This window comes from Mesorhizobium sp. M1342, from assembly GCF_040317955.1.
Classification (GTDB): domain Bacteria; phylum Pseudomonadota; class Alphaproteobacteria; order Rhizobiales; family Rhizobiaceae; genus Mesorhizobium.
The window spans coordinates 1-54,154 of record NZ_JAMYLI010000026.1 but is presented as its reverse complement, the minus strand read 5'-3'; the positions used below and the strand labels follow the sequence as shown (position 1 = coordinate 54,154).

At 62.7% G+C, this 54,154-nt stretch carries 58 protein-coding genes, 2 pseudogenes and 1 riboswitch (1 of these 61 cut by a window edge); of the genes and pseudogenes, 40 read left to right on the top strand and 20 right to left on the bottom strand.

Annotated features, from left to right (window positions below; translation table 11 throughout):
* Nucleotides 1-304, bottom strand: partial view of a GNAT family N-acetyltransferase gene (locus tag NKH06_RS24495; protein WP_023808656.1) — the 5' portion only. 158 nt of this gene lie to the left of the window's left edge; the window shows 304 of its 462 coding nt (coding positions 1-304); it begins with the start codon at nt 302-304; its stop codon lies beyond the left edge, outside the window.
* Between the two features lie 218 nt (nt 305-522).
* Here NKH06_RS24495 and NKH06_RS24490 point away from each other — a divergent pair, with 218 nt between their 5' ends.
* Nucleotides 523-1,443, top strand: a complete 921-nt coding sequence (locus NKH06_RS24490; RefSeq protein WP_031212237.1) for a glycine--tRNA ligase subunit alpha — start codon at nt 523-525, stop codon at nt 1,441-1,443.
* 3 nt (nt 1,444-1,446) lie between these two features.
* Here the strand turns inward: NKH06_RS24490 and NKH06_RS24485 are convergent, their stop codons facing one another.
* Entirely contained in the window at nt 1,447-1,623 is a 177-nt protein-coding gene (locus tag NKH06_RS24485; protein ID WP_023808654.1) for a hypothetical protein, read from the bottom strand.
* A gap of 195 nt (nt 1,624-1,818) precedes the next feature.
* On the opposite strand from NKH06_RS24485, the gene NKH06_RS24480 reads away from it, so the two are divergent.
* Both NKH06_RS24480 and NKH06_RS24475 read left to right on the top strand, forming a co-directional pair.
* Nucleotides 1,819-4,308 carry a glycine--tRNA ligase subunit beta gene (locus NKH06_RS24480; RefSeq protein WP_023808653.1) on the top strand — a complete coding sequence of 830 codons (2,490 nt, stop codon included), beginning with the start codon at nt 1,819-1,821 and terminating at the stop codon, nt 4,306-4,308.
* A 109-nt stretch (nt 4,309-4,417) separates the two neighbouring features.
* Nucleotides 4,418-4,720, top strand: a complete 303-nt coding sequence (locus tag NKH06_RS24475; protein ID WP_128302476.1) for an ATPase — start codon at nt 4,418-4,420, stop codon at nt 4,718-4,720.
* A 107-nt stretch (nt 4,721-4,827) separates the two neighbouring features.
* Here NKH06_RS24475 and NKH06_RS24470 read toward each other — a convergent pair whose 3' ends face one another.
* Nucleotides 4,828-5,217: a hypothetical protein gene (locus tag NKH06_RS24470; protein ID WP_023808652.1), complete on the bottom strand. Its 390-nt coding sequence runs from the start codon at nt 5,215-5,217 to the stop codon at nt 4,828-4,830.
* Between the two features lie 131 nt (nt 5,218-5,348).
* Nucleotides 5,349-5,852: a hypothetical protein gene (locus tag NKH06_RS24465; protein ID WP_023808651.1), complete on the bottom strand. Its 504-nt coding sequence runs from the start codon at nt 5,850-5,852 to the stop codon at nt 5,349-5,351.
* A 192-nt stretch (nt 5,853-6,044) separates the two neighbouring features.
* Between NKH06_RS24465 and NKH06_RS24460 the strand changes: the two genes are divergently transcribed.
* The 3 genes from NKH06_RS24460 (at nt 6,045) to NKH06_RS24450 (ending at nt 9,212) form a co-directional block, all read left to right on the top strand.
* Nucleotides 6,045-7,019 (top strand): L-threonylcarbamoyladenylate synthase, encoded by a 975-nt coding sequence (locus NKH06_RS24460; protein ID WP_023808650.1) that lies wholly within the window; start codon nt 6,045-6,047, stop codon nt 7,017-7,019.
* A gap of 9 nt (nt 7,020-7,028) precedes the next feature.
* Nucleotides 7,029-8,459 (top strand): FAD-binding oxidoreductase, encoded by a 1,431-nt coding sequence (locus NKH06_RS24455; protein WP_023808649.1) that lies wholly within the window; start codon nt 7,029-7,031, stop codon nt 8,457-8,459.
* A 186-nt stretch (nt 8,460-8,645) separates the two neighbouring features.
* Entirely contained in the window at nt 8,646-9,212 is a 567-nt protein-coding gene (locus tag NKH06_RS24450; protein ID WP_023808648.1) for a DUF6101 family protein, read from the top strand.
* A 36-nt stretch (nt 9,213-9,248) separates the two neighbouring features.
* Here NKH06_RS24450 and ubiA read toward each other — a convergent pair whose 3' ends face one another.
* Both ubiA and NKH06_RS24440 read right to left on the bottom strand, forming a co-directional pair.
* The gene (gene ubiA, locus NKH06_RS24445) at nt 9,249-10,232 is read right to left on the bottom strand and encodes a 4-hydroxybenzoate octaprenyltransferase (protein ID WP_023808647.1); all 984 of its coding nucleotides are present in this window, start codon (nt 10,230-10,232) and stop codon (nt 9,249-9,251) included.
* A gap of 68 nt (nt 10,233-10,300) precedes the next feature.
* Nucleotides 10,301-11,212, bottom strand: a complete 912-nt coding sequence (locus NKH06_RS24440; protein ID WP_352439997.1) for a LysR family transcriptional regulator — start codon at nt 11,210-11,212, stop codon at nt 10,301-10,303.
* 89 nt (nt 11,213-11,301) lie between these two features.
* Between NKH06_RS24440 and NKH06_RS24435 the strand changes: the two genes are divergently transcribed.
* Together NKH06_RS24435 and purD are read left to right on the top strand one after the other, a co-directional pair.
* Complete coding sequence (locus tag NKH06_RS24435; RefSeq protein WP_352439996.1) at nt 11,302-12,117, top strand: phytanoyl-CoA dioxygenase family protein; 816 nt, start codon at nt 11,302-11,304, stop codon at nt 12,115-12,117.
* Between the two features lie 156 nt (nt 12,118-12,273).
* Complete coding sequence (purD, locus tag NKH06_RS24430) at nt 12,274-13,551, top strand: phosphoribosylamine--glycine ligase (RefSeq protein WP_128302482.1); 1,278 nt, start codon at nt 12,274-12,276, stop codon at nt 13,549-13,551.
* Between the two features lie 14 nt (nt 13,552-13,565).
* On the opposite strand, the gene NKH06_RS24425 is transcribed toward purD, so the two are convergent.
* The 5 genes from NKH06_RS24425 to NKH06_RS24405 all read right to left on the bottom strand — a co-directional run bounded on the left by NKH06_RS24425 (nt 13,566) and on the right by NKH06_RS24405 (nt 17,320).
* Complete coding sequence (locus NKH06_RS24425) at nt 13,566-14,675, bottom strand: glycoside hydrolase family 25 protein (protein ID WP_128302530.1); 1,110 nt, start codon at nt 14,673-14,675, stop codon at nt 13,566-13,568.
* A 171-nt stretch (nt 14,676-14,846) separates the two neighbouring features.
* Nucleotides 14,847-15,038 (bottom strand): type II toxin -antitoxin system TacA 1-like antitoxin, encoded by a 192-nt coding sequence (locus NKH06_RS24420; RefSeq protein WP_352439995.1) that lies wholly within the window; start codon nt 15,036-15,038, stop codon nt 14,847-14,849.
* A gap of 41 nt (nt 15,039-15,079) precedes the next feature.
* Nucleotides 15,080-15,298, bottom strand: coding sequence for a hypothetical protein (locus tag NKH06_RS24415; protein WP_352439994.1), 219 nt, complete (start codon nt 15,296-15,298; stop codon nt 15,080-15,082).
* Between the two features lie 401 nt (nt 15,299-15,699).
* Nucleotides 15,700-16,818, bottom strand: a complete 1,119-nt coding sequence (locus tag NKH06_RS24410) for a glycosyltransferase family 9 protein (protein WP_352894320.1) — start codon at nt 16,816-16,818, stop codon at nt 15,700-15,702.
* A gap of 334 nt (nt 16,819-17,152) precedes the next feature.
* Nucleotides 17,153-17,320: a hypothetical protein gene (locus NKH06_RS24405; RefSeq protein ID WP_023808640.1), complete on the bottom strand. Its 168-nt coding sequence runs from the start codon at nt 17,318-17,320 to the stop codon at nt 17,153-17,155.
* Between the two features lie 336 nt (nt 17,321-17,656).
* Between NKH06_RS24405 and NKH06_RS24400 the strand changes: the two genes are divergently transcribed.
* Complete coding sequence (locus tag NKH06_RS24400) at nt 17,657-19,426, top strand: acyl-CoA dehydrogenase family protein (protein ID WP_352439991.1); 1,770 nt, start codon at nt 17,657-17,659, stop codon at nt 19,424-19,426.
* A gap of 20 nt (nt 19,427-19,446) precedes the next feature.
* The gene (locus NKH06_RS24395; protein ID WP_352439990.1) at nt 19,447-20,199 is read left to right on the top strand and encodes a crotonase/enoyl-CoA hydratase family protein; all 753 of its coding nucleotides are present in this window, start codon (nt 19,447-19,449) and stop codon (nt 20,197-20,199) included.
* Between the two features lie 9 nt (nt 20,200-20,208).
* Here the strand turns inward: NKH06_RS24395 and pdxH are convergent, their stop codons facing one another.
* A complete protein-coding gene (gene pdxH / locus NKH06_RS24390; protein WP_352439989.1) occupies nt 20,209-20,826 on the bottom strand; it encodes a pyridoxamine 5'-phosphate oxidase in 618 nt (205 codons plus the stop codon).
* Between the two features lie 77 nt (nt 20,827-20,903).
* On the opposite strand from pdxH, the gene NKH06_RS24385 reads away from it, so the two are divergent.
* The 4 genes from NKH06_RS24385 (at nt 20,904) to NKH06_RS24370 (ending at nt 23,953) form a co-directional block, all read left to right on the top strand.
* A complete protein-coding gene (locus NKH06_RS24385) occupies nt 20,904-21,365 on the top strand; it encodes an RT0821/Lpp0805 family surface protein (protein ID WP_027035968.1) in 462 nt (153 codons plus the stop codon).
* Nucleotides 21,366-21,465: 100 nt separating this feature from the next.
* Nucleotides 21,466-22,395 (top strand): DnaJ C-terminal domain-containing protein, encoded by a 930-nt coding sequence (locus tag NKH06_RS24380; protein WP_023808635.1) that lies wholly within the window; start codon nt 21,466-21,468, stop codon nt 22,393-22,395.
* 105 nt (nt 22,396-22,500) lie between these two features.
* Complete coding sequence (fabI, locus tag NKH06_RS24375) at nt 22,501-23,319, top strand: enoyl-ACP reductase FabI (protein WP_023808634.1); 819 nt, start codon at nt 22,501-22,503, stop codon at nt 23,317-23,319.
* A 46-nt stretch (nt 23,320-23,365) separates the two neighbouring features.
* Nucleotides 23,366-23,953 carry a histidine phosphatase family protein gene (locus NKH06_RS24370; RefSeq protein WP_352439986.1) on the top strand — a complete coding sequence of 196 codons (588 nt, stop codon included), beginning with the start codon at nt 23,366-23,368 and terminating at the stop codon, nt 23,951-23,953.
* 66 nt (nt 23,954-24,019) lie between these two features.
* On the opposite strand, the gene NKH06_RS24365 is transcribed toward NKH06_RS24370, so the two are convergent.
* Nucleotides 24,020-24,280 (bottom strand): DUF1344 domain-containing protein, encoded by a 261-nt coding sequence (locus tag NKH06_RS24365; protein ID WP_027035965.1) that lies wholly within the window; start codon nt 24,278-24,280, stop codon nt 24,020-24,022.
* A 280-nt stretch (nt 24,281-24,560) separates the two neighbouring features.
* On the opposite strand from NKH06_RS24365, the gene aroC reads away from it, so the two are divergent.
* Entirely contained in the window at nt 24,561-25,670 is a 1,110-nt protein-coding gene (gene aroC, locus NKH06_RS24360) for a chorismate synthase (RefSeq protein WP_352439985.1), read from the top strand.
* A gap of 111 nt (nt 25,671-25,781) precedes the next feature.
* Complete coding sequence (gene ribB / locus NKH06_RS24355; RefSeq protein WP_127268178.1) at nt 25,782-26,882, top strand: 3,4-dihydroxy-2-butanone-4-phosphate synthase; 1,101 nt, start codon at nt 25,782-25,784, stop codon at nt 26,880-26,882.
* A gap of 37 nt (nt 26,883-26,919) precedes the next feature.
* Here ribB and NKH06_RS24350 read toward each other — a convergent pair whose 3' ends face one another.
* Complete coding sequence (locus NKH06_RS24350) at nt 26,920-28,143, bottom strand: MFS transporter (RefSeq protein ID WP_128302485.1); 1,224 nt, start codon at nt 28,141-28,143, stop codon at nt 26,920-26,922.
* 121 nt (nt 28,144-28,264) lie between these two features.
* Here NKH06_RS24350 and NKH06_RS24345 point away from each other — a divergent pair, with 121 nt between their 5' ends.
* On the top strand, nt 28,265-28,873 hold the full coding sequence (locus tag NKH06_RS24345) for a TetR/AcrR family transcriptional regulator (protein ID WP_027035960.1): 609 nt from the start codon (nt 28,265-28,267) through the stop codon (nt 28,871-28,873).
* Nucleotides 28,874-29,163: 290 nt separating this feature from the next.
* Entirely contained in the window at nt 29,164-30,147 is a 984-nt protein-coding gene (locus NKH06_RS24340) for a hypothetical protein (protein WP_245486021.1), read from the top strand.
* A 122-nt stretch (nt 30,148-30,269) separates the two neighbouring features.
* Here NKH06_RS24340 and bluB read toward each other — a convergent pair.
* Nucleotides 30,270-30,887, bottom strand: a pseudogene (gene bluB, locus NKH06_RS24335) (5,6-dimethylbenzimidazole synthase); the annotation flags it as partial.
* Nucleotides 30,888-30,998: 111 nt separating this feature from the next.
* Nucleotides 30,999-31,178, bottom strand: a riboswitch (cobalamin riboswitch).
* A gap of 121 nt (nt 31,179-31,299) precedes the next feature.
* Here bluB and NKH06_RS24330 point away from each other — a divergent pair.
* From NKH06_RS24330 to NKH06_RS24305, 6 genes are all read left to right on the top strand, one after another.
* Complete coding sequence (locus NKH06_RS24330; RefSeq protein WP_127290880.1) at nt 31,300-32,226, top strand: histone deacetylase family protein; 927 nt, start codon at nt 31,300-31,302, stop codon at nt 32,224-32,226.
* Between the two features lie 3 nt (nt 32,227-32,229).
* Complete coding sequence (locus NKH06_RS24325; RefSeq protein ID WP_127268720.1) at nt 32,230-32,481, top strand: exodeoxyribonuclease VII small subunit; 252 nt, start codon at nt 32,230-32,232, stop codon at nt 32,479-32,481.
* Between the two features lie 111 nt (nt 32,482-32,592).
* Nucleotides 32,593-32,859: a DUF2277 domain-containing protein gene (locus NKH06_RS24320; protein WP_027035955.1), complete on the top strand. Its 267-nt coding sequence runs from the start codon at nt 32,593-32,595 to the stop codon at nt 32,857-32,859.
* Nucleotides 32,860-32,898: 39 nt separating this feature from the next.
* Nucleotides 32,899-33,819: a pirin family protein gene (locus tag NKH06_RS24315; RefSeq protein ID WP_023808622.1), complete on the top strand. Its 921-nt coding sequence runs from the start codon at nt 32,899-32,901 to the stop codon at nt 33,817-33,819.
* A gap of 130 nt (nt 33,820-33,949) precedes the next feature.
* On the top strand, nt 33,950-35,863 hold the full coding sequence (gene dxs, locus NKH06_RS24310) for a 1-deoxy-D-xylulose-5-phosphate synthase (RefSeq protein WP_128302487.1): 1,914 nt from the start codon (nt 33,950-33,952) through the stop codon (nt 35,861-35,863).
* 148 nt (nt 35,864-36,011) lie between these two features.
* Nucleotides 36,012-36,305: a hypothetical protein gene (locus tag NKH06_RS24305; protein WP_023808620.1), complete on the top strand. Its 294-nt coding sequence runs from the start codon at nt 36,012-36,014 to the stop codon at nt 36,303-36,305.
* 89 nt (nt 36,306-36,394) lie between these two features.
* On the opposite strand, the gene NKH06_RS24300 is transcribed toward NKH06_RS24305, so the two are convergent.
* Entirely contained in the window at nt 36,395-37,546 is a 1,152-nt protein-coding gene (locus NKH06_RS24300; protein ID WP_023808619.1) for a GNAT family N-acetyltransferase, read from the bottom strand.
* On the bottom strand, nt 37,543-38,538 hold the full coding sequence (locus NKH06_RS24295; RefSeq protein WP_023808618.1) for a sterol desaturase family protein: 996 nt from the start codon (nt 38,536-38,538) through the stop codon (nt 37,543-37,545). The genes NKH06_RS24300 and NKH06_RS24295 overlap by 4 nt, the downstream gene beginning before the upstream one ends.
* 325 nt (nt 38,539-38,863) lie before the next feature.
* Here NKH06_RS24295 and NKH06_RS24290 point away from each other — a divergent pair, with 325 nt between their 5' ends.
* Both NKH06_RS24290 and NKH06_RS24285 read left to right on the top strand, forming a co-directional pair.
* A complete protein-coding gene (locus tag NKH06_RS24290; protein WP_128302488.1) occupies nt 38,864-39,628 on the top strand; it encodes a TlyA family RNA methyltransferase in 765 nt (254 codons plus the stop codon).
* Entirely contained in the window at nt 39,625-40,866 is a 1,242-nt protein-coding gene (locus tag NKH06_RS24285) for a class I SAM-dependent RNA methyltransferase (RefSeq protein ID WP_023808615.1), read from the top strand. Before NKH06_RS24290 ends, NKH06_RS24285 begins: the two co-directional genes overlap by 4 nt.
* A 196-nt stretch (nt 40,867-41,062) precedes the next feature.
* On the opposite strand, the gene tldD is transcribed toward NKH06_RS24285, so the two are convergent.
* Both tldD and NKH06_RS24275 read right to left on the bottom strand, forming a co-directional pair.
* Nucleotides 41,063-42,475, bottom strand: a complete 1,413-nt coding sequence (gene tldD, locus NKH06_RS24280) for a metalloprotease TldD (protein WP_127811002.1) — start codon at nt 42,473-42,475, stop codon at nt 41,063-41,065.
* Nucleotides 42,476-42,632: 157 nt separating this feature from the next.
* A complete protein-coding gene (locus NKH06_RS24275; RefSeq protein ID WP_023808613.1) occupies nt 42,633-43,187 on the bottom strand; it encodes an invasion associated locus B family protein in 555 nt (184 codons plus the stop codon).
* A gap of 376 nt (nt 43,188-43,563) precedes the next feature.
* On the opposite strand from NKH06_RS24275, the gene coxB reads away from it, so the two are divergent.
* From coxB to NKH06_RS24205, 14 genes and pseudogenes are all read left to right on the top strand, one after another.
* On the top strand, nt 43,564-44,463 hold the full coding sequence (gene coxB, locus NKH06_RS24270) for a cytochrome c oxidase subunit II (RefSeq protein WP_031212224.1): 900 nt from the start codon (nt 43,564-43,566) through the stop codon (nt 44,461-44,463).
* A 38-nt stretch (nt 44,464-44,501) separates the two neighbouring features.
* Nucleotides 44,502-46,154, top strand: a complete 1,653-nt coding sequence (ctaD, locus tag NKH06_RS24265; protein WP_023808611.1) for a cytochrome c oxidase subunit I — start codon at nt 44,502-44,504, stop codon at nt 46,152-46,154.
* 75 nt (nt 46,155-46,229) lie between these two features.
* Complete coding sequence (locus NKH06_RS24260; RefSeq protein ID WP_023808610.1) at nt 46,230-47,174, top strand: heme o synthase; 945 nt, start codon at nt 46,230-46,232, stop codon at nt 47,172-47,174.
* The gene (locus NKH06_RS24255) at nt 47,171-47,335 is read left to right on the top strand and encodes a cytochrome c oxidase system small membrane protein (RefSeq protein WP_024503613.1); all 165 of its coding nucleotides are present in this window, start codon (nt 47,171-47,173) and stop codon (nt 47,333-47,335) included. The genes NKH06_RS24260 and NKH06_RS24255 overlap by 4 nt, the downstream gene beginning before the upstream one ends.
* Complete coding sequence (locus NKH06_RS24250) at nt 47,335-47,967, top strand: cytochrome c oxidase assembly protein (RefSeq protein WP_023808609.1); 633 nt, start codon at nt 47,335-47,337, stop codon at nt 47,965-47,967. The genes NKH06_RS24255 and NKH06_RS24250 overlap by 1 nt, the downstream gene beginning before the upstream one ends.
* A 1-nt stretch (nt 47,968) precedes the next feature.
* On the top strand, nt 47,969-48,850 hold the full coding sequence (locus NKH06_RS24245; RefSeq protein ID WP_023808608.1) for a cytochrome c oxidase subunit 3: 882 nt from the start codon (nt 47,969-47,971) through the stop codon (nt 48,848-48,850).
* A 92-nt stretch (nt 48,851-48,942) separates the two neighbouring features.
* On the top strand, nt 48,943-49,434 hold the full coding sequence (locus NKH06_RS24240; protein WP_352609450.1) for a L,D-transpeptidase family protein: 492 nt from the start codon (nt 48,943-48,945) through the stop codon (nt 49,432-49,434).
* A 21-nt stretch (nt 49,435-49,455) separates the two neighbouring features.
* On the top strand, nt 49,456-49,842 hold the full coding sequence (locus tag NKH06_RS24235) for a DUF983 domain-containing protein (protein ID WP_352609452.1): 387 nt from the start codon (nt 49,456-49,458) through the stop codon (nt 49,840-49,842).
* The gene (locus NKH06_RS24230) at nt 49,839-50,594 is read left to right on the top strand and encodes an SURF1 family protein (RefSeq protein ID WP_023808605.1); all 756 of its coding nucleotides are present in this window, start codon (nt 49,839-49,841) and stop codon (nt 50,592-50,594) included. The genes NKH06_RS24235 and NKH06_RS24230 overlap by 4 nt, the downstream gene beginning before the upstream one ends.
* A gap of 71 nt (nt 50,595-50,665) precedes the next feature.
* Nucleotides 50,666-51,676: a 4-hydroxy-3-methylbut-2-enyl diphosphate reductase gene (ispH, locus tag NKH06_RS24225; protein ID WP_023808604.1), complete on the top strand. Its 1,011-nt coding sequence runs from the start codon at nt 50,666-50,668 to the stop codon at nt 51,674-51,676.
* Nucleotides 51,677-51,681: 5 nt separating this feature from the next.
* Complete coding sequence (locus NKH06_RS24220) at nt 51,682-52,644, top strand: homoserine kinase (protein ID WP_023808603.1); 963 nt, start codon at nt 51,682-51,684, stop codon at nt 52,642-52,644.
* A gap of 10 nt (nt 52,645-52,654) precedes the next feature.
* On the top strand, nt 52,655-53,185 hold the full coding sequence (rnhA, locus tag NKH06_RS24215; RefSeq protein WP_023808602.1) for a ribonuclease HI: 531 nt from the start codon (nt 52,655-52,657) through the stop codon (nt 53,183-53,185).
* 176 nt (nt 53,186-53,361) lie between these two features.
* Entirely contained in the window at nt 53,362-53,643 is a 282-nt protein-coding gene (locus NKH06_RS24210; protein WP_127290846.1) for a ribbon-helix-helix domain-containing protein, read from the top strand.
* Nucleotides 53,633-53,943 (top strand): annotated as a pseudogene (locus NKH06_RS24205) (type II toxin-antitoxin system RelE/ParE family toxin). The gene NKH06_RS24210 and the pseudogene NKH06_RS24205 overlap by 11 nt, the downstream one beginning before the upstream one ends.
* Nucleotides 53,944-53,951: 8 nt before the next feature.
* Here NKH06_RS24205 and NKH06_RS24200 read toward each other — a convergent pair.
* Nucleotides 53,952-54,152 (bottom strand): DUF2938 family protein, encoded by a 201-nt coding sequence (locus NKH06_RS24200; protein WP_352894302.1) that lies wholly within the window; start codon nt 54,150-54,152, stop codon nt 53,952-53,954.
* Nucleotides 54,153-54,154 lie beyond the last annotated feature (2 nt).

Here is a 54,154-nt window from a genome sequence, read left to right as displayed (position 1 = left end):
TGCCTTTGCCACGCGATGCCTGCGTGGTGAAAAGGTCCTGCAGATAGCAATTCGGTGCGATCGCCGTGGTGCTGCGATGGAAGAGATAGTGCACGAGGCCGAGAAGCTGTCCCTCGCCTTCGGCCACCAGCGCGTGGACCGGCTCATAGGCATCGAAGAAACGAGACCATGTCATCTGGGTAATCTCACCCGGCAGGGCCGTTTCGCCCGAGCGGCCATAAAATGCATTGTAGCCATCCCACAGCGGCAGCCATTGCTCGAAATCCTGTCGCGCGACAGGGCGGATGACGATCGGGCTGGGCATGGCTGAAACCTGTTGTCGTTGCTGCACAGGCGAACAGAGCGCAGGCCCGAGAGATGGGCAATGGGCCAGCCTCTGCAAAGCTTTCAACATTGTCCATAATGTCGGCGCGACCGCATCGGCGTGCTTTGCTTGACGCTTTGCTGCCGGGTCTCTAGGACGTGCCGGCAAGCTAGCCTGTGCTGTCGAGGCCACCCGTGACAATTGAAATCCCCGCCCATATGCATCCCAGCCGCTCGTTCCAGGGGCTGATCCTGGCCTTGCACAACTATTGGGCAGCCTATGGCTGCGTTATCCTGCAGCCCTACGACATGGAAGTCGGTGCAGGCACCTTTCATCCGGCAACAACGCTGCGCGCGCTCGGCCCAAAACGCTGGAACGCTGCCTATGTCCAACCCTCGCGTCGTCCCAAGGATGGCCGCTATGGCGAGAACCCGAACCGGCTGCAGCATTATTACCAGTACCAGGTGATCCTGAAGCCGAACCCGCCCAATTTGCAGGAACTCTATCTCGGCTCGCTGGCGGCGATCGGCGTCGATCCGCTGCTGCACGACATCCGCTTCGTCGAGGACGATTGGGAAAGTCCGACGCTGGGCGCCTGGGGTCTCGGCTGGGAATGCTGGTGCGACGGCATGGAAGTCTCGCAGTTCACCTACTTCCAGCAGGTCTGCGGCATCGAATGCGCGCCGGTGGCCGGCGAGCTGACCTACGGGTTGGAGCGGCTGGCCATGTATGTGCAGGGCGTCGACAATGTCTACGACCTCAATTTCAACGGCCGCGAAGGCACCGACAAGGTCACCTATGGCGATGTCTTCCTGCAGGCCGAGCAGGAATATTCGCGCCACAATTTCGAATACGCCGACACGGCGATGCTTTTGCGCCACTTCGAGGATGCCGAGGCCGAGTGCAAGGCGCTGCTCGACGCCGGCGCGCCGGCGTCCAACGACAATCTGCCGATGCACCGCATGGTTTTCCCGGCCTACGATCAGTGCATCAAGGCCAGCCATGTCTTCAACCTGCTCGACGCACGCGGCGTGATTTCGGTCACTGAGCGGCAGAGCTATATCCTGCGGGTGCGCAATCTGGCCAAGGCTTGCGGCGAAGCGTTTCTGAAGACGCAGGCGGGTGGCTTGGCGGCCTGAGCTTCAGGCCCGCTTCATCATCTCGAGGGAACCGTTGATCGGCGGTACGGCCTGACCGCCGGCACCGTCGATGGTGCGCAATGCCTGCCGCACGCCCGGCATCGAGAAGGCGCCGTGAGCCTGCGCCGTGAAGCAGGCGCCGAGTGCGAGGATCTGCAGAAGTCTGGATGCCGTTTTCATGATCGTTGAGCCAAATGTTCCCTGCCTGAGCGTGGGTCGCTTCAGCGCTGCGTTCGGTTCATGGAAATCTTTGATCCAAGGACGGGTGGCGTGGTCTCGTCCCGACAGGGCGGTCAAAATTTGTGTAAAGGGTGACAGCAGCCAGCCGAGTTGCTATGCCCCGCCCGGACCACTCTCCCGCATGAGCTGACCCCGATGCCTGACCTGCTTCTAGAACTTCGCTCCGAGGAAATCCCTGCGCGCATGCAGCGCAAGGCGGCGGGTGATCTCAGGAAGATGCTGACCGACGGTTTGGTCGAGGCGGGACTGACCTATGAGGCGGCGCGCGAGTACTGGACGCCGCGGCGGCAGACCCTCGACATCAGGGGCCTGACCGCGCGCTCGAAGGATATAAGCGAAGAGATCAAGGGGCCTTCGACATCGGCGCCTGAACAGGCGGTCCAGGGTTTCCTGCGCAAGGCCGGACTTTCCTCGATCGCCGAGGCGCATGTCCATTCCGATCCGAAGAAAGGCGATTTTTATGTCGCCCACATTTCGAAGCCGGGCAGGGCGGCGGAGGAGATCATCGCCGAACTGGTGCCGGGCATCATCCGCAATTTTCCGTGGCCGAAATCGATGCGCTGGGGGCCGGCCTCGGCCAAGCCCGGTTCACTGCGCTGGGTACGGCCGCTGCAATCGATCCTGTGCACCTTCGGCCCGGAAACAGAGGAGCCTGTCGTGGTCGATTTCGAGATCGACGGTATCCGCTCCGGCAACATCACCTATGGCCACCGTTTTCATGCGCCTGACGCCATCACGGTACGCCGCTTCGACGACTATGTTTCCAAGCTGGAAGCGGCCAAGGTCGTGCTCGATGCTGATCGGCGCAAGGAGATCATCCTTGCCGACGCCCGCAATCTCGCCTTCGCCAACGGGCTTGATCTGGTTGAGGACGAAGGGCTGCTGGAGGAAGTGTCCGGGCTGGTCGAATGGCCGGTCGTGCTGATGGGCGAGTTCGAGGAGGCATTCCTCGCCATTCCGGCCGAGGTGATCCGACTGACCATCCGCGCCAACCAGAAGTGCTTTGTGACATCGCGCCCGATCTCCTCCCTGGAGGGGGAGATGTCGGCGAAGCCGACAGAGGGGGGCGCTGTCCCGCCGTCCTCTCGGCGTGAGGCGCGCCCCTCTGGCCTGCCGGCCATTTCCCCCTCAAGGGGGGAGATCAGCCAACTTTCCAACCGCTTCATCCTAACCGCCAATATCGAGGCGAAGGACGGCGGCAAGGAGATCGCCCACGGTAACGGCAAGGTGGTGCGCGCCCGCCTGTCCGACGCGCTCTATTTCTGGACGACCGACCAGGGCGATTTGCCTGACCTGCGTGAGCTCGAGGCATCGGCGGAAAAATTCGGGCTTGATCTCAAGAAGCCGCTCGACCAGCGCATGGCCCGCCTCGACCATCTCGGCGTGACTTTCCACGCCAAGCTCGGCACGCAAGGCGAACGGGTGGAGCGGATTGCGCGGCTTGCCGAGGAACTGGCGCCGATCATCGGCGCCGATCCGGCACTGGCGCGGCGCGCTGCCGTCCTGGCGAAGGCCGATCTCACCACCGAAGTCGTTGGCGAGTTTCCGGAACTGCAAGGCGCTATGGGTCGCAAATATGCGCTGCTTCAGGGCGAGCATGCATCGGTCGCCGCTGCAGCGGAGGAACACTACAAGCCGCAGGGCCCGTCCGATCGCGTACCGAGCGATCCAGTGTCGGTCGCTGTCGCGCTCGCCGACAAGCTCGATACGCTGGTCGGCTTCTGGGCGATCGATGAAAAGCCGACCGGGTCGAAGGATCCCTACGCACTGCGCAGAGCTGCTCTTGGGGTGGTGAGGCTGGTGCTGGATAACGAGACGCCGGTAAGCCTTCTTTCGATCGTAGCTGAACATCGAAGAATCATTGAAGACCAGATCGACCGCCGGCACGCTGAAGAGCAGGCCAAGTTGGGTGGCGACTATGTGAGTGCACGGGCGCACGCCGGCGACGGAAAGTCTGGGGATCGCGACCTGCTGGCCTTCTTCCACGATCGCCTAAAGGTCTACCTCCGCGATCAAGGCGCTCGGCACGACCTGATCGATGCGGTGCTGGCGACAGGTTCGCGCCCGATCTCCCCCCTAGAGGGGGAGATGTCGGCGAAGCCGACAGAGGGGGGCGCTGTCCCGCCGTCCTCTCAGCGCCAAGTACCCCCCTCTGCCCTGCCGGGCATCTCCCCCACAAGGGGGGAGATTGGCCAATCGTCCAATGACGACCTGCTGCAGATCGTGCGCCGGGTCGAGGCGCTGGGCTCCTTCCTCGACACCGAGGATGGCAAGAACCTGCTCGCCGGCACCAAGCGTGCGGCCAACATTCTGGCCGCCGAGGAGAAGAAGAAAACGGTGGTCGCCGAAACCGTTGAGTCGGCACTCTTGCGCGAGGATGCCGAGAAATCGCTGTTTGCGGCGGTGAATCAGGCTGAGAAGCAAGCCGGCGAAGCGATTCAAAACGATGACTTTTCCGCCGCCTTGCTGGCGCTTAGCGTGTTGCGCGAACCGGTTGATTCATTCTTTGAGCATGTTCTTGTAAACGATGAGGATCAGGCGGTGCGTGCCAACCGCCTGGCGCTGCTCGCCCGCATCCGCGCGGCCACCGGCCAGGTCGCGGATTTCTCGAAGATCGCAGGTTAAGGCGAAGAAAATATTCTTTGCCGCCGGCCGTTCGAGCCGGCTTACAGTCATATGGCGATGATCTCTCCGTGGCAAAAGGGACATGTTCCCCAACCCCACGGAGGCTTCTATGAATTCCGATCACGACATCGAAGTGACAGAAGAAACCCCGGCTTCCGCCGAGGCGCTTGAATCCGCTTCCGAAACCATCCTCGATCATGCCGCCGCCGCAGCGGTCGAAGCCGCTGACCTGTCTGATGACGACGAAGACGGCGACGATGAAGATGGCGAAGAGTCCACCGAAACTGCCACGCTCTCGGATGACGACGAAGATGAAGACGACGAGGACGAAGACGAAGACGACGCCGAGGATAGCGTGAAGGCTGAAGGCGACGAGTCCGAAGAAGACGATGACAAGGAAAAAGCGGCCTGATTTTTTCAGCCGCCGGTTCCATCGATGGCAAGGCGGTGCTGAGGCGCCGCCTTTTCCTGTCAGTCGTCCCCGAAGCCGACTGTCAGCCGCCCCGGGCGACGGCCCGGTCAGTTCTCGAGAATGCTGACGCGCACGCTGTTTTCGTAGACATCGACCTGGATCAGCGGTTCGCCATTGACGATGGCGCGCTTGGTCGAGGAACTCATCGCGCCGCCGCGTTCCAGCATGCGTTGCAGGTCGGCGCGCTGGCCGTTGGTCCTGAACCAGCCATCACCCTCGTCGTCGCTGTCACGGCGGTGGAATTTGTGCCAGTTGGCGCGGTCCTGCCGCACCATCTGCGCGGCATTGTCCAGCGCATAGCCGTCACTCGCCTGATGGTCGCGATCGGAAATGCGCGCGACATAGGATCCCAGCATGTCGTCGGCGTGAGCCGCGACGACGCCAAGCAGTGACGCCAGCAGAAGGCCTGCCCCGGTTACGATTCCAGCTTTTCTCATGGTCCCCCCTTTACCCCTGATGAAATCCCGTCTGCCAGAAATGCCTAGAACGGGGTTGCCTGACAATGGTGCGCCGGGCGCCAGACCACCGTCAAGTCTCGCCATCGATGTCGGCTGCCTTTGAGCCAAGGCTATTTGGTGTAGCCGTTGGGAGGCATGCGCTGCCCTGCTGCCGGCGCCGGAGCGCTCGGCGGGGTGGGTTGGTTCTCGGCGTTCCCTGAGGGGGCTGCGGAGGCGGTGGCCGTTGCCGGCGCGGTGTCTGCCGCCGGCGCCGTGCCAGCGGCCGGCGCAGTACCTGTCGCTGGTGCAGCGGTTGGCGCGGGTGCCGGGAAGTCGGGACCGGTAACGCCGCCACGAATGACCATCGGGCCTGGCTGGAAGTCGTGCCCGGTCGCGGGCTTGTCCGGGATCGCCGCCACCTTTTCATCGGTGACGTCGGGCTGCGCTTCCCCTTTTGCCACCACCGACCGCCCATCGCTGGCATTGACTGCATCGGCGGTTCTAGGCTGGTTGAGGGCGCCGATCCTGACGATCGATGGTGTGGAGGATGGCGCGCCTGGAAAAACCAGGGATGACGCCTGGGCTTCGCCGGCCGCAACAGCAAGAATGATACCCAGCAGGATACGCGCAGACACTGATTTCGCTCCCCTTTGCCCAGAAGCTGTTCGATAGCAGGCCGGAATTGATGCCGGCTTTCGCGGAAACATAGCATTTTAGGGATTGATAAATCGCCAATGCTCCTGCTCGCCCAACAATCGTTTACCCAACAGCGACTTGCCCAACGGCCGCCATCGTACTACGCACCCCGCAGCTGTGAGGTGACGAGAGTGGCTGAAATACTTGCCTCGGGCGAGGCGCTGGAGCGGGCGCTGGCGCTGCTCATGGAAGGCGATGTCGTCGCCATCCCGACGGAAACCGTCTACGGGCTGGCCGGCGACGCCACCAACGGCATCGGTGTCGCGCGCATTTTCGAGGCCAAGGGGCGGCCGCGCTTCAACCCGCTGATCGCTCATGTCGCAGACATGGCGATGGCAGAACGCCTCGCGCTGTTCGATCCGCTGTCCAGGAAACTGGCGCTGGCATTCTGGCCAGGTCCGCTGACGCTGGTGCTGCCGCAACGGCCCGGCAACGGCATCCATCCGCTGGTCACCGCCGGGCTCGATACGATTGCCTTGCGCATGCCGAGGGGCTTTGGCGGCGACCTGATCGCCAGGCTCGGCTGCCCGCTTGCAGCGCCCAGCGCCAATTCATCCGGCAGGATCAGCGCAACGACCGCGCAAGCGGTAGCCGCCGATCTCGGTGCGCGGATAAAGCTGGTGGTCGATGGCGGCGCGACCCCGGTCGGGCTGGAATCGACCATCGTCAAGGCCGAAGGAAACGGATTGCGGCTGCTGAGGCCCGGCGGCATCGCCGCCGAGGAGATCGAGGCGGCTATCGGCATGGAGCTGTTGCGCGGCGGCATCGCCGGTATCGAGGCGCCGGGCATGCTTGCCTCGCACTATGCGCCAGGTGCTGCGATGCGGCTCCATGCCGGCACGGTCGGCGAGGGCGAGGCTTTGCTCGGCTTCGGCAGCCAGAGGGCGCAAGGCTGGCGCCGCGCCGAAGCCTTCCTCAATTTGTCCGAAACCGGTGACCTGCGCGAAGCGGCGAGCAATCTGTTCGCTTATATGCAGGAGCTTGACCGCAGCGGCGCGCGGACCATCGCCGTCGAGCCGGTTCCCTTCGACGGGCTCGGCGAAGCGATCAACGATCGGCTGTCGCGTGCCGCCGCCCCTCGTGACATCCCACAACCCGCAACATAGTTTTTCCCCATGACCGAAATCACAGAGACACTCGATCCCGCTCTCATCGATCGCTTCACGGCGATCGTCGGCGACAAATATGCGCTGCGTGAAGAGCAGGATATCGCGCCTTACCTCGTTGAACGGCGCGGGCTCTGGCACGGCGCGACATCGTTGGTGCTGCGGCCGGGCAGCGTCGACGAAGTCAGCCGGATCATGCGGCTGGCGACCGAGACAGGCACGCCGATCGTGCCGCAAAGCGGTAACACCGGCCTGGTCGGCGCCCAGGTGCCGGACAGGTCCGGGCGCGAAATCGTCCTGTCGCTGTCGCGGCTGAACCGCATCCGTGAAATCGATGTCTTGTCCAACACGGTGACGGTCGAGGCCGGTGTCATCCTGCAGACGCTGCAGGAGGCGGCCGACGCCGCCGACCGGCTGTTTCCACTGTCGCTGGCCGCGCAAGGCTCCTGCCAGATCGGCGGCAATCTTTCCTCCAATGCCGGCGGCACCGGAGTGCTTGCCTATGGCAATGCGCGCGAACTCTGTCTCGGTGTCGAGGTGGTGCTGCCGACCGGCGAGGTGTTCGACGACCTGCGCAAGCTGAAGAAGGACAACACCGGCTACGATCTGAAAAACCTGTTCGTCGGTGCCGAAGGCACGCTCGGCGTCATCACCGCCGCCGTGCTCAAGCTGTTCCCGAAGCCGAAGGGGCGCGAAGTCGCCTTCGTCGGCCTGTCGTCGCCCGAGGCAGCACTTTCGCTGTTCAGCCTGGCCATGGACCGTGCCGGGGCAGCACTCACCGCTTTCGAACTGATCGGCAAGCGGCCCTATGATTTCACGCTGGCGCATGCCCAGGGCGTGGTGCGGCCGCTGATCGAGGACTGGCCGTGGTACGTGCTGATGCAGATTTCGTCCGGTCGTTCATCGGAGGATTCGAGAGCCTTGATCGAGGACGTGCTTTCGGCCGGCCTTGAACAGGAATTCGTCGGCGACGCCGTCATTGCCGCGAGTCTCACGCAGGGCGATGCCTTCTGGAATTTCCGCGAGCTGCTGCCCGAGGCGCAGAAGCCGGAGGGCGCCTCGATCAAGCACGACATTTCGGTGCCTATTGCATCGATTCCGCGTTTCATCGCGGAGGCTGCCGGCGCCGTGGCGTCGGTGAGCGCCGGTGCCCGCGTCGTCTGCTTCGGCCATATGGGCGACGGCAATCTCCACTACAACATTTCGCGGCCCGTCGACGGCGACGATGAGGCGTTCCTCGCTCTCTATCATCCCATGAACAAGGCGGTGCACGATGTGGTGCGCAGCCTGCACGGTTCGATCTCGGCCGAGCACGGCATCGGCCAGTTGAAACGCGACGAACTGATCGCCACCGCGCCGCCGATGGCGATCGATCTGATGCGAAGGGTTAAGGCCGCTTTCGACCCGGCCGGCATCATGAATCCGGGTAAGGTTATCTGATCCTTTCGACATCTTGTGGCTGGTGGGATTCCGATAACCATCCCTGAGATCAGCAAAATTTAACCGACTTTCTTAAGCGGGGCGGTAAGGAGCCCGCGCTACTGTCTCCATACAAACGAGGCCGGAAAAACCGGCCCGGAGAGAACCGGACACCGGCTCTCAGGAGACAGACAGGAAGGCCACTCTATGAACACCGGACTGAAGCCAGTCTGGGCGGGACGCAACATGCGTCTCGACCCATTCCGCCTGCCGCAAGTGGTGAGCTACGCGACTCGCGACGACTACGGCGATGTAACCTTCACCATCGACCAGCGCGGCGCCGTGATCCGCCGCCTGCTCGAGATGAGCGGCCTGCCCGCAATCATCGTTCTGCCCGCCAATGCGTTCCGCGGCGTTGCCGCCCGCGCCATGGAAGACCCGGACGGCAATGTCACGGTGACCCTGGAACTCCTGCACAACGACCCGATGCTGTCGGTGCCGCTGCTTGTGGCCGACGATCTCGACGATGTCGCAGCCGACTGGCGCGCCTGGGCCGACGCTTACCGTCTGCCGATGCTGCTGATCGAATCGGACGGCGTTGCCCGCACCCTGGAAGAATCGCTCGGCGCCGCCATCAAGACGCTGCCGCCGCAGGATAGGCGCAAGGGGCGGATTTCGAACACGCGCCGCCCGCGTTTCCTCGCTCGCCGCAGAGCGGGCGCCCTCGGTCTCAGGCTGGTCATCGACGGCCAGGAGATTATTTCGCGCGACTGAGCATGATCCCGCTGGGAATGCTGAGACGGGAAGCCGCTAAACCAGCGGCTTCAGCGCCACCCACACAGCGCCGCCGATCAGGCCGAGGAAGATCAGCCAGCCGACCTGGTTGTTCGACCTGAACAGTCGCAGGCATTGGTCCGGATTGTCGATATCCAGAACCGCGATCTGCCGCGCCATATGGGCGCCGGCGGCAATCAGCCCGGCCAGCGCCACCACCGGCGCCTGCGCCGACGCGAAGGCGATCGCAAAACAGATCAGCGCGCCACCATAAAGCCCTGCCAGCCACGACTTGGTGTTGTCGCCGAACAAGCGTGCCGTCGAGCGCACGCCGACGATGGCGTCATCTTCCTTGTCCTGATGCGCGTAGATCGTGTCGTAGCCGATCACCCACAGGATCGAGCCGATATAGAGCATGATGGCAGGCCCATCGAGATCGCCGAACTCGACCGCCCATCCCATCAGCGCGCCCCAGGAAAAGGCAAGGCCAAGCACCAGTTGCGGCCAGTTGGTTATCCGCTTCATGAATGGATAGATGGCGATGACCGCCAGTGAGCAGATGCCGAGCAGGACGGCGAAGCTGTTGAACTGGATGAGCACGACGAGGCCGACCAGAGCCTGCAGGACGAGAAACAGCCATGCCCGCCGGCGGGTCGCCTTGCCCGACGGCAGCGGTCGCGAGCGCGTGCGCTCCACCTGGCTGTCGATGTCCTCGTCGACGAGGTCGTTGTAGGTGCAGCCGGCGCCACGCATGGCGATGGCCCCGACCAGGAAAAGCACGAGATACACTGGTGCCGGCAGCAGTGAGAGCAGCGGGTCGCCGGGACGCGGATAGGCGCTTGCCGCCAAGGCCGCCGACCACCAGCACGGCCACAGCAGCAGCTGCCAGCCGATCGGCCTGTCCCATCGGGCAAGCTGCGCATAGGGCCATATCGAGCGCGGCAGCACGCGGTAGACCCAATGGCCGTTCGGAGCATCGGCGACACGGCCCTGGGCCGCTTTCGACTGGATGTTTTCCATGTCCATGGAGTGGCAGCAGCGGCAGAAACCGTCAAGCGGCAAGCGGGAGAGTGGTGCACGTCAGCCTTTCACAAGGCAAAGATGTCGCGGGTGGCGAACCAGTCCCTGGCCATCTCGACGAAGGCCAGCGCTGCATTCGACACACGCTGATGCGTGTCATAGGTGAGCAGGATCCGCTGCATGGGCAGCGGATCGGATAGCGGCTTGCAGATCAGCGGCAGCCCGTCATAGCTGCGGTCGCCGTGCGGGCGGGTATAGCTGACCGCGACGCCGAAGCCGTTGGCGACCATGCTGCGCTGCAGTTCGAACGAGCTCGTCGTCGTATCGGCCACCGGCGAAAGGCCGCGGCTGCGAAACAGGTCGAGCATGTGCTGCCAGCTGTGCGGCTGGTCCGTCGTGATCAGCGGATAGGCGGCCAGATCGGCAAGACTGACCATTGGCCGGTCCGCCAGGGCATGGCCTGCCGGCAACAGCGCGTGCGGGCGAAGTTCGCGCAGCAGGATGCGGGCGAAATGCGTCGGCAGGCTGAGATCATAAGTCAGGCCGAGATCGATGGCCGCATCACCCAGCCGTCGTCCCAGGGTCTCGAACGTCTCGTCGCGAACGACGATTTTGACGGCCGGATAGCGTTCGGAGAAGGCGCGGATCAAAGCCGGCGCGAAGAAAGGCGCCAGATCCTCGAAGCATCCCAGCACCAACTCACCGCTGACAGCCGATTTGCTTGAACCCAGGCCGACGAGTTCGTCCGTTTCGGTGAGAACCTGCCTTGCCTTGGCCACGACGGCGCGGCCGAACGATGTCGGCGACACGCCGCTTCCGCGCTGGCGGACGAACAGCTTCTGGCCGAAATTCTTTTCGACCGCGTCGATCGCCACCGAAATCGACGGCTGAGATACGTTCAGCATCTTTGCCGCGCCGGTGACGCTACCGTGACGCGCCACGGCAACCAGATAGCGCAGCTGCGTGAGGGTCACACTCATAGGAGTACTCTATATGTCGGATGGAAAGTTATTATTTTACTGAATGAATTGATATTGCGATAATGGCTTCATTCCAAGAGGAGAACGCCATGGCTTCCCAGACTGCCACCCTCGATGCCACCATGATCGGCGCGTCCACGATTGCCGACTATCAGCGTGACGGCGCTGTCTGCATTCGCGGCGCCTTCAAGGGCTGGGTCGACACGATTGCCGCCGGCATCGAACGCAACATGCAGAACCGCAGCGCCACCGCATCCGACATCGCCAACGGCCGCGGCAGTTTCTTCGACGACTACTGCAACTGGGAGCGCATCCCCGAATTCGTCAGTCTGGTGCGGGGTTCGCCAGCCGCCGAACTGGCGGCTGCGGTGATGCAGTCGCGCACCGCGCAGTTCTTCCACGATCATGTGCTGGTCAAGGAGCCCGGCACGCAGAAGCCGACGCCCTGGCATCAGGACATCCCCTACTATTTCGTCGATGGCCGGCAGACGGTGAGCTTCTGGATACCCATCGACCCGGTGAAGGAAGCGACGCTGCGTCTGATCGCCGGCTCGCACAAATGGGACAAGATGATCCTGCCGGTGCGCTGGCTCGACGATAGCAACTTTTATGCCGGCGAGGGCGACTATCTGCCGGTGCCCGATCCCGACAAGGATCCGTCGATGAAGGTGCTCGAATGGGAAATGGAGCCGGGCGACGCCATCCTGTTCGACTTCAGGACCGCGCACGGCGCCCGTGGCAATATGACCGCGGCGCGGCGCCGGGCGCTGTCGCTGCGCTGGGTCGGTGACGATGCGCGCTATGTCGAGCGGCCGGGCCGCACCTCGCCGCCCTATCGTGGCCATGGCATGCAGCCGGGACAGAGGCTACGCGAGGACTGGTTTCCGGTGGTTTTCTCCGCCTAGTCGAATCGCCAGAAAATCGGCGGCGGTGTCCGCCGCCATTTTCGGCGGGGGATAACGTTCCCGTGCGCAATCGCGATCTAAACACCCTGATGCCTTGACCCGTCCTGCAGAGAGCAATAGCGGGTTCTTTTTTAGGGACAGCATCAAGAGGTGGCCATGAACGTTCTTCTTCTCGGCTCCGGCGGCCGCGAACATGCGCTCGCCTGGAAGATTGCCGCATCACCGCTGCTGACAAAGCTCTATGCGGCTCCCGGCAACCCGGGCATCGGCAGCGAGGCTGAGCTGGTGAAGCTGGATTTAGCCGACCACGCCGCCGTGGCCGCGTTCTGCCGGGAGAAAAAAATCGACCTCGTGGTGGTCGGTCCGGAGGGGCCGCTGGTCGCCGGCATTGCCGACGATCTGCGCGCCGAAAATATCCGCGTCTTCGGTCCCTCCAAGGCTGCCGCACAGCTGGAAGGTTCGAAGGGATTCACCAAGGACCTCTGTGCCCGCTACGACATCCCGACTGCCGCCTATGGCCGCTTCAGTGATCTGGCCTCGGCCAAGGCCTATGTCGAAAAGACCGGAGCGCCGATCGTCATCAAGGCCGACGGGCTCGCTGCCGGCAAGGGCGTCACCGTCGCCATGACGCTCAGTGAAGCACAGGCAGCACTCGATGCCTGTTTCGATGGTTCCTTCGGCGCCGCCGGCGCGGAAGTTGTGGTCGAGGAATTCATGACCGGCGAGGAGGCGAGCTTCTTCTGCCTCTGCGACGGTACCACTGCGCTGCCCTTCGGCACCGCGCAGGATCACAAGCGCGTCGGCGACGGCGACACCGGTCCGAACACCGGCGGCATGGGCGCCTATTCGCCGGCACCGGTGATGACGCCGGAACTGGTCGAGCGCACCATGCGCGAGATCATCGAGCCGACCATGCGCGGCATGGCCGAACTTGGCGCGCCGTTCTCCGGCGTGCTGTTTGCCGGGCTGATGATCACCGACAAGGGACCGAGGCTGATCGAATACAACACCCGTTTCGGCGACCCGGAATGCCAGGTGCTGATGATGCGGCTGAAGGACGATCTGCTGGTCCTGCTCAACGCGGCGACCGACGGCCAGCTTGCGCATACTTCGGTGCGCTGGCGCGACGAGGCGGCACTCACCGTGGTGATGGCGGCGAGAGGCTATCCCGGCACGCCGGAAAAAGGCTCGGTCATCCGCGGCGTCGAAGACGCGGCGAGCGACGGTGTCGAGATCTTCCACGCCGGTACCGCCATCAATGGCGGCGCGCTGGTTGCCAATGGCGGCCGCGTCCTCAACGTGACGGCATCAGGCGCCACGGTCGGCGAGGCACAGAAACGAGCCTATGCTGCCCTCGACCGCATCGATTGGCCGGACGGGTTCTGCCGCCGCGATATCGGCTGGCAGGCCGTGGCGCGCGAACAGGGAACCTGAAGTTCCGCGTTGGCTCACCGCTGGCCGCGATCGAGTTCGGTGGAAGCGGTGCTGAGCGGATCGGACAAGGCAAAGGCAGCGTCGAGTTGTGCGGGCGAACGCCGCTCGGTCCGCTTCCAGGCGACATATTGGACAATGCCGAAACTCGGTCTCCGGGGCACCGTCTTCACGACTGGCATGCGGAAGCCGTCGCGGAAACGGGACCAGCGTGTGCCCAACGCTGCAACCATGTCCTCGAAAGTCGGCGGCGCGGCCACAGACGCATAGGTGATGGTGACATTGCCGGCGAGGCCGGCCTCGCGTGAGACCGGTAGCGGTATCGAGGCGAGATAGTCCGGCGGCACGTCGATAAGCCCACCGAACGGCCATTGCGCGCGCAGCGTGGCGGCGTCTGTCGGCGCGACATTGACGTCTATGTCGTTAGGCGTGCCGGCAACCCTGTAAGGGCAGCGGAAACGGCCGCAATTGGCTTGCGCCGAAAACTGCCAAAGTGCGTAGCCTTGCCAGTTGCCCATCGGGAAATGCACGTCGATGTCGTTGGTGTAGCGCGCATACCAGAGCGGCAGCCGCGACAGGAGCCGGTATCGGTAGCTGTTGTCGGCAATGTACTGGGCGGTCTTGCCGTTGGTGTACAGCACCGGGAAACGGCCGATGCGCCGATGCACATGGCGTACGAACTCCTCGGCATCGTCGAGCGACATCCATTGCGAGGGATCATTGCCCTCGATGTCGAGAGCCATGAGATCGTCCGGCGCAGGCTCGGCGAAATCGAGGAAATTGTTGGCCTGCTCGACCGGATTGCCGGGGCGGGCGAGGTGATAGGCGCCCCATTTCAGGCCGAGTGCCTTGGCGACCACCCGGCGCGTCTGGAACAGTTCGCGCGTCACCGCATGACGTTTCCACAGCGCCTTGCAAAGCTTCACCTCAATGTCGTTGCCCAGGCAGAAATAGGACGGCGGCATGCCGTCGGAGGCCTTGTTGATGAAGCCGACGACCCGCTTGTCGGTGGCGAGCTGGGCCCAGTCGATGGAATTGTATTCGTAGGCATCGACGACCAGAGCGCGGTCGGCGTTCTTCCACGGCTCGGAAAAATCCGAGGCCGTTGCCGCCGTCGAAAGCGCCATCGTCGCCGCAAGAGCGAGGAGCGCTGTGCGGCGAAGAAGGCGCACCGTACTTTTCAAAACAGGGAATCCCCGTTGATCAAAGGCAAATCCTGAACCGCCATGGTTAAGGATTTGCTTCGGCGGGAGACACGGCTGAGGTGGCCTTTGGTGGATCGACGATCAGGGTGAGATTTACCGGGATTCAACGACAAGCCGTTTGTAAGCATTCGCGGCTTTGCGTAGCGCTTCATTCGGCTCCGGCGGGTTCACAATCGCTGCCACCAAGGCGATCTGGTTCTCGATTGAAAGGCGGATGGCGGCAGCCTCGTCAATGGAGGGCTGCGCTGCTTCGGTGTGGGCAATACCGGTCTGTTCGTTTGGCATTATGATCACCTTTGGTCGAGCGTTCAGCGCCGGCTGAATGGCTAGAATTCAAACGGGTCCGGCGCCGGCTCTTGCCGCAGCGTGCCTTCGGCGGCGCGTTTGCGGTGGTGGGCGAGCGAACATTGCGGCGAGCACAATATGCCGCGATCCGACCAGTAGGCGGCACCGTGGTCCAGTCTGCCCCCATCGTAGCAGAACCCCTCCGCTCGATAGGGCAGGCCGCATTCGATGCAGCGGTAAGCGTCGGGTCTGGCAAGCATGGGCGGTTCCGGTTGCTGGTTCTGATCTCGCGCCGGTCGATCCGGCATGGCTTGAACTTAATACGCGCCGCCCCGATTGCAAAATCCGCGTGACAAATTTGAGGCTTACAAAAAATGTGCGCGCCATGACCATCCTCCGGGAGCAGCTTGCCTCCGTATCGGGATGCGGCGTACATCTTCCTAGCGGCTCGCGAGGCGCGAAGCCAAGCACTGTCAGGACCGGCATCCTGCATCTGACGCCCGGCGACGTGACCGTTCATGGGTTCAGGTCGAGCTTGCACGAGTATCTTGGCGACGAGACGGACGTGAGCTACGAGACGGCCGAAGAAACGATCTCGCATCGCGTGGGTGATCGAACGGCATCGAGGGGCACGTCAGTTCGATGACGTCGCGGATCAATGCTAGGTAATTACGCGCATCGTAGTTTGGGTCGGTCGAGAGCCGCTTGTCTCAATGAAATCGAGTGTCGCTTCTGCGACTTCAGCAACCTGAAGCCGCTGAACACAATAGACCCCACCGGGGTTGTATTCTTTACAAACACCTGGAGCGATACATGGACAAGGCATGGGCGGCCGGAGCGTTTTGTTGGGGATACCAAACGGGCCCCATAGATCAGGAGACTGCAGACCGAACAATCCCACCGCCGGAGTTTCAACAGAGGCTGCAACGTGCATCGGGCCGCTGTCATTGCCAAGGAAAATTGCCGCTTCTGTCAACAACGCGACAAGGACTTCAAGCGAGGCCTTTCCGACGACAGTGGCCACCGGCGATGTTGCCGCTTCAATTATGCTTTGCGCAACGGGCCTTTCGTCAGGCCCACCGATGATCAGAGACCGCAGCCCGGTTTTGGCGTAGATCTCATCAATGACGGCGGCAAAATGTTGCGGCGGCCAACGACGCCCCTCGGACCTCGCGCCCGCATGCACAGCCACGTATGATTTCTTCGCCAAGGCGTTTTCGAAAAGAAGCCTGGCACACTCCTCTTGGGCAATCTTGGTGGGCTGCAGCCGAGGGGTTGGGTTTTGAATCGCTAACCCGAGGGCGCCCAATGGAGACAGGTATCTGTAGAGATAATGGGAGCCACCATGGCCGAACGGCGGCGCGAGGACGTTTGCCATCTGAATTTCCCAGAACTTAAACGGACGCTCGGGAGGATCGAAGCCAACCCGAAGTGGGGCGCCGGCCAAACGGTGCATGATCCGTGAGGTTTTTGTATCGGTAAGATCGATGCTGAGATCGAATTTTTGACGCCGCAGAGCAGAAATAAGGGCATAATAGTCGGTCAATCGCTTAAGCGGAGTCCTTCCTCTGCCCCCGGTTTCAAAGCCAACCGCCACGTCGGCAATCTGTTGCGCGACAATGAATTGCTTAAGGCCAGGCGCGCATATCATTGTTATCGAAGCGTCGGGATAGGCGAGGCGTAGATTGCGGACCAAAGCAGATGTCAGCGTGACATCACCCAGGAATTTTGTTTGGACAATGCATATCGAGCGAATTTCATTGCCAGATTTTGGGCTCATGATCGCGTTGCAGTCCATTTTGACTTTGTCACGATCTCACCTATCCGCCGAGATAACGGCGCCATGGAATAAGAGCCGTACTCCCTTTCGAATCATAGGAACCGATACAAGCCCTTGCCGCATCGGTCTTTAAGGTTTTGCGGTGCGCGAAGCAACATTGATCGAAACCAGCAATTGCTATCGTAAATAGGGCTAGTCTTATAGGTTCTGGCGCTTTCAATGCATGTCGGTGCGAGCAGATCGAAGTTTTGTTGGATTGGATCACCCACAAGTAGTCCCCCCTGATCGCGAGCCATGTTCTCGCTGTGTTCATCGCATGGCTTGGACGTTCGGCTCATTGATAAAGGCAGTGATGCAGATCATGGCGCATCGCCTCCAAGTACGGCGCGGATGCTCCGCCATGGCCACCGATCTCGCGCCACGAAACGGCGGCACGGCCCGCCAACGGCGCCGTCGGATCGAGCCACACGCCCGACGTCAGGAAGCATTCGGGCATGGGCATCGCGAACGCCGAACAATAGCGCGATGGGCGCGTGTTTGTCCTTGGAGCGATCTCGTGTCGCGACTATCGACTCGATCCCATGTGCTGACGCTGTGTGACGTAGCGCGGGGAGATCAGGCAGGCGCCGATCATTCGCCCGGCTCGAGCTGACGCGCTGTGGGGAAACGTGTAGGGGCGAGCCATTAGCGAGGGCGGCGATGTTTTGGTAGTCCCGGCATCGCGGGCCTTAGTTGCCGTTTTTGAGGAAAGGTGGGAGACCGCTGATACGGCGGGTGGTTTTGCAGCGGCACCGGCTCTAGGGTTGGGCGGGCCGATGCATCAGGAGGAGTGAGCGGCATGTATAGGGCACCGGTCGAGGATATCGCCTTCACGCTCAAGCACGTGGCCGGCATGAAGTCGGCGCTCGATGCCGGCACCTTCGGCGATCTCGGCGAGGATCTGGTCGATGCCGTTCTTGGCGAGGCCGGCCGTTTCGCCACCGAAGAGGTCGCACCGCTCTACACGATCGGCGATCGGCAGGGTGCGGTGCTGAACGGCGCCGCCGTCACCACGCCGCCCGGCTGGAAGGAACTCTATCGCCGCTGGATCGATGGCGGCTGGAACGCGCTCTCCGGGCCTGCGGAATATGGCGGCCAGGCGCTGCCGACCATGCTCGGCGTGGCCGCGCTCGAAATGTGGAACTCCGCCGCCATGGCCTTCGGCATCGGCCCGACGCTGACCATGGGCGCGGTCGAGGCGCTGGACAAACACGCCTCCGACGACCTCAAGGCCAAATATCTCGAAAAGCTCGTCTCCGGCGACTGGATGGGCACGATGAACCTGACCGAGCCGGAAGCCGGTTCGGACCTCGCCGCCTTGCGCGCCCGTGCCGAGCCGGCGGGTGACGGCAGCTACCGCATCTTCGGCCAAAAAATCTTCATCACCTATGGCGAGCACGATTTCACCGACAACATCATCCATCTGGTGCTGGCGCGGCTGCCCGATGCGCCGGCCGGCACGCGCGGCATATCGTTGTTCCTGGTGCCGAAATTCCTGGTCGGCGACGATGGCGCGCTCGGCGGCCGCAACGACGTCTTCTGTTTCGGACTTGAGCATAAACTCGGAATCCATGCCTCGCCGACCTGCACCATGATCTATGGCGACGGCTTCGAAGGGGCCGAACCCGGCGCCGTCGGCTGGCTGATCGGCGAGGAGAACAAGGGGCTAGCCTGCATGTTCACCATGATGAACAATGCGCGGCTTTGTGTCGGCATGCAGGGGGTGGCGGTCGCGGAAGCCGCAACGCAGAAGGCGATCGCCTATGCCAATGAGCGCCGGCAGGGCAAGGCCTCGAGCTACACTGGCACGGGTATGGCGCCTATCGTCCATCACCCCGATGTCCAGCGTAGCCTGCTGACCATGAAGGCGCTGACCCAGACCGCACGCGCCATCAGCTATTCCTGTGCCCACGCCATCGACATGGCCCGTGTCTCCGCCGGTGACGAGGCGGCACACTGGCGCGACCGCGCCAATCTGCTGACGCCGCTGGCAAAGGCGTTCTCGACCGATATCGGCGTCGAAGTTGCCTCACTCGGCCTCCAGGTTCATGGCGGCATGGGTTTCATCGAGGAGACGGGAGCGGCCGCCTTCTATCGTGACGCGCGCATCGCGCCGATCTACGAGGGCACCAACGGCATCCAGGCGATCGATCTGGTGATGCGCAAGCTGCCACTCGGCGGTGGCGACCATGTGCATGGTTACATCGCCGAACTGGCTGATATGGCCGCAGCGGTGCGGACCTCGAACATGAAGGGTTTCGGCCGCACCGCCGACGCTCTCGACGCGGCACTTGGCGATCTCAGCGAAGCGACCCGCTTCCTGCAAAAACTGACGGCCGATGGCCGGTCGGAAGAGGCGCTGGCAGGCGCCACGCCCTATCTCAGGCTGATCTCGCTTGCCGCCGGCGGCGCCTATCTGGCGCGCGGTGCTCTTGCCGATCACAACCGCATAGCGCTTTGCCGTTTCTTTGCCGAAAACCTGCTCGGCGAGGTCAGCGCCTTGAGGGCGCGCGTCATCGATGGCGCCGAAAGCCTCGCCGCTGCCGGCAAGACGCTCGTCTCCGCCTGACGTTTCACAAGGAAGACACCGTGACAGACCATATCCTCGTCGAGCGCCAGGGCGCCATCCAGATTATCCGCATGAACCGGCCGGACAAGAAGAACGCGCTGACGCGCGCCATGTATGCGAAAATGTCAAAAGCCCTGGCTGAAGGCGACGCCGATCCCGCGATCCGCGTCCATGTCTTCCTCGGCGTGCCCGGCGCTTTCTCCTCCGGCAACGACCTTGCCGACTTCATGGTCGTCGCCACCGGCGGCGACGGCGGCACCGAAGTCTGGGATTTCCTGATGGCCCTGGCCAAGGTCGAAAAACCCTTGGTCTCCGGCGTCGACGGCATCGCGGTCGGCATCGGAACCACGCTCAACCTGCATTGCGACTTGACCTTCGCCACGCCACGCACCGTGTTCAGGACGCCTTTCGTCGACCTTGGCCTGGTGCCTGAGGCGGGATCGAGCCTGCTGGCACCGCGCATCCTCGGGCAGCAGGGTGCCTTCGCGCTGCTCGGCCTCGGCGAAGGCTTTTCGGCTGAACGGGCGAAGGCCGCCGGCCTGATCTACGAGGTGGTCGAGGAAGCAGCGCTTGAGGCCTCCGTGCTGGCGGCGGCCGGGCAGATCGCGGCCAAGCCGCCGCAGGCGCTGAAGATCGCGCGCGACCTGATGCGTGGCTCGCGAGACGACCTCGTCGCCCGCATCGGCGAGGAAAGCGAGCATTTTCGCGAGCGGCTGAAGTCCGATGAGGCGCGCGCCGCGCTCACCGCGTTCATGACCAGAAAGAAGGCCTGAGCCTCTCCTTCAGGGATAAAGCCTCGTCTTATCCCAGGCGCCTTTCGCGTCGCGGCTGAAGACGAGCCGGTCGTGCAGGCGGAACGGCCTGTCGTGCCAGAACTCGATGGTGCTCGGCACGATTCGGAAGCCGGACCAGTGCTTTGGCCGGGGGATCTCGCCGATCGGATAGCGTGCCGTGTATTCTGCCACCGCCTTTTCCAGCGCAAAGCGGCTTTCCAGTGGTCGCGACTGTTTCGAGGCCCAGGCGCCGATGCGGCTGCCGCGTGGCCGCGTCGCGTAATAGGCGTCGGCTTCGGCGTCGCTGACGATCTCCACCGGTCCGCGAATGCGCACCTGGCGGCGCAGCGACTTCCAATGGAAACACATCGCCGCCTTCATGCTGCCAAGAATCTCCTGGCCCTTGGCGCTCTCGAAATTCGTGTAGAAGACAAACCCGCCTTCATCGAATCCCTTGAGCAACACCATACGCACATCCGGCATGCCGTCGGCATCGACGGTCGCCAGAGCCACGCCGTTGGGGTCGTTCGGCTCGCTTTTCGTTGCGTCGTCCAGCCATGCGGCAAAGAGGCGAAACGGCTCGGCAGCCTCGGTAAAGTCACCGCTTGTTAACTCAGTGTCACTCATAGTTTTTCTCAAATTGTCACGAAGCCAAGATTCTTACAAAGCCAAGATTCTTTACGAAGCAAGGGGGAGGCTGCCGATTGTCGCGTATCGCGCAAGCTTTTGACAGCAGGCAATGGAGCGTTATCGCTTCGGCCAGCGCGAAAGCCGCGATCGTGGCGGTCGCCTTGCCGCTTGCCGCGTGTGGCGCCGGCGGCTTCAGCCTGGAAAAAGCCGAAGTCGACCGCTCGATCCTGACCAGCAGCACATCGGCCTCGGCCGCGCCGGCCAATTTGGATCGCGACTCCGACCAGACGACGATCGGCAATGCGGTTTCCTCGGCCGATATCGAGCAGCTCGGCGGGCAGGCCGTCCCATGGGCCAATGCCGGCACCGGCTCGCGCGGTTCCATCACCGATCTGGCGGAATTGAAGGACAACGGCCAGACCTGCCGCCGCTTCAAGGCCTCGCGCGAAAGCTTTGACGGCGTTGCCATGTTTGAAGGCGAACTGTGCCTGGCCAGCGCCGGTGGCTGGCGCATGCAGGACTTCAAGGCACTCTGATTTTCCGCGTCTGATATGCTGCTCCAGCACTGGAATTTCTTCCTATGCGAGCGCATATAGGAGGCAACCAGAGACTCAACTCTACTCCAGGGCAGTAAGCATGCGCGACCCCTATGAGGTGCTGGGCGTTGCCAGGAACGCATCGGCCAAGGACATAAAGTCGGCGTATCGGAAACTCGCCAAGAAGCATCATCCGGACCAGAATCCGAATGATCCCAAGGCGAAGGACCGTTTTGCCGCGGCCAACCAGGCCTACGAGATCGTCGGCGACGAAAAGAATCGCGCCGCTTTCGATCGCGGCGAGATCGACGCCGACGGAAAGCCGCGATTCCAGGGCTTTGAGGGCGCTGCCGGTGGCGGCGATCCCTTCGGCGGGTTCCGCCGGCAGCAAGGTCCGGGCGGTTCGCGGTTCGAATTCCGCTCCGGCCGACCGGGTGGCGATCCGTTCGACGGCAACAGCGACATCTTCAGCCAGATTTTTGGCGACACTTTTTCGGGCGCGCGCGGTCCCGGCACGGGCGATCGCCGTCAGCAGGCGACAGCAGCCGATCTGAACGTGACGCTCGACGTCACCATCGAGGAAGCGGCGACCGCCGAAAAGGTGACGGCGATGTTCCCCGACGGCCGCAAGGTGGCGGTCAAGCTGCCGGCCTATGTCGAGGATGGCCAGACCATCCGCCTCAAAGGCCAAGGCGAGCAGGGGCCGGGCCAGCCAGGCGACGCGCTGGTCAAGATCCATCTGCGCCGCCATCCACGCTACCGCATCGAGGGCCGCGACCTGCACGCCGATCTGCCGGTGGCGCTGGCGGATGCGGTGCTCGGCGCCAAGGTGCCGGTCGAGACGCCGACCGGCAGGCTTGCGGTCAACATTCCTGCCTGGTCGAGCTCCGACAAGGTCCTGCGGCTGAAGGGCAGGGGCCTGCCGGAAAAGGCCGGCGGTCACGGCGATCTCTATGCCCACGTGCGTATCATGCTGCCGGAAGGCGGTGATAGCGCGCTCGAAGCGCTGTTGCGCAGCCAAAAAGGCTGATCGGCGGCTTTTGTCCCTGAACTGTCCGGTTTGAGCGCTTGAAGGGGCTCTGTGCCTGTGCGATAGGGCAACCCACAAAGCTGAAATCTTGCGGAGAGCGCTGACATGGCGGGTGGACAGGGCCTAATGGCCGGCAAGCGCGGCCTCATTCTTGGCGTCGCCAACAACAGGTCGATTGCCTATGGCATCGCCAAGTCGTGCGTCGACCATGGCGCCGAGATCGCGCTGACCTATCAGGGCGAGGCGTTCAAGAAGCGCGTCGAGCCGCTGGCGGCGGAACTGGGCGCCTTTGTCGCCGGCCATTGCGACGTCACCGATCCGGCGAGCCTGGACGAGGTTTTCGCCAATGTCGCCAAACATTGGGGCAAGCTTGATTTCCTCGTCCACGCCATTGCCTTCTCCGACAAGGACGAGCTGACCGGCCGCTATGTCGAGACGACGCGCGACAATTTCCTGCGCACCATGGACATTTCGGTCTATTCCTTCACCACCATTGCCAAGCGCGCCGAGGCGCTGATGACCAATGGCGGCTCGCTGTTGACGCTGACCTACTACGGCGCCGAAAAGGTGATGCCGCACTACAACGTCATGGGTGTCGCCAAGGCGGCGCTCGAGGCCAGCGTGCGCTATTTGGCGGTCGACCTCGGCGCCAAGAAGATCCGCGTCAACGCCATTTCGGCCGGTCCGATCAAGACGTTGGCCGCCTCCGGCATCGGCGATTTCCGCTACATCCTGAAGTGGAACGAGTACAATTCGCCGCTGAAGCAGACGGTCACGCAGGAGGAAGTCGGCGATTCCGGCGTCTATTTCCTGTCCGATCTGTCGCGCGGCGTCACCGGTGAAGTGCATCACGTCGATTCGGGCTACCACGTCGTCGGCATGAAGGCGGTCGACGCACCTGATATTTCGACGGTCAAGGACTAACGCCCGGCCAACCGTCGTCCGTCCCGATCCCGCACCGGAAGACCTGATGTACCCGCTGGTTTATATCGCGCGCCACGGCCAGACCGCGTGGAACGCCGAATTCCGGCTTCAGGGGCAGGCCGACACCGATCTCAACCCTCTTGGCCGCGAACAGGCGACCGGAAACGGGCTTCGGCTAGCCGCGTTGGTCCCAAACCCCTGGGAATTCGATTTCCTCGCCAGTCCGATGAAACGGACGCGCGAAACGATGCAGCGTATTCGCGCCGCGATGGAGCTCGATCCGGGTGCCTATCGAACCGATCCGCGCCTCGTCGAAGTCAATTTCGGCGACTGGCAGGGATTTACCTTTCCCGAGCTCGAGACACGCTATCCCGGAGCGAGCATGACGCGGGCTCTGGACAAGTGGAACTTTCAGCCGCCCGGCGAAGGCGCCGAGAGCTATCAGATGCTGCTCGAACGGGTGAGGCCATGCTTCGACGAGATCGAACGCCAGACGATATGCGTGACCCATGGCGGCGTCATGCGCACCTTGTTTCGCTTCGTTCTGGGGCTGGCCGAGGACGAGGCAGCGAACCTGGAAATACCGCAGGATCGCCTGCTCAAGCTCGAAGGCAAGAGTCTGGAGTGGCTTTAGGCCAGTTCGCACACGGCTCGGCGAAAGCTGAACCGCAAATACTGCATTCAATTGAGGTTGGAAGCTCTAGTTGGCAGAGCTGTCCGGCAGTTCCATGTCGGTGACGATGTTTTCGCCATTGGTCACATCGTAGGCGATGACGATGTCCATGCCCGGCTTCAGCGCGTCGAGATCAGTCTCTGCGTTCAGCTTGTAGGACTTGCCGTCATCCAGCGTCAGCGTCGCCGTGTCCTTGTCGATCTTTTTGATCAGGCCTTCGGTCTGGCCGGCGAAAGCGGCGGTGGAAAGCAGCAGCGTGGCGGCAATGGCGCCAATCAGGGTACGCATGATCGTTCCTCTTTATCATTGCGCCGGCATGGCGGCGGGCGTTCAACGGCGGATGGAGCAGAGCAGAAACCAACCGAATGTGTCAAAACTAAATCCGCCAGATCACAGTTTGACCCCTGTGAAAAACGCCAATAGAAGGCAACCTACAGCCCCGCGCGTCCTCTTGGACGCGAGAAGGACGCTGTAGCATTGTTGATTTTGCGCATAATCCTTTCCGAAAATCGCTCCGATTTTCGGGGTCATGCGCCAAGCCGGCTCCGCTGCCGGGCAGGGTCATTTCATGTCTCACAACACGTTCGGCCACCTTTTCCGCGTCACCACCTGGGGCGAAAGCCATGGCCCGTCGCTCGGCTGCGTCGTCGACGGCTGTCCGCCCGGCATCCGCTTTACTCTGCGAGACATCCAGGCCGAACTCGACAGGCGCCGGCCGGGGCAATCACGTTTCGTGACGCAGCGTCGCGAACCGGATGAAGTGAAGGTGCTGTCCGGCTTCATCCTCGACGAGGACGGCGAGACGATGATCACCACCGGCACGCCGGTGTCGATGCTGATCGAGAATGTCGACCAGCGTTCAAAGGATTATGGCGAGATCGCCCGCCAATACCGGCCGGGCCATGCCGATTACACCTATGACGTCAAATACGGCGTGCGCGATTATCGTGGTGGCGGCCGCTCCTCGGCCCGCGAGACGGCAGCCAGGGTGGCGGCCGGTGCGTTGGCGCGCAAGGTGGTGCCCGGCGTGGTGGTGCGCGGCGCGCTGGTGTCGATGGGCGAAAAATCCATCGACCGCGCCAACTGGAACTGGAATTTCATCGGCGATGCCGAAAATCCGTTCTTCACCCCCGATCCGGCGTCCGTTCCTGTCTTCACCAGATATCTCGACGGCATCCGCAAGGCGGGCTCCTCGGTCGGTGCGGTGATCGAAATCGTCGCCGACGGCGTTCCGCAAGGCCTCGGCGCGCCGATCTATGCCAAGCTCGATCAGGACATCGCCTCCGGCTTGATGTCGATCAACGCGGTCAAGGGCGTCGAGATCGGCAACGGCTTCGAGGCCGCCCGCATCACCGGTGAACAGAATGCCGACGAGATGCGCATCGGCAATGACGGCAAGCCGGTGTTCCTGTCCAACAATGCCGGCGGCATCCTTGGCGGCATCTCGACCGGCCAGGCGATCGTCGCCCGTTTCGCCGTCAAGCCGACCTCGTCGATCCTGACGCCGCGAAAGTCGATCGACAAGGACGGCAAGGACGTCGAGATCATGACCAAGGGCCGCCACGATCCATGCGTCGGCATCCGCGCCGTGCCGATCGGCGAAGCAATGGTTGCCTGTGCGATCGCCGACCACTATCTGCGGCATCGGGGACAGACGGGGAGGGGAATAGGGGAATAGGGGAATAGGGCAATATGTTGCGCTCTTAGTCCGGCCGGCCAAATCTTTTTGCTTTTCCCTACTCCCGTACTGCCCTACTCCCTTATTCCCCTGCGAGCGAAGCGAGTACCCATGCCTTACGACCAGAAAAAAATCGTCGAAGCCCTGCGTGCTTTCGAACGCGGCGAGATCGTCGTCGTCATGGATGATGACGGGCGCGAGAACGAGGGCGACCTGATCGTCGCCGCCGTCCACTGCACGCCCGAAAAAATGGCGTTCATCGTTCGCCACACGTCCGGCATCGTCTGCACGCCGATGCCGCGCGAAGAAGCCAAGCGGCTTAACCTTGCGCCGATGGTCGCCGACAACGATTCCGCCCACACCACGGCTTTCACCGTCAGCGTCGATTTCAAGCATGGCACCACCACGGGCATCTCGGCCGAAGATCGCACTTTGACCGTTCGCAATCTTGCCAACGGCAATGTCGGTGGCTCGGATTTCGTCCGGCCCGGCCACATCTTCCCTTTGATTGCGCGCGAAGGCGGCGTGCTGATGCGCTCCGGCCATACCGAAGCCGCGGTCGACCTGTGCAAGCTCGCCGGCCTGCCGCCGGTCGGCGTCATTTCCGAGCTGGTCAATGATGACGGCACCGTCAAGCGCGGCCCTCAGGTGCAGGCTTTCGCCGAGGAGCATGGGCTGAAGCAGGTTTCGGTCGCCGACCTCATCGCCTACCGGCAGCGCAAGGAAACTCTGGTCGAACGCGTCGCGTGCTCGGAAATCGACACGCTCGGCGGCAAGGCACAGGTCTTCACTTACACGCTGCCGTGGGACTCCATGCATCACGTCGCGATAGTCTTCGGCGACATCCGCGACGGCGAGGAGGTCCCGGTGCGTCTGCATTCCGAGGATGTGGTGACCGATGTCTTCGGCACCAGCCACCGGCTCGACGCCATCATGAAGGCGATGGGTGAGCGCAGGCGCGGCGTCATCGTCTATCTCAGAGAAGGCTCCGTCGGCGTTGCGCATCAGGAACGCAAACGGCCGGCCAGCGGCGACCGCGAGGATCACGAAGAGGCTCGCCGCCGCGAAAACGAGTGGCGCGAGATCGGGCTCGGCGCGCAGATCCTCAAGGATCTCGGCATCTCCTCGATCAACCTGATCGCCTCGCGCGAACGCCACTATGTCGGCCTCGAAGGTTTTGGCATCCACATCGCCAAGACCGAGATCCTCTAGGCAGCTAGCGCCCGGCTCGAAACCGGGCGCTATCTGATTATTCCGCGGCAATCGCGGCCGCTTCACATACGTCCATCTCGCACTCAGTCGTGGCAAGGCTGCGTTGGCCAAGCAGCACCGTGGCCAGCGCGATCGTGCCTGAAGCCACCGACACCCAGAACCCGTTCGGTGCACCGAACGCATCCACCACCGCGCCGGCCGCGAACGAGCCCAGCGCCATGCCGATGCCGATGCCGGTCATGACCCAGGTGATGCCTTCGGTCAGCATCGCTTCCGGCACATGCCGCTCGATCAGGCCGAAGGCCGTGATGAAGGTCGGCGAGATCGCCACACCGCTGATGAACACGGTCAGCGCCAGCAGCGGCACGGTGTCGGCGGCGAGCGGCAACAGCGTGCCGAGCGCGACGAGGGCGACTGCGATGGCGAGCTGGCGTTGCAGCGGCGCCTTCAGGCTGAGCGCGCCGACGATGATGCCGAGCACGAACGATCCCAGCGCATAAACGCCGATGACAAGGCTGGCGGCGCCGGGTTGGCCAAGCTCCTTGGTGATCGCCACGGTGGTCACTTCCGTCGTCGCGAAGGTTGCGCCGACGAAGATCAGGGCAAGCGTGATGATCTGAACCGGCCGCAGGCGGATCGCCGAGCCGCTTGAGTTATGGTCGACCGGCCGCACCTGGGGCTCGGTCGAGCGTTGCAGGATGAAGGCCGCTGATCCGAATGCGAGAAATAATGTGCTCACCAGAACGCCGGCTTCCGGGAATAGGGCGGCACTCAGGCCGACCGATAACGATGCCCCGGCGATATAGACCAGTTCATCGGCCACGGACTCGAAGGCGAATGCGGTGTTCATCTGCGGTCGTCCTCGGAAAATCTCTGTCCAGCGCGCCCGCACCATCGCAGGTATGCTTGGCATGGCGGCGGCCAGGAGTGCCGACACGAACAGCGTCCACACCGGCCAGTCCTGGTTGGCCGCCGCTATGAGGACGGCGAAAGCCAGCACCGCGATGATAGTGGTGGGCACGACGATTCGTGTCTGGCCCAGGCGGTCCACCAGTCTCGATATTTGCGGCGCGACGAAGGCGTTGGCCAGCGCGTATGTCGCCGAGACGGCTCCAGCCAGCCAGTATTCGCCGCGCGCCTGCGACAGCATCGCCACGATGCCGATGGGCGCCATGGCGATCGGCAGGCGCGCTAGGAAGCCGGCGGCCGCAAAGCCCTTGGCGCCGGGGGCACGAAAGATTTCCGCATAGGGATTTTGCATCGGTTGGTTCCTCGACAAAGGACGATTGGACAATTACATACGGAGCGTATGATTATTAGATAGAGCATACGCCGCGTATGTCAATTAGCATACGAAGCGTATGTGAATAGGTCCAGGACACATGCACAAACCCCGCAAGGAGATGATCGCCGAGACGCGCGCAAAGCTTATTGCGGCGGCCCGTCATGCCTTCGGCACAACAGGCTATGCGGAAGCCTCGATGGATGATTTCACCGCTTCGGCCGGGCTGACGCGCGGTGCGCTCTATCATCATTTCGGCGACAAGAAGGGGCTGTTGCAGGCGGTCATAGCCCAGATTGACGGCGAGATGGCGGCGCGCATCAATGAGGTCGCGTCGAGAGCGCCGACCCGTTGGCAACATTTCGTCGACGAATGCTCGACCTATATCGAGATGGCGCTGGAGCCGGAAATCCAGCGCATCATGTTCCGCGATGGCCCGGCCGTGCTGGGGGATCCAGCGCAATGGCCGAATTGCAGTGCGTGCATCGCTTCAATGACCGACCATCTGACCGCGCTGCAGGAGGAGGGGGTCGTTGTCTCCAGCCTCGACCCCGAGACGGCCTCGCGATTGATCAACGGAGCGAGCAGCCAGGCAGCGCAACGGATCGCCAATTCGAGCGACCCCGAAGCGACGTCGAAGAAGGTGGTGACGGCGTTCAAGCAACTGCTCGAAGGCCTGCTCAAGAAGCCGGACCCGCAGTCGAATTGAAGTTCCCACCGGAGCTTTCGTGCCCGGCAGCTGTTCCCGATAGGAATTTTTTCTTGACTCGGTGACCTCAGCTAAGGTATATATTCGTCCATGGTGCTGATTTGCGCCAGTGACCCGCCGCACAGGCGGGTTTTTCGTTTGATGCTCCGTCAGCCGCGCGCCGGCGAAAGGCTCCGAAAGAAAACCGTCAGCCCGAATTCGTTGCCCTTCGGCGTCAAGGGCCGGCAATTGACAATCGCCGGGTTGAGCCCATCCTCTTCCACCATCTCTGAGGCGGAGATTCGGGGCACATGTGGGATTTCGAGATCGGCCGGTCGGTGTCCATCATGATGCGGACCTGGCCGTTCATCGTCTTTCGCATGATCGTCTATTTCGGCATCACACTGGCCTACATCATGGCGACCGGCACCGGTGCCTCGGTCGGCTATGGCGTCGGCCATATCTCCACCGATCCCGACGGGCCCATGTCCTTTGCCCTGTGGGGCGGCGTGGTCGGGTTTGGCATCGTCTCGATCGCGGTCTACTGGATCCGCGAATACATCCTCTACATCGTCAAGGCCGGCCACATCGCCGTCATGGTTCATCTGATCGACGGCCGCGACATTCCCGGCGGTCAGGACCAGATCGCCTACGCCAGGGATATCGTGACCCAGCGTTTTGCCGAGGCCAACACCCTTTTCGTCGTCGACCAACTCGTCAAGGGTGCCATCCGCGCCATCACCAGCCTGCTCGGCGGTATCGCCGCCTTCCTGCCGATACCGGGCCTGAGCGGCCTGGTCTCCTTCATCAACACCGTGATCCGCCTGTCGCTGACCTATGTGGACGAGATCATCCTCGGCTACAACATCCGCATCAATTCAGCCTCGCCGTTCGAGACGGCGCGCCAAGGCGTCGTGCTGTATGCCCAGAACGGCAAGGTCATGGTCAAGAACGCCGTCTGGCTGGCGGTCATCATGTGGGGCGTGTCATTCATCATCTTTCTGATGATGCTGGCGCCTGCTGGCGCAATTCTGTTCCTGATGCCTGGTCAGCTCGCCGGCTGGGCTTTTGTGCTCGCCATCGTCTTCGCCTGGGCATTCAAGGCGGCGTTCATTGAACCCTTCGCCATCGCCTGCTTGATGCAGGTCTATTTCAAGACCATTGCGGGCCAGGTGCCGGATCCCGCCTGGGACGCCCGGCTGGCCGAGGCGTCGTCGAAGTTCAGAGAGCTCAAGGACAAGGCGCTGGCCTCCTTCGGCGGTTCGCGCTGGGGTACGGCCGGCGCCACACCCTGATCCGCTGGGCGGGTGATGTCTGGTGAGGCAGAAACGGTGTTGAGGCGCGCCACGGTGGATTTGAGCTGTGTCTCGCCTTGCCCGGAAAAGGTCTCGCTCATGATCAGCTCCGGCAGCGGCAGCCGCCGTCCCCAGCCATGCGTTTCAAGGTCCGGTTTGGGAGCGAACTCGGAAACACGGCCGACGCAGAGATAGGCGATCGGCGTTACGTGGTCCGGAATGGCCAACAGCCGCTTCAGCGCCTCAGCCTCGATGATGCTCACCCAGCCGACGCCAACGCCCTCGGCACGCGCGGCCAGCCAGAAATTCTGCACCGCGCAGACGGTGCTGTAGAGATCCATCTCCGGATTGTGCCAGCGTCCCAGCGGCGAACCCTTCGAGCGCTGCCGGTCGCAGGTGATGCAGATGTTGAGCGCGCTCTCGCAGATGCCTTCCAGCTTGAGCTTGCGGTACAGCGCCTGTTTTTCCGCCTCGATCGCCGGCAGTTCCTGTTCTCGCGCGGCCAGGAACAGGTCGCGCACCTCCGCCCGTCGTTTGACATCGCGAATGACAATGAAATTCCATGGCTGCATGAAGCCGACCGATGGCGCGTGATGGGCGGCAAGCAGCAGCCGTGCCAGCACGTCGTCATCGATCGCGGTGGGCAGGAAATGGCTGCGCACGTCACGCCGCGTGAACATGGCGCGGTAGACCGCATCGCGCGCATTCTGGTCAAATCCATCGTCAATGGCAGCGGTCATGTGTTCCGGCATCGCTTGTCCCCTTGCGATTGCAGATTCAAAACTGACAGAGCGTACTTTGTGCGTCCAAGTAGACGCACGTCGCTCTGATGCCATCCGCCTGACCACGCGGATGACAATGCCTGCCAGGCCGGTCTTCTGGCTCGGGATCAACCCGCGTCCGGTGCCTTCCCGTCATCGACAGTGGCATTTACCGGCGCGGTCCCCCTCACAGCGTTGGGCACGCCACGGAATTCAACCGTGTTCCCGATTCTCCCGCTTGCGGCGGGCACCAGGCAGTACCAGGGACCTTACGCCGAAGCGCCCGCGGGGCCAATGCCTGCGGCGACGCGAATGGACGCAGTCGCGATTTTCCCCAGTCATCGGCCGCCCGTGCATGGCCTTTGTCGATCCGGGTCACTAGATTAGGACGATGACCACCCGTCTCTACACCCATCCGATCTTCCTCGAGCATCTCACGCCGCCCGGACATCCCGAGCGGCCCGACCGCTTACGCGCCATCGAGCGCGTGCTCGACGACGAAGCCTTTGCCGGGCTCGATCGTATTCAGGCGCCGGAAGGCGACGAGGCCACCATCCTCTACGCGCATCCCGCCGATTTCGTCGCCCGCGTGCGCGCCGCCATCCCCGACGAGGGGATTGCCCGCATCGATGCCGACACCACTGCCAGCCCGAAGAGCTGGCAAGCGGCGATCACCGCGATCGGCGCCGCCAACGCCGCCGTCGATGATGTCTTTTCGGGCCGCGCCGACAACGTCTTCGTCGCCGCCCGGCCGCCCGGCCATCATGCCGAAAAGACCACGGCGATGGGCTTTTGCCTGTTCAACACGGCGGCGATCGCGGCGCGTTATGCGCAGAAGAAACACGGTGTCGAGCGCGTTGCCGTCGTCGACTGGGACGTGCATCACGGCAATGGCACGCAGGATATTTTCTGGGACGATCCGTCGGTGCTCTATTGCTCGACACACCAGATGCCGCTTTATCCCGGCACCGGAGCGAAGACCGAAACGGGCGCCGGCAACATCGTCAACGCACCGCTGGCGCCGCAGACCGGCAGCGAAGTGTTTCGCGATGCCTTCCTGTCGCGCGTCCTGCCCGCGCTCGACAATTTCGCGCCCGACCTGATCATCATTTCGGCGGGGTTCGACGCGCACCACCGCGATCCGCTGGCCGAGATCAATCTGACCGAGGATGATTTCGACTGGGCGACCGGCCAGCTGATGCAGCGCGCGGCACGCCACAGCGGCAACCGGCTCGTCAGCCTGCTCGAGGGCGGCTACGATCTGCAGGGATTGGCATTTTCGGTCGCCGCCCATGTCGGGCGACTGATGAAAGGATGAATGATGGCCGATGAGACCAACGAAGACGTCAAGGCGATGAGCTTCGAGCAGGCACTCGATGCGCTGGAGAAGATCGTCGATGATCTGGAGCGTGGCGACGTGCCGCTCGACCAGTCGATCAAGATCTATGAGCGTGGTGAGGCGCTGAAGGCGCATTGCGACCGGCTGCTGAAGGCCGCCGAGGACAAGGTCGAGAAGATCAGGCTGTCGCGCGACGGCAAGCCGGTTGGAACGGAGCCACTCGACGCGGATTGAGGCTCGGTCCGAACGATGGCCTCGCCTCACCGGTTTTTGGACATGATCATGATCGAGGATATAACTCGTTCCGATTGAAACAGCTCAAGGACAAGAGGAGATACGGAAGCGATGTGCAGAAACATCAAGACCCTGTTCAATTTTGATCCGCCGGCAACCAATGACGAGGTGCGCGACGCGGCTCTTCAGTTCGTCCGCAAGCTGAGCGGAACCACGCGACCCTCGAAGCAGAACCAGCACGCCTTCGACCATGCCGTCGAAGCCATCGCCGCCTCGGCGCGCGAACTGCTCGATTCCCTGGAAACCCACCAGCATCCGCGTAATCGCGAAGAGGTGGCGGCCAAGCTGCGGGCAAAGGCGGCGATCCGCTTTGCCTGATGCGGCCAGGCGGCCTTCGACCACCGACAAGGAGAGTCGATGAGCTTCTTCCCCGGGAAAGACCCTGAGGCAGGCGATGCCTTCGCCAGCGATCAGATCGAATTGATGGTCATACCCAACGCCAAGGATATCGGCGGTTTTCAGGTGCGCCGTGCCCTGCCGACGGCAAAAAGGCGGCTGGTGGGGCCTTTCATCTTCTTCGACCGCATGGGGCCCGCGGTCCTGCGCGCCGGTCAGGCACTGGATGTCCGTCCGCATCCGCATATCGGCCTGTCGACGGTCACCTATCTGTTCGACGGCAAGATCCGGCACCGCGACTCACTCGGCACCGAAATGGTCATTCAGCCCGGCGACGTGAATTTGATGACCGCCGGCCGCGGCATCGTCCATTCGGAGCGTACACCGGAGGAACTGCGTGGCGCGCCGATGTCGGTATCCGGCCTGCAGACATGGCTGGCGCTGCCGGACGACAAGGAAGAGGTGGCACCGGTTTTCGAGAATACCGCAGCGCTTCGGCTTCCCGAGATCGAAGCCGAAGGCGTCAACGGGCGCCTCATCATCGGCGATTTCCAGGGACTGCGGTCCCCGGTCAGGGCCGACACGGAGACGCTCTACGCCGACCTGCGCCTGGCGCCCGGCGCCAGCGTGAAAATCCCTGCTGATGCGGAAGAACGCGCCATCTATACGCTGGAAGGCGAGGTCTCAATTTCGGGTGATGTATTCCCAGCCGAACGGCTGCTGGTGTTCCGTCCCGGTGACGAGATCGTCGTGTCGTCGCAGACCGGGGCGCATTTCATGCTGTTCGGCGGCGCCTCTCTTGGTTCGAAGCGTTACATCTGGTGGAATTTCGTCTCGTCGTCCAAGGAGCGCATCGAACAGGCGAAAGAGGAATGGAAGACGGGCCGCTTCGACATCGTTCCCGGAGACGAGGAAGAGTTTATTCCGCTGCCGGAAAGCTGATGCCCTGTCACCCAAAAGTGGCAGAACGAAATGCATAGACAAAAGACTAGGGCCTGATCCGCGTCACTGACACACATTTACTTTCGCCGGCCGGCGGCCTATTCGCCCATCAACCGAAAGCCCGAGCACCGTGAACGCAACGCCGCATACGCCGCTTCTCGACAAGGTCCGCATCCCGGCCGACCTGCGCACGCTTGCCGAAAGTGAACTGCCGCAATTGGCGTCCGAGCTTCGCGCCGAGCTGGTCGACGCCGTGTCCCGCACGGGTGGTCATCTGGGCGCAGGGCTTGGCGTGGTCGAGCTGACAGTGGCGCTGCACTATGTCTTCAACACCCCCGACGACCGGCTGATCTGGGATGTCGGCCACCAGGCCTATCCGCACAAGATCCTGACCGGCCGCCGCGACCGTATCCGCACGCTGCGCCAGGAAAGCGGTCTGTCCGGCTTCACCCGCCGCGCCGAGAGCGAGTACGATCCCTTTGGCGCCGCCCACTCCTCGACGTCGATATCGGCCGGCCTCGGCATGGCCGCCGCCCGCGATCTCTCCGGCGGCCGCAACAACGTCATTGCCGTCATCGGCGACGGCGCCATGTCTGCCGGCATGGCCTATGAGGCGATGAACAATGCCGGCGCGCTCGATGCACGGCTGATCGTCATTCTCAACGACAACGACATGTCGATCGCGCCGCCGACCGGCGCGATGAGCGCCTATCTGGCGCGGCTGGCCTCCGGCAAGGCCTATATCGGCCTGCGCGATTTCGGCAAGAAACTGACGTCCTATCTCGGCAAGCGCGCGGATCGTGCGATCACAAGGGCAGTCGAGCATGCACGCGGCTACGTCACCGGCGGCACGCTGTTCGAGGAACTCGGCTTCTATCACATCGGCCCGATCGACGGCCACAATCTGGAGCATCTGATCCCGGTCCTGAAAAACGTCCGCGACAATGGCGAAGGCCCGGTGCTCATCCATGTCGTCACCCAGAAGGGCAAGGGCTATGCGCCGGCCGAAGCCGCTGCCGACAAATATCACGGCGTCAACAAGTTCGACGTCATCACCGGCGCGCAGGCCAAGGCGCCAGCCAACGCACCGGCCTACACCAAGGTGTTCGCCGAAAGCCTGGTCCAGGAGGGCCGCGAGGACGACCGTATCGTCGCCGTCACCGCAGCCATGCCGAGCGGTACCGGCCTCGATTTGTTCGGTGAAGCGTTCCCGTCGCGCACCTTCGATGTCGGCATCGCCGAACAGCACGCGGTGACCTTCGCCGCCGGCCTTGCCACCGAAGGCTACAAGCCGTTCGCGGCCATCTATTCCACCTTCCTGCAGCGCGCCTACGACCAGGTCGTCCACGACGTCGCCATCCAGAAATTGCCGGTGCGCTTTCCCATTGACCGGGCCGGCTTCGTCGGCGCCGATGGCGCCACCCATTGCGGCGCCTTCGACACCACCTTCCTGGCGACACTGCCGGGTTTCGTCGTCATGGCCGCCGCCGACGAGGCGGAGCTGCGCCACATGGTGCGCACCGCGGCAAGCTATGATGACGGCCCGATCGCCTTCCGCTATCCGCGCGGCAACGGCGTCGGCGTCGACATGCCGGAGCGCGGCTCGGTTCTCGAAATCGGCAAGGGCCGCGTCGTCAAGGAGGGCACCAAGGTTGCATTGCTGTCCTTCGGCACGCGGCTGCAGGATTGCCTGATCGCCGCGGAGGAGCTAGGGGCTGCCGGGCTGTCCACGACGGTCGCCGACGCCCGTTTCGCCAAGCCGCTCGACGAGGATCTGATCCGGCGGCTGGCCCGCTCGCATGAGGTGCTGGTGACGGTGGAGGAGGGCGCAGTCGGCGGCTTCGCCAGCCACGTGCTGCAGTTCCTCGCCCATGAAGGCCTACTGGAAAGCGGCCTGAAGGTGCGCCCGCTGGTACTGCCCGACGCGTTCACCGACCACGCCAAGCCGGAAAAGATGTATGCCGATGCCGGGCTCGATGCTGCCGGCATCGTGCGCACCGTGTTCGTGGCACTCGGGCACACAGTCCACGCCCAGCGCGCCTGAATCAAAGTCTCAATGACTTGAATCGGTTTGCCGGCCAACGATCTTAACGCGTTGTTTACGCTGACGTTTGGCGCTTTGCTTACCGTGTCTGTTGGCCGTTTTTCAATGGCGCCCTGCTAGATCGTGATCAGGCAGGGAGACAACAACAATGAAAACGCTTCTGTGCGGTGCAGCGCTTTGCGCCGTCATCGTCGCGCCGGCCACAGCCGAAACGCGCTATGATCGCAGCCTCGAAAAGGCGGCGATGGGCATCATCGCTGGCAAGATGGGCGACATCCGCGGCGGCTTTTCATTCAAGCAGGTGCCGCAACTGGTGGTTCTGCCGGCCCCTGTTTCCGCGCCTGCGGTTGCCATCGAGCCTGCACGCGAGCAAGCTTCAGGAGGGCGTGAGGATGGGTTGTCTCCAGCCGTCGAGCGTCCGGTTCCGCGAAGCGTATTCTGAGCTGGAGAGCAGCAAGCCTTGATCGGGATTGCCCGATCGTTTCAATGTGCTTGCCGCTGTGCGGGTGATCTAAGAAGGCGCTGGCAATGCTACTCCGCCGCAACCAACTCCGCTTGCTGCGCCGGTTTCTCGGGGCGCCAGGATTGCGCCGCGTGGCGGGCGCGGTCTGCCAGGGCGGCTAGGCGTCCGCGCAGGTTTCGTCCACCCACCACCGACGACAAGGTCACCGAATGCGTCGCAAAGCGGCGCTTGAAATCCTCGCCGCCGCAGAGAAAATCGATCGTGGTCAAGCCCCGGTCAAACGACCACTGGATGTAATCCATCATCAAGACCATGCCTGGCGAGGCCCGTTCGAAGGCCGGATCATAGGTGGTGACGAAAGCCATCATCGTTCCATGCTGCTCGAAATTGATCGATATGGCGATGATCTCGTCTTCGCGTTCGAGCACGAAGATGCGCAGCAATCCAAGCTTGGCCAGAACGGATATGAGTGCCGCCAGCGCGGGGGAACCTTCGTCGAAGAGGTCCGAAACGCGGCCGTGTTTTGCAAGCCATACCCGCTTCAGTGCCGCGACGCGCTCCAGCACCGGCTCGCGGGCTTCGTGCGCGTCCATCAGGCGGAAACGCAGCGCGCCGCCTTCCTCCATGAATTTGTAGCCACGGCGATAGTTTTGCCGGGTTTTTTTCGACTGGCTTTCAAACCATTGTGCGCCGCGTTGCCCGGCGCCGGAAACTCGATAGCTGACCTCGCTGCGGTGGCTTGGCTGCAAGATATTGTCTTGGCCTGGGGCGGCGGGACCGAGCAGGGTCCGGAATCGGGCATCGGGCAACAGACGATTGAGGTAGGCAAGATCGAAGCCGCCATCGTCGAGGATATGTTGCCAGAGTTGCGGCAGGATCTGTGGCTCGGCATCGGGAGCAAGCAGGACATCGCCATAGTCGCAGTGATCTTTCGCCGCCCACTCCAGCATACGGATGCCCGAGCGCCAGAAGGTCGCGAGCGCAATGACGGCCTCGAGGCGCTCGCCGCTCCAGACCATGCCGATCCTGAGACCGCGGCGGTCCTGATGCGGTGTGGTGTGCCACCAGGCCGAGATCCAGTCGGGATGCTGGAAAACGAGGCCGCCGGCGCGTTGCCAGAGCGCTGCCCAGGCGGGCGCGATTTCTGCCAGTCGCGCTGACGACGTCGCAATTTCGATCCGGTGCGTTCGCGGCATCCGGAACACGGCGGGTCCGTTCATGGCTTGCCCCCTTGCGGCGATTGCTGTGGCTCGGGCTTGTCGGTGCGGAAATGTCTGGCGATCTGCCGCCACATCCGCTTCAGCGGCAGAACATAGAGGCCTGCGAGCGACTGGTAGTCGCGCACGTTGCGTTCGATCAAACCGAACTTGAAGTCCTCGTCGGGTCTGGGAACGCATAGCGTTCCGAAGAGCCGATCCCAAAACGAGAAGAGCAGCCCGAAGTTCTTGTCGTAGTGGCGCGGGTCGGTGCTGTGGTGCAATTGATGCCAGTGCGGACACAGGATCAGATTGTTCAATGGTCCAAACGAGATCTTGAAATGCGTGTGCCTGACGAAATCCATCATCAGGATGTTGCGTATGATGTAGACGTTGACGCCGAAGACCGTCAGCTCGACGAGGTTCAGCGACACCAGCGACCAGATCCCGAAGCAGATGCCGGGAATGACGCCGTCCCAGGCCCGGTTCATCAATTCGTCGAGCGGGTGGACGCGATCCTTGGTGATGCCGACCATCACCTCGGCCGAATGGTGGACCTTGTGCAGTTCCCAGAGCACCGGGTAGCGGTGCTGGGCGACGTGATAGAGATAGTACGAAATGTCGTAGGCAAGCAGCATGGTGATGGTGAAGATCGTCACCGTCACCGGCCCTGCCGGTCCTTTGATCAGGGGCGGCTGGATTGCCAGCAGCGTGGAGAGCAACCAGTTCGTCGCATAGCCGACGGCGCTGACGAAGACGACGCCGGCGGGCAGCATGAGGAATGGCATCAGCGCCTTCCGCGTCACCCAGAACAAAAGGTCGGCTTTCGCCGAGGGATGCGTGATGACCTCATGCGGGACTGCGAACTCGAAGAACTCTTTCCAGCTCTTTTTCTCGACCGTGCGCCAGTAGGCGACCAGGGCGCTGACCAAAGCAGTCAGCAACAGAAGTCCGGTCGCCAGCAGGCCGGCGCCGGAAATCCGGTCAAGAACCTTGTAGACGATATCGCTGGCCATTTCCAAGGTTGCCGCCTCTCCATCCGGGTTTTCCGGTCGTCGCGGTCATAACATTGAAGTCCTCAAGCAAATGCGATGAAAATTGGTTAAGAAATCATGAGGCTTTCTAGGTGTTTGGTATTTATCCGCAGGCGGCGAGACCCCATGCTTCGGCGGTCATCCGTCTCAACGGGCGTAACGCATGGATATTCATAAGGATGGTCGGCGGGACGGAACGCCTCACCATCGTCACGGTGCAAGATGCTGGGTGTGACGATGGAACGGGAGACGAAATGCTTCCATCTGGCGCTCTTGCCATCGTCGTCGGCTTTCGCCATGAAGGCCGATGAATTCGCCTTTGCCAGCCAGCGCACGCCAGCGGCTCGACGACCTGCTCGTCCAGCGCGGGCTGTTTGCCAGCCGCTCACGTGCCCGCGACGCGGTCGAGCGTGGCACGGTGACCGTCGACGGCGTCATTGCGCGCAAGCCCGGCCAGAGCGTTTTGCCGCAATGCCTTGTTACCATCGATGATCCGGCGCAAGGCTATGTGTCGCGCGCGGCACTCAAGCTGATCGGTGGGCTCGATCATTTCGGCCTCGACCCTGCCGGCTGTGAAGCGCTCGACATCGGCGCCTCGACCGGCGGCTTCACCCAGGTGTTGCTCGAGCGCGGCGTGGCCCATGTCACCGCGGTCGATGTCGGTCATGGCCAGATGCATCCTGATATCGGCGGCGACCCGCGTGTGACGGTGATCGAAGGACTGAACGCCCGCGACCTCGCTGTTGCCGATCTCAGCGGGCGTATTCCGGATTTCATCGTGTCCGACGTCAGCTTCATCTCGCTGAAACTGGCGCTGCCGCCGGCGCTTGGTCTGGCGAAGGCTGGCGCCAAGGCCATGTTTCTGGTCAAGCCGCAATTCGAGGCGGGCCGTGATGCGATCGGCAAGGGTGGTCTGTTGAAAGATCCCTACGACGCCTCTCGTGTCGCCGGCCTGCTGCAGGATTGGCTGGACTCCGTTCCCGGTTGGCGCTCGCTGGGCCTGCATTTGTCGCCGATCGAGGGCGGCGACGGCAATCGCGAATTCCTGCTCGGTGGGATCAAGGACCGATGAGCGCGCGCTTCAGCATCAGGAAACTTGGCGCTCAGGGCGACGGTGTCGCCGAGACCGAGACAGGGGATCTGTTCATTCCCTTCACACTGCCCGGTGAAACGGTTACCGCCGCGCGCGAAAGGGATCGCGCCATGCTGATGGCGGTGCTGGAATCATCGCCGCTGCGCATCGATCCCGCCTGCCACCATTTCACCGAATGCGGCGGTTGCGCGCTCCAGCATTTCGAAGCCGAAGCCTATCGCCAGTGGAAACGCGAAAAGGTGGCGCACATCCTAAAGGGCAAAGGCATCGATTGCGAGATCGGTGACCTGGTCGCCTGCGCGCCGCAGACGCGCCGCCGTGTCGTGCTTGCCGCCCGCCGCACCGATACAGGCATGCTGCTCGGCTTCCATCGCCATCTGTCGCCAGAGATCATCGCCATATCGGAATGCCCGATCTCGCTGCCGGAGATCGTCGCTTCGCTCGATCGGTTGAAGGCGCTCGCCGAATTGGTCTGCGCAACCACCAAATCGTTCCGGCTGGCGGTCACCGTGACCGGTTCGGGTCTCGATGTCGCGGTTCATGAATCCGGCAAGCTGGGGGAGCATCAGCGCCGCATCGCTGCCAATTTCGTCATGGCGCAGGGCTTTGCCAGGCTGTCCATCGATGACGAAATCATCATCGAGCCGAGGAAGCCGGTGGTCATGTTCGGCAGCGTCGCTGTAGCCTTGCCCCCGGGCGCGTTCCTGCAGGCAACCGAGGCCGCCGAACAGGCGATGGCCGATATCGTCGGCGGGCATCTGAAGCGTGCCAAGAAGGTGGCGGATCTTTTCGCCGGTTGCGGCAGTTTTGCTCTGCGCCTGGCCGCGAAGTCGGAAGTCCATGCGGTGGAGGGCGATGCGGCAGCCCTTTCGGCCCTCGACCGTGGATCGCGTTTCGCCACTGGCCTGAAGCGGGTGACGGGCGAACGCCGCGACCTGTTCCGCCGGCCGCTGACGTTCAAGGAGTTGAATGCGTTCGACGGCCTGGTGTTCGATCCGCCACGCGCCGGCGCCGAGGACCAGTCGAAGCAGATCGCCCGCTCGGATGTTCCCTACGTTGCGGCGGTGTCCTGCAATCCGGTGACGCTCGCGCGGGATTTGCGCATCCTGCTCGACGGTGGCTACACCTTGAAAAGCGTCACCCCGATCGACCAGTTCCTGTGGTCGCCGCATGTCGAGGCAGTGGCGCTGCTGGAGAAGCCGAAGAAGAGGCGGTAGATCATTCGCTGGTTTGGCGACGCCGTGCTTCCGCGAGCACGCCCGTTTCTATTTCTCTCAATGTTTTCGACTTGCCTCTGTTGGGCAGCGACCCGAACACATCCTCGGGTCGCGTTGGGGGAAAGACCGGAGCAGGCCGTGTGAGCTGATCGGCGGTTGACTGGAGGCAACGGATTTTTCTCCAGTGGCCATCGCATCAGACCCGCGTGCCGCCGACCGTCATCTGATTCATGCGCAGATGCGGCTGGCCGACGCCGACGGGCACGCCCTGTCCGGCCTTGCCGCACATGCCGATGCCGGTGTCGAGCTTCATGTCGTTGCCGATCATCGACACGCGGTGCATGGCGTCCGGGCCGTTGCCTATCAGCATCGCGCCCTTGATCGGCTGCGTCACCTTGCCGTTCTCGATCATGTAGGCCTCGGTGCAGCCGAACACGAATTTGCCAGAGGTGATGTCGACCTGGCCGCCACCGAAGGAGACAGCATAAATGCCGTTCTTGACCGAGGCGATGATTTCGTCCGGCTCCATGTCGCCTGATGTCATGTAGGTGTTGGTCATGCGCGGCATCGGCTGGTGGGCGTAGCCTTCGCGACGGCCGTTGCCGGTTGCCTTCATGCCCATCAGCCGGGCGTTCTGGCGATCCTGCATGTAGCCGACCAGCTTGCCGTCTTCGATCAGCACATTGCGGGCCGAAGGCGTGCCTTCGTCGTCGACGGTCAGCGAGCCGCGCCGCTCGGGCATCGTGCCGTCGTCGACGACGGTCACCCCCTTGGCGGCGACCTGCTGGCCTAGCAGGCCGGCGAAGGCCGAGGTCTTCTTGCGGTTGAAATCGCCTTCCAGCCCATGGCCGACGGCCTCGTGCAGCATGACGCCCGGCCAGCCGCTGGACAAGACGATGTCGAAAGTGCCGGCCGGGGCCGGTATGGCCTCGAGATTGACCAGAGCTTGCCTGAGCGCCTCCTTGGCGGCGTGCTTCCAGCTGTCCTCGACCAGGAATTCGCCAAACGCCTTGCGGCCACCCATGCCGTAGGAGCCGCTCTCCTGGCGGTCACCATCGCCGACCACGACGGAGACGTTGATGCGGACCAGCGGGCGGATGTCGCGCACCATTTGGCCATCAGCGCGCACGATCTCGACATGCTGCCAGGATGCGGCGAGCGATGCCGAAACCTGCCGCACGCGCGGATCCTCGGCGCGCAGCCAGGCATCGATTTCCTGCAAGAGCTTTGCCTTGGCCTCGAAGGAAGGCGAGGGGATCGGGTTCTCTTCGCCATAGAGATGGCGGTTGGTGCGGGCGGGTGCGGCGGCAAGCGTCCCGGAATAACCGCCCTTGACGGTTGAAACGGCATCGGCCGCGCGCAGCAGCGAAGCTTCGGAGAGGTCGCTGGAATGGGCATAGCCGCTGGCTTCGCCGGCAACCGCACGCAGGCCAAAACCCTGGTCGGTGTTGAAGTTGGCGGTCTTCAGCCGGCCGTTGTCGAACATCAGCGCTTCGCTCTCGCTATATTCGAGGAACAGCTCGCCGTCATCGGCGCCGTTGATGGTCTCAGCGACGATCTGCTTGATGCGATCGTCTGAAATGTCGAATTGGCCGATCAGGCTGTTCATGGCGCGTCCGTTCACAGGAGGAATGGGTCTTTGCCACGATGTAGGCGCGAAGGTGCGCCGAGACAATCGTTCTGCCGCATTGTGAAGACAAAAGCGGTTTGCCAGCAGCCCGCCGATGTCACTTCTGGTTGATGAAGTCGGTGATGTCGCCGGGCTGTCAGGGGAGCGCGGCGAAGCCGTCGGCAAAACCCTTGAGGTCGACCGGGATGCCGATGCCTTCTTCCGGGGTCTGGAAGACGATGAAGGTGGCCGACGTGCCGGTCTTCAGCGTGTCGAGAAGCGGCTTTTCGAGAATGACCTCGGCATAGCAGCCGTCCTGGAAGCAGCGCACGAAATAGGCGCGGCCGATATCCTTGCCGTCGACATTGAGGCCGAGCCCGTTGGGCAAAAGCACGCCGAGCGGCGCCAGCACGCGCAGGATCTCCGCCTTGTTGTCAGCGGTGCGCAGCACCACGACCGACAATCCCATCTCGGGACGGTCCTCGGCGACGACGTTCTGCATCATCACGCATTGTTCCGAGGTGGCGCCGGCCGGTGTGTCGCAGATGATCGACCATGCGCCATGCGTCGAGCGCACGGTGCCGCTCGGCTGCGCGGCGTTGGCCGTGCCGGACACGATCGCGGACAAGCCGATGCCAGACAGGGCGGCGAGAAAGATGACCTTCGCCCAGTTTCTCGAAAACCGAGAGTTTCTCGAAAGCCAGTAATTCATGACGGCTCCATTGCGAATCACGGCACTTTAAGCCGCGCCAAAGCCAAGTAAAGGACGAGACCGCACCAGGTCTGCCCCGAAAAAGCCAATAGGGCGCTTTTCCCTGCCAATTTCGCCCGAATTGCGACGTTCGGCACGTGCGGCCCGCGGGAATGCTGCTGCGGGCTCACTGTAGGCGATTCGGTGCTGCCGCGGCTGCCGCCAAAGGCACATCCGGGCTTGCGCGCAAAAATGCCGCACGGTTTCGTCCGCTCCTTTCTTGCGGAGGGAAAAAGAGTATGGTTTGAACCAGCTTGAAACTGTCGGGATTCCCGTCCCGGCATTGTTCGTTATTCTCGTGAGTACCGCAGCGAGGAACTGGGAGACGATGAGGGCGATGAGAAATTTCCTGGCAAACGCCAAGGTTCCAGCAAGTGCCAAGTTTCTAAGTGCTTGTGCCGCTATCACGTTTTTCGCCGGCGCATCCGCCCATGCCGACCAGCCCAAGAACTGGGAGACAACCTTCCAGGCGCCGGCGACCGACATGATGCGGCAGATCGAGTGGTTCGGAAACTACACAATGTGGTTCATCGTCCCGATCACCATCCTGGTGCTGCTTCTGCTCGCCTACTGCATCGTCAGATTCCGCGCGAGCGCCAACCCGGTTCCGTCCAAGACCAGCCACAACACGTGGATCGAGTTGATCTGGACGATCGGGCCAGTCGTCATCCTGCTGCTCATCGCCATTCCCTCGTTCCAGCTGCTGACCGCGCAATATACGCCGCCGGAAGAAGCAAAGCTGACCGTCAAGGCGACCGGCAACCAGTGGAACTGGGACTACGAGTACCAGACCGAAAACACGCTCTCCTTCAACTCCGCGATCCTCCAGGACGGTGATCGGGCCGGCGCCGGCAAGGAGGACCGCAAGGTCTATCCGCGCCTGCTGGCCGTCGACAACGAACTGGTGGTGCCGGTCAACACCATGACCCGCGTGCTCGTCACCGCGACCGACGTGATCCACTCCTTTGCCATGCCGTCGTTCGGTATCAAGATCGATGCCATTCCGGGCCGCACCAACGAGACTTGGTTCAAGGCGGAGAAGGAAGGTATTTTTTACGGCCAGTGCTCGCAGCTCTGCGGCAAGGATCATGCCTTCATGCCGATCGCCATCCGCGTCGTCTCCGATGCGCAGTTCAAGACCTGGCTGGCGGCAGCCAAGACCGATCTGCCCGGCGCCAACAAGACGCTGATGGCCGAGGTCGACGGCCAGAACAAGGTAGCGGCCGCCGGCAACTGATGCCGCGGGTTAGCAAGATTTAGGGAACGGAGCGGAACATGGCAGACGCTGCAGCTCACGACGGGCATGACCACAAGCCTTATCACGGCTGGGTCCGCTGGGTTTATTCGACCAATCACAAGGACATCGGCACGCTCTACCTGATCTTCGCGATCATGGCCGGCATCATCGGCGGTGCCTTGTCGGTCGCCATCCGCATGGAGCTGCAGGAGCCTGGCATCCAAATCTTCAGCGGCCTGGCGCAGATGGTCTATGGCATGAACGGTGACGCCGCGATCGACGGCGGCAAGAGCATGTACAATGCCTTCGCCACCGCGCACGCCCTGATCATGATCTTCTTCATGGTCATGCCGGCGCTGATCGGCGGTTTCGCCAACTGGATGGTTCCGATCATGATCGGCGCGCCCGACATGGCGTTCCCGCGCATGAACAACATCTCCTTCTGGCTGTTGCCGCCGGCCTTCATCCTGCTTCTCACCTCGATGTTCGTGCCGAGCGCGCCGGGCGCCTTTGGCGTCGGTGGCGGCTGGACGCTCTATCCGCCGCTTTCGACCTCGGGCCAGCCCGGGCCGGCCATGGATCTGGCGATCCTGTCGATCCACATTGCCGGTGCGTCGTCGATCCTCGGCGCCATCAACTTCATCACCACCATCTTCAACATGCGCGCGCCTGGCATGACGCTGCACAAGATGCCGCTGTTTGCCTGGTCGGTGCTGATCACCGCCTTCCTGCTCCTGCTGTCGTTGCCGGTTCTGGCCGGTGGCATCACCATGCTGCTTACCGACCGCAATTTCGGCACCACCTTCTTTGCGCCCGACGGCGGCGGCGACCCGATCCTCTTCCAGCACCTGTTCTGGTTCTTCGGTCACCCTGAAGTGTACATCCTGATCCTGCCGGGCTTCGGCATCATCAGTCACGTCATCTCGACCTTCTCGAGGAAGCCGGTGTTCGGCTATCTCGGCATGGCCTATGCCATGGTGGCGATCGGCGCCGTCGGCTTCATCGTGTGGGCGCACCACATGTACACGACCGGCCTGTCGCTCGACACGCAGCGCTATTTCGTCTTCGCCACCATGGTCATCGCGGTGCCGACAGGCGTGAAGATTTTCTCCTGGATCGCGACGATGTGGGGCGGGTCGATTTCGTTCAAGACGCCGATGCTGTGGGCGCTGGGCTTCATCTTCCTGTTCACCATCGGCGGCGTCACCGGCGTCCAGCTGGCCAATGCCGGCCTCGACCGCTCGCTGCATGACACCTATTTCGTCATTGCCCACTTCCACTACGTGCTGTCACTGGGCGCGGTGTTCGCCATCTTCGCCGGCTGGTACTACTGGTTCCCGAAGATGACCGGCTACATGTATTCGCCCGTCATCGCCAACACCCACTTCTGGGTCACCTTCGTCGGCGTGAACCTGATCTTCTTCCCGCAGCACTTCCTCGGTCTCGCCGGCATGCCGCGCCGCACCATCGACTACCCCGATGCGTTTGCCGGCTGGAATTATGTGTCGTCCATCGGCTCGTATATCTCGGCCATCGGCGTCCTGATCTTCCTCTATGGCGTGTTCGAGGCCTTCCAGAAGAAGCGGATCGCCGGCGCCAACCCATGGGGCGAGGGCGCAACGACGCTCGAATGGCAGCTGCCTTCGCCGCCGCCCTTCCACCAGTGGGAACAGCTGCCGAAAATCAAGTAAGGCGGCTGCCCGCTCGAATACGAAACCGCCGGTCCGCCGGCGGTTTTGGCCAACGGATGATGGACTTAAGTACGCATGGCCCTTGTCGACGACCCATTGATTGACGAAGCGGGCTTTCGCATGTCGGAAGCGACGGCGGGCGATTTCTTCGCGCTGCTGAAGCCGCGCGTCATGTCGCTGGTGGTGTTCACCGCCTTTGTCGGCCTTGTCGCCGCACCCGTGACCATCAACCCTCTGCTGGCGGTGATCGCCATCCTGGCTATTGCAATAGGTGCTGGTGCCTCCGGCGCGCTCAACATGTGGTACGATGCCGACATCGATGCCGTGATGACCAGGACCGCCACCCGCCCGGTCCCGGCCGGTCGCATCCAGCCGCACGAAGCGCTGACCTTCGGGCTGGTGCTGTCGGTGCTGTCGGTGATGACGCTCGGCGTACTGGTCAACTGGCTGGCGGCGACGCTGCTTGCCTTCACCATCTTTTTCTACGCCGTCGTCTACACGATGTGGCTGAAGCGCTGGACGCCGCAGAACATCGTCATCGGCGGCGCCGCCGGCGCCATTCCGCCTGTGATCGGCTGGGCCGCGGTGACCGGGACAGTCAGCCTCGAAAGCATTGTCCTGTTCCTGATCATCTTCCTGTGGACGCCGCCGCATTTCTGGGCGCTGGCGCTGTTCAAGTCCGAGGACTATGCCAAGGCCGGCATTCCGATGATGCCCAACGTCGCCGGCCACGCTTCGACCCGCCGCCAGATCTTCGCCTATGCGCTGGTGCTGGCCCCGGTCGGCGTGCTGCCGTGGCTGCTTGGCTACACCACGCCGTTCTATGGCGTGGCCGCCCTGCTTCTGGGAGTCGGTTTTGTCTGGTACGCGTGGAAAGTGCTTGGCATGGCCGACGATGACGGCGTCATGAAACCGGCCAAGGCCCTGTTCGCCTATTCGCTGCTTTACCTCTTCGCCATCTTCGCTGCCTATCTGGCCGACAGCGTTGTCGAACGCGCGCTTGCCATGGGTGGAGCATGACCATGATCGAGGAAAAGCTCGAGACCGTCACGTTGACCGAGCGTCAGAAGAAGGCGCAGCGCAGCCGTTCTATCGCCATCGGTGTGGCGCTGGCGCTGCTGGTGGTCATTTTCTACATCGCGACGATCGTGAAGTTCGGCCACAATCTGGGCACGATGTGATGAGCGTCGAGACCTCAAAAAAAACGGCTGGCAAGAACGGCAACGTCATCGTCGCGGCTGTCTGCCTCGCCTTTTTCACCGGCATGATCGGCATGGCCTATGCCGCGGTGCCGCTTTACAAAATGTTTTGCCAGGCCACCGGCTATGGCGGCACGACGCAACGTGCCGAGAAGCAGTATGCCGGCCGCGTGCTCGACCGCGAGATCACTGTCCGCTTCGATGCCAACATCGCTGGCGTGCCGTGGGAGTTCCAGCCGGTCCAGCGCTCGATGACGATGAAGATCGGCGAGACCGTGCAGGCGCACTATCAGGCGACCAACAAGTTCGATCGTCCCGTGACCGGCCGCGCTACCTTCAACGTGCAGCCTGAACTGGCAGGTCCCTATTTCAACAAGGTCGAGTGCTTCTGCTTCACCGACACGACGCTGAAGCCCGGGGAGACGCTGGACATGCCGGTGCTGTTCTACGTGGACCCCGACATCGTCAATGTGCCGGAGCTCAAGGACGTGAAGACGATCACTCTGTCCTACACGATGTTCCCGGTCGAGAAGACCAAGCCGGTCGCCTCCTCGGAGCCGGCCGAGGGCAACAGCAAGACAATTTCGAATACCGAAGCAAATCTCGGGGGTTGATATGGCAGACGCGCACGCAAAACCACAGCATGACTATCATCTCGTCGACCCGAGCCCGTGGCCTTTCCTGGGATCGGTAGGCGCACTTGTCACCGCCTTTGGCGGCGTCTGCCTGATGGAGTACCTGAAGGGCGGCTCGTTCCCGATCTTCGGCTTCAACATCGCCAATCCATGGCTGTTCTTCATCGGCCTCGTGATCATCCTCTACACCATGTTCGCCTGGTGGTCGGACACCATTAAGGAAGCGCATGAGGGCCATCACACGCGTGTCGTGTCGCTGCATCTGCGCTACGGCATGATCATGTTCATCGCCTCTGAGGTGATGTTCTTCGTTGCCTGGTTCTGGGCCTATTTCGATGCCAGCCTGTTTCCGAGCGAAGCCCAGCAATATGCCCGCACCGCGTTTACCGGCGGTGTCTGGCCGCCGAAGGGCATGGAAGTTCTCGATCCTTTCCATTTGCCGCTCTACAACACCGTCATCCTGCTGCTGTCCGGCACCACGGTGACCTGGGCGCACCATTCGCTCATCCATGGCGATCGCAAAGGCCTGATCAATGGCCTGGTGCTGACTGTTGGCCTCGGCATGCTGTTCACCATGGTGCAGGCCTACGAGTACATGCATGCTCCGTTCGCCTTCAAGGATTCCATCTATGGCGCCACCTTTTTCATGGCGACCGGCTTCCACGGTTTCCACGTCATCATCGGCACCATCTTCCTGTTGGTCTGCCTGATCCGGGCGATGAAGGGTGATTTCACCCCCAAGCAGCATTTCGGCTTCGAGGCGGCCGCCTGGTACTGGCACTTCGTCGACGTGGTCTGGCTTTTCCTGTTCGCCTCGATCTACGTCTGGGGATCGGTCGGCGCGGTGATCGAGGGCCACTGATCCTGGCCTGAGGAATTTCCGTTTCGAGAAGGCGGCCGCGGCAACGTGGCCGCCTTCTTCTTTTTGGCGCAATGATCGCTGATCGATAGCCAATGCGGCTGACAATTTTCCGGGCCATTTGCGCATTGATGATCGCGGCACTCCCGGCCTTTGCCGGCGAGAAGGTGGATTTGGTGCGTGTCCACAAAGCCGAACGCCGGCTGGAACTGATCGGCGACGGCAAGATCCTGCGCAGCTACGGCATCGCACTCGGCGGCGATCCTGTCGGGCATAAGCACCAGGAGGGCGATCAACGCACGCCCGAGGGGAACTATGTCCTCGACTGGCGCAACCCGAACAGCATCGCGCACAGATCGATCCATATTTCGTACCCCAACACCGACGATCTGGCGGCCGCCAAGGCGCGCAATGTCGACGCGGGCGGCATGATCATGATCCACGGCCAGCCAAACGGTTATGGCTGGTGGGGCTGGCTGCTTCAATTGGTCGACTGGACCGACGGCTGCATTGCGGTTACGGACTCCGATATGGACGAAATCTGGGCGATGGTGGCCGATGGCACACCGATCGAGATCGAGCGGTAGGCAATGAGCGACGACGCTCCCATGAGTGAAGACAGGGCGATCTGGCCGCCGATCGATCCGATCTCGGCCGGCCTGCATGGCCGCTGCCCGCGTTGCGGCGAGGGGCGGTTGTTCTCCGGCTTCCTCACCGTCGGCAAGCGATGCGTCAATTGCGGCCTCGATTATTCCTACGCTGATGCCGGCGACGGGCCGGCGGTGTTCGTGATCCTGATCATCGGCTTTATCATCGTCGGCCTGGCGCTCTGGGTAGAAGTCACGCTCAGCCCGCCGCTCTGGCTGCATCTGCTGGTCTGGATTCCGTTGGCTATCGTGCTGTGCTTGACGACGCTGCGGCTGATCAAGGGCGTGCTGCTGACGCTGCAATACCGCAACAAAGCGGCCGAGGGCCGGCTGGATCGCGGCGAATGAGCGAGGCTTCCGTTAAAACTGACGGTCGTTCGCGACCGCGATCGGCATTGCTGCTCGGCCTTGGCCTTATGCTGTTCCTGATCCTGCTGGTGCTCGGCACCTGGCAAGTGCAGCGCCTGTATTGGAAGGAAGGCCTTCTGCAGACCATCGACCAGCGTACCCATTCGGCGCCCTTGCCGTTGGTTGCGGTCGAGAAAGAGTTCGCCGCCACCGGGGATGTCGACTATACGCCGGTTACCGTCACCGGCACGTTCCTGCATCAAGGCGAACGCCATTTCTACGCAACCTGGGAAGGTGACGCCGGCTTCAATGTCTACACGCCGCTGGCGCTCGACGACGGCCGCTTCGTCCTGATCAATCGCGGCTTCGTGCCTTACGATCTGAAGGACGCCGCCAAGCGCGCCAAGGGACAGGTGACTGGCAGAGTGACCGTGACCGGGCTGGCCCGCAACCCGCTGCCGGCGAAGCCGTCGATGATGCTGCCCGACAACGACGTGGCGAAGAACATCTTCTACTGGAAGGACCGCGACGTGATGGCTGCGAGCGCCGGTCTGCCGGCGGGCGCCGCGCTGGTGCCGATCTTCATCGACGCAGACAAGACGCCAAACCCGGGCGGCTTGCCGGTTGGCGGCGTCACCATCATCGACCTCCCGAACAGCCATCTGCAATATGCGATGACTTGGTACGGGCTTGCCGCGGCGCTCGCAGCCGTGCTCATCCTGCGGCTTCGCCGTCCCGCGAAAGACGAATGAACGCGGCTGATGCCCTTGACAGGGCAGGGGTGCGCACCTCATTTCGGCTTTGATCAACCGGCCCGGATTTAATGCTTCAGACAACCACCAAACCACCTCTGACGATCCGGCTCTGCCAGCCGCGCGGTTTCTGCGCCGGTGTCGACCGTGCCATCCAGATCGTCGTGCTGGCGCTGAAGAAATATGGCGCGCCGGTCTATGTCCGCCATGAGATAGTGCACAACCGCTACGTCGTCGAGGGGCTGCAAAGCCTTGGCGCCGTCTTCATCGAGGAACTCTCCGAGATACCGGCCGAACATCGGCAGTCGCCCGTCGTGTTCTCGGCGCATGGCGTGCCGAAATCGGTGCCGGCGGATGCGAAGGCGCGCAATCTCTTCTATCTCGATGCCACCTGCCCGCTGGTGTCGAAGGTCCACAAGCAAGCGATGCGCCATCAGCGGCTCGGCCGTCATGTGCTGTTGATTGGTCACGCCGGCCATCCCGAGGTGATCGGCACCATGGGCCAGCTGCCGGACGGAGCGGTGACGCTGATCGAAACCGAAGCCGATGCCGCAAAGCTCTCGCCCGCCGATCCGCAGGCGCTCGGCTTCGTTACCCAGACCACATTGTCGGTCGAGGACACCGCCGGCATCATCCGCGCCTTGCAGGATCGCTTTCCGGCGCTGCAGGCACCGGCGGCGGAATCGATCTGCTATGCCACCACCAACCGCCAGGAAGCCGTCAAGGACACCGCGCCGGGCGCCGATCTCTATCTGATCGTCGGCGCGCCGAATTCCTCCAATTCGCGACGACTTGTCGAAGTCGCGGAGCGTGCAGGCGCCACCATGTCGCTTCTCGTGCAGCGCGCCGCCGAGATTCCGTGGAATGACATCGGCAACATCTCGACGCTCGGCCTGTCGGCCGGCGCGTCGGCGCCCGAAATCATCGTCGACGAGATCATCGACGCGTTCCGGCAGCGCTTCGATGTCACGATCGATCTGGCCATCACGGCCACGGAAACGGAGGATTTTCCGGTCATGCGGGTATTGCGCGATGTCGAACTGACGCGGGCCGACATGGCCTTCGTCAATGGAGCCGCGTAAGCCACATGGCGGTCTACACCGACGTTGCGGAAGGCGAACTCGGCGCATTCCTGAAGCACTATCCGGTCGGCGATCTCCTGTCCTACAAGGGCATCGCCGAAGGTACCGAGAACTCGAACTTCCTGCTGCACACCTCCAGCGGCTCCTACATCCTGACGCTCTATGAGAAGCGCGTCGAAAAGGCGGATTTGCCGTTTTTCCTGGGGCTAATGGGCCATCTCGCCAACAAGGGCGTGTCCTGCCCGCTGCCGGTGACCGCGCATGACGGCAGCGTCATCGGCACGCTCGCCGGCCGGCCGGCGGTCATCATCACCTTCCTGGAAGGGCTTTCGTTGCGGCGGCCCACAGCAACGCATTGCGCCGAGGTCGGCAAGGCGCTGGCGCAATTGCATCTGGCCGGCGCCGATTTTTCGATGACGCGTCCGAATGCCCTGGCCATCGACGGCTGGCGCAAGCTCTGGGATGCAGCGCGCGATCGCGCAGACGAGGTCGAGCCGGGTCTGGCCGCCGAGGTCGATGCCGACTTTGCCGATTTCGAGCGCAACTGGCCCAAAGACCTGCCGCAAGGCATCATCCATGCCGATCTTTTCCCCGACAACGTTTTCTTCCTCGGCGAAAAACTGTCCGGCCTGATCGATTTCTATTTCGCCTGCGACGACCTCTACGCCTACGATGTCGCCACCTGTCTCAACGCCTGGTGCTTCGAGAAGGATTTTTCCTTCAATCTCACCAAGGGCAAGGCGCTGCTCGCCGGCTACCAGAGCCTCCGGCCCCTGAGCGACCAGGAAAAGGCTGCGCTGCCGATGCTGGCGCGCGGTTCGGCGTTGCGCTTCATGCTGACCCGGCTGTACGACTGGTTGACCGTTCCCGATGGCGGGCTGGTGATGAAACGCGATCCGACCGAATACATCAGAAGGATGCGGTTCCACCGGGCGATCAAATCGTCTTCGGAATATGGATTGGCCTGATATGAGTATCATGAGCAAACAGGTTGAGATCTTCACCGACGGCGCCTGTTCGGGCAATCCCGGCCCCGGCGGCTGGGGCGCGATCCTGCGCTTCAACGGCACCACCAAGGAGCTTTCCGGCGGCGAAGCCGAGACGACCAACAACCGCATGGAACTGTTGGCCGCCATTTCGGCGCTGAACGCGCTGAAGGAACCGTGCACGGTCGACCTTCACACCGACAGCAAGTATGTCATGGACGGTATTTCCAAGTGGATCCACGGCTGGAAGAAGAACGGCTGGAAGACCGCCGACAAGAAGCCTGTGAAGAACGGTGAACTCTGGCAGGCGCTCGACGAGGCCAACAAGCGCCACAAGGTCACCTGGAACTGGGTCAAGGGCCATGACGGTCATGTCGAGAACGAGCGCGCCGACGAGCTTGCGCGTGAAGGCATGGCACCGTTCAAGAAAGGTCCGTTCAAGCCTGCAGCCGCGCCAAAGCCTGCTGCGCCGGCCAAACAACCGGCAATCGCGAAAGTGCGGCGCTCGACCCAGAGCTATTGAATTTCCGGAGCGGCGCGGCTAGGCGCGCATCGCGTTATCAACGGTTGACGGCCGACGACAGGCTGCCTTGACCAGCGTCCAGCGGACGTAAGGCCTTTGGTGGCGTCGCAGTTGCTCCAGAATACGGAGGGAGTAATATTTCCTACCATAGAGCAAAATGCGATAAGGAAACGGGCGTGGCAAACGTAGAAAAAATGAGCGTGGCTGTGACCCCGCAACAAGCAGCTGTGATGCGTGAGGCTGTCGAGGCGGGCGAGTATGCCACCGCAAGCGAGATTGTGCGTGAAGCGGTGCGGGATTGGCTGGCCAAGCGTGAACTTCGGCACGACGATATCCGCCGGCTAAGGCACCTGTGGGATGAAGGCAAGGCAAGTGGGAGGCCGGAGCCTGTGGATTTCGACGCGTTGCGAAAGGAAGCTCGGCGAAGGCTGGCGGAAGCCTCGCGGAATGACCGTTAGGCTGGTCTGGTCACCCGCGGCCAAGGCGGACCTCATCGACGTCTACGTGATGATAGGCAGCGAAAACATACGAGCGGCCGATCGCTATTATGATCAACTAGAAGCGCGGGCCTTGCAGCTGGCAGACCATCCGCGCATGGGTGTTAGGCACCCGATATCAGGTCTTCCGTACGGATGCTGGTGGAGGCGCCGTTTGTACTGCTCTACGAAACGATTCCGGACACGGATGATGGCCCTGTTGAGTGGGTTGAAATCGTCCGTGTGGTGGACGGCCGGCGGGATCTGAACCGTTTATTCTAGCGAGCTGTTTATCGGATCAGCAGCGCTGTACCCCAAAGCCCGAGCGCGAACACCGTATGCGACACCAGGTTCAGCGCACGGATCAGCATCGGGTTGGGGGGGGGCGATGGGGCCCACCCCGCGCCCCACCCGGGTGGGACGTTGATACACCCCCGCGCCCCCCGGGACGTGCCCGGGGTGTACGCCGGCCGGGAATTAGGGCGCGGCAGCC

What these genes read in the sequence shown, in the direction of transcription:
- NKH06_RS24490 (WP_031212237.1), top strand. Translation starts at nt 523, where the DNA reads ATGCATCCCAGCCGCTCGTTCCAGGGGCTGATCCTGGCCTTGCACAAC.
- NKH06_RS24485 (WP_023808654.1), bottom strand. Translation starts at nt 1,623, where the DNA reads ATGAAAACGGCATCCAGACTTCTGCAGATCCTCGCACTCGGCGCCTGC.
- NKH06_RS24480 (WP_023808653.1), top strand. Translation starts at nt 1,819, where the DNA reads ATGCCTGACCTGCTTCTAGAACTTCGCTCCGAGGAAATCCCTGCGCGC.
- NKH06_RS24475 (WP_128302476.1), top strand. Translation starts at nt 4,418, where the DNA reads ATGAATTCCGATCACGACATCGAAGTGACAGAAGAAACCCCGGCTTCC.
- NKH06_RS24470 (WP_023808652.1), bottom strand. Translation starts at nt 5,217, where the DNA reads ATGAGAAAAGCTGGAATCGTAACCGGGGCAGGCCTTCTGCTGGCGTCA.
- NKH06_RS24455 (WP_023808649.1), top strand. Translation starts at nt 7,029, where the DNA reads ATGACCGAAATCACAGAGACACTCGATCCCGCTCTCATCGATCGCTTC.
- NKH06_RS24450 (WP_023808648.1), top strand. Translation starts at nt 8,646, where the DNA reads ATGAACACCGGACTGAAGCCAGTCTGGGCGGGACGCAACATGCGTCTC.
- ubiA (WP_023808647.1), bottom strand. Translation starts at nt 10,232, where the DNA reads ATGGAAAACATCCAGTCGAAAGCGGCCCAGGGCCGTGTCGCCGATGCT.
- NKH06_RS24440 (WP_352439997.1), bottom strand. Translation starts at nt 11,212, where the DNA reads ATGAGTGTGACCCTCACGCAGCTGCGCTATCTGGTTGCCGTGGCGCGT.
- NKH06_RS24435 (WP_352439996.1), top strand. Translation starts at nt 11,302, where the DNA reads ATGGCTTCCCAGACTGCCACCCTCGATGCCACCATGATCGGCGCGTCC.
- purD (WP_128302482.1), top strand. Translation starts at nt 12,274, where the DNA reads ATGAACGTTCTTCTTCTCGGCTCCGGCGGCCGCGAACATGCGCTCGCC.
- NKH06_RS24425 (WP_128302530.1), bottom strand. Translation starts at nt 14,675, where the DNA reads ATGGCGCTTTCGACGGCGGCAACGGCCTCGGATTTTTCCGAGCCGTGG.
- NKH06_RS24420 (WP_352439995.1), bottom strand. Translation starts at nt 15,038, where the DNA reads ATGCCAAACGAACAGACCGGTATTGCCCACACCGAAGCAGCGCAGCCC.
- NKH06_RS24415 (WP_352439994.1), bottom strand. Translation starts at nt 15,298, where the DNA reads ATGCTTGCCAGACCCGACGCTTACCGCTGCATCGAATGCGGCCTGCCC.
- NKH06_RS24410 (WP_352894320.1), bottom strand. Translation starts at nt 16,818, where the DNA reads ATGAGCCCAAAATCTGGCAATGAAATTCGCTCGATATGCATTGTCCAA.
- NKH06_RS24405 (WP_023808640.1), bottom strand. Translation starts at nt 17,320, where the DNA reads ATGCCCATGCCCGAATGCTTCCTGACGTCGGGCGTGTGGCTCGATCCG.
- NKH06_RS24400 (WP_352439991.1), top strand. Translation starts at nt 17,657, where the DNA reads ATGTATAGGGCACCGGTCGAGGATATCGCCTTCACGCTCAAGCACGTG.
- pdxH (WP_352439989.1), bottom strand. Translation starts at nt 20,826, where the DNA reads ATGAGTGACACTGAGTTAACAAGCGGTGACTTTACCGAGGCTGCCGAG.
- NKH06_RS24380 (WP_023808635.1), top strand. Translation starts at nt 21,466, where the DNA reads ATGCGCGACCCCTATGAGGTGCTGGGCGTTGCCAGGAACGCATCGGCC.
- fabI (WP_023808634.1), top strand. Translation starts at nt 22,501, where the DNA reads ATGGCGGGTGGACAGGGCCTAATGGCCGGCAAGCGCGGCCTCATTCTT.
- NKH06_RS24370 (WP_352439986.1), top strand. Translation starts at nt 23,366, where the DNA reads ATGTACCCGCTGGTTTATATCGCGCGCCACGGCCAGACCGCGTGGAAC.
- NKH06_RS24365 (WP_027035965.1), bottom strand. Translation starts at nt 24,280, where the DNA reads ATGCGTACCCTGATTGGCGCCATTGCCGCCACGCTGCTGCTTTCCACC.
- aroC (WP_352439985.1), top strand. Translation starts at nt 24,561, where the DNA reads ATGTCTCACAACACGTTCGGCCACCTTTTCCGCGTCACCACCTGGGGC.
- ribB (WP_127268178.1), top strand. Translation starts at nt 25,782, where the DNA reads ATGCCTTACGACCAGAAAAAAATCGTCGAAGCCCTGCGTGCTTTCGAA.
- NKH06_RS24350 (WP_128302485.1), bottom strand. Translation starts at nt 28,143, where the DNA reads ATGCAAAATCCCTATGCGGAAATCTTTCGTGCCCCCGGCGCCAAGGGC.
- NKH06_RS24345 (WP_027035960.1), top strand. Translation starts at nt 28,265, where the DNA reads ATGCACAAACCCCGCAAGGAGATGATCGCCGAGACGCGCGCAAAGCTT.
- NKH06_RS24340 (WP_245486021.1), top strand. Translation starts at nt 29,164, where the DNA reads ATGTGGGATTTCGAGATCGGCCGGTCGGTGTCCATCATGATGCGGACC.
- NKH06_RS24330 (WP_127290880.1), top strand. Translation starts at nt 31,300, where the DNA reads ATGACCACCCGTCTCTACACCCATCCGATCTTCCTCGAGCATCTCACG.
- NKH06_RS24325 (WP_127268720.1), top strand. Translation starts at nt 32,230, where the DNA reads ATGGCCGATGAGACCAACGAAGACGTCAAGGCGATGAGCTTCGAGCAG.
- NKH06_RS24320 (WP_027035955.1), top strand. Translation starts at nt 32,593, where the DNA reads ATGTGCAGAAACATCAAGACCCTGTTCAATTTTGATCCGCCGGCAACC.
- NKH06_RS24315 (WP_023808622.1), top strand. Translation starts at nt 32,899, where the DNA reads ATGAGCTTCTTCCCCGGGAAAGACCCTGAGGCAGGCGATGCCTTCGCC.
- NKH06_RS24305 (WP_023808620.1), top strand. Translation starts at nt 36,012, where the DNA reads ATGAAAACGCTTCTGTGCGGTGCAGCGCTTTGCGCCGTCATCGTCGCG.
- NKH06_RS24300 (WP_023808619.1), bottom strand. Translation starts at nt 37,546, where the DNA reads ATGAACGGACCCGCCGTGTTCCGGATGCCGCGAACGCACCGGATCGAA.
- NKH06_RS24295 (WP_023808618.1), bottom strand. Translation starts at nt 38,538, where the DNA reads ATGGCCAGCGATATCGTCTACAAGGTTCTTGACCGGATTTCCGGCGCC.
- NKH06_RS24290 (WP_128302488.1), top strand. Translation starts at nt 38,864, where the DNA reads ATGAATTCGCCTTTGCCAGCCAGCGCACGCCAGCGGCTCGACGACCTG.
- NKH06_RS24285 (WP_023808615.1), top strand. Translation starts at nt 39,625, where the DNA reads ATGAGCGCGCGCTTCAGCATCAGGAAACTTGGCGCTCAGGGCGACGGT.
- tldD (WP_127811002.1), bottom strand. Translation starts at nt 42,475, where the DNA reads ATGAACAGCCTGATCGGCCAATTCGACATTTCAGACGATCGCATCAAG.
- NKH06_RS24275 (WP_023808613.1), bottom strand. Translation starts at nt 43,187, where the DNA reads ATGAATTACTGGCTTTCGAGAAACTCTCGGTTTTCGAGAAACTGGGCG.
- coxB (WP_031212224.1), top strand. Translation starts at nt 43,564, where the DNA reads ATGAGAAATTTCCTGGCAAACGCCAAGGTTCCAGCAAGTGCCAAGTTT.
- ctaD (WP_023808611.1), top strand. Translation starts at nt 44,502, where the DNA reads ATGGCAGACGCTGCAGCTCACGACGGGCATGACCACAAGCCTTATCAC.
- NKH06_RS24260 (WP_023808610.1), top strand. Translation starts at nt 46,230, where the DNA reads ATGGCCCTTGTCGACGACCCATTGATTGACGAAGCGGGCTTTCGCATG.
- NKH06_RS24255 (WP_024503613.1), top strand. Translation starts at nt 47,171, where the DNA reads ATGACCATGATCGAGGAAAAGCTCGAGACCGTCACGTTGACCGAGCGT.
- NKH06_RS24250 (WP_023808609.1), top strand. Translation starts at nt 47,335, where the DNA reads ATGAGCGTCGAGACCTCAAAAAAAACGGCTGGCAAGAACGGCAACGTC.
- NKH06_RS24245 (WP_023808608.1), top strand. Translation starts at nt 47,969, where the DNA reads ATGGCAGACGCGCACGCAAAACCACAGCATGACTATCATCTCGTCGAC.
- NKH06_RS24240 (WP_352609450.1), top strand. Translation starts at nt 48,943, where the DNA reads ATGCGGCTGACAATTTTCCGGGCCATTTGCGCATTGATGATCGCGGCA.
- NKH06_RS24235 (WP_352609452.1), top strand. Translation starts at nt 49,456, where the DNA reads ATGAGTGAAGACAGGGCGATCTGGCCGCCGATCGATCCGATCTCGGCC.
- NKH06_RS24230 (WP_023808605.1), top strand. Translation starts at nt 49,839, where the DNA reads ATGAGCGAGGCTTCCGTTAAAACTGACGGTCGTTCGCGACCGCGATCG.
- ispH (WP_023808604.1), top strand. Translation starts at nt 50,666, where the DNA reads ATGCTTCAGACAACCACCAAACCACCTCTGACGATCCGGCTCTGCCAG.
- NKH06_RS24220 (WP_023808603.1), top strand. Translation starts at nt 51,682, where the DNA reads ATGGCGGTCTACACCGACGTTGCGGAAGGCGAACTCGGCGCATTCCTG.
- rnhA (WP_023808602.1), top strand. Translation starts at nt 52,655, where the DNA reads ATGAGCAAACAGGTTGAGATCTTCACCGACGGCGCCTGTTCGGGCAAT.